Source organism: Agrobacterium sp. rho-13.3, from assembly GCF_033957765.2.
Lineage (GTDB): Bacteria > Pseudomonadota > Alphaproteobacteria > Rhizobiales > Rhizobiaceae > Agrobacterium.
The window spans coordinates 787,602-843,561 of the sequence record NZ_CP192774.1; the positions used below are offsets into that span (position 1 = coordinate 787,602).

Annotated in this window: 57 protein-coding genes and 1 other annotated feature (2 of these 58 only partly in view); of the genes, 29 read left to right on the plus strand and 28 right to left on the minus strand. The window is 56.6% G+C overall.

All coding sequences use genetic code 11. The features are described from left to right. Nucleotides 1-409, minus strand: the start of a protein-coding gene (locus tag RMR16_RS03915) for a polysaccharide deacetylase family protein (protein ID WP_320199419.1). It extends 434 nt beyond the left edge of the window; 409 of the gene's 843 nt are visible here — the first part of the coding sequence; it begins with the start codon at nt 407-409; its stop codon lies beyond the left edge, outside the window. A gap of 250 nt (nt 410-659) precedes the next feature. Between RMR16_RS03915 and RMR16_RS03920 the strand changes: the two genes are divergently transcribed. Beyond that, a complete protein-coding gene (locus RMR16_RS03920) occupies nt 660-962 on the plus strand; it encodes a hypothetical protein (protein ID WP_320199420.1) in 303 nt (100 codons plus the stop codon). Nucleotides 963-1,043: 81 nt separating this feature from the next. Here RMR16_RS03920 and RMR16_RS03925 read toward each other — a convergent pair whose 3' ends face one another. Beyond that, nucleotides 1,044-2,927 carry an ABC-F family ATP-binding cassette domain-containing protein gene (locus RMR16_RS03925; RefSeq protein WP_320199421.1) on the minus strand — a complete coding sequence of 628 codons (1,884 nt, stop codon included), beginning with the start codon at nt 2,925-2,927 and terminating at the stop codon, nt 1,044-1,046. 65 nt (nt 2,928-2,992) lie between these two features. Continuing rightward, the gene (locus RMR16_RS03930; protein ID WP_320199422.1) at nt 2,993-4,033 is read right to left on the minus strand and encodes a GGDEF domain-containing protein; all 1,041 of its coding nucleotides are present in this window, start codon (nt 4,031-4,033) and stop codon (nt 2,993-2,995) included. Nucleotides 4,034-4,257: 224 nt separating this feature from the next. Between RMR16_RS03930 and RMR16_RS03935 the strand changes: the two genes are divergently transcribed. Both RMR16_RS03935 and ndk read left to right on the plus strand, forming a co-directional pair. Then, complete coding sequence (locus RMR16_RS03935; RefSeq protein ID WP_320199423.1) at nt 4,258-4,950, plus strand: glutathione S-transferase family protein; 693 nt, start codon at nt 4,258-4,260, stop codon at nt 4,948-4,950. 102 nt (nt 4,951-5,052) lie between these two features. Further along, nucleotides 5,053-5,475, plus strand: coding sequence for a nucleoside-diphosphate kinase (gene ndk, locus RMR16_RS03940; protein ID WP_320199424.1), 423 nt, complete (start codon nt 5,053-5,055; stop codon nt 5,473-5,475). Nucleotides 5,476-5,616: 141 nt separating this feature from the next. On the opposite strand, the gene RMR16_RS03945 is transcribed toward ndk, so the two are convergent. Together RMR16_RS03945 and RMR16_RS03950 are read right to left on the minus strand one after the other, a co-directional pair. Further along, a complete protein-coding gene (locus RMR16_RS03945) occupies nt 5,617-6,117 on the minus strand; it encodes a hypothetical protein (RefSeq protein WP_320199425.1) in 501 nt (166 codons plus the stop codon). Beyond that, nucleotides 6,114-6,665, minus strand: coding sequence for a CGNR zinc finger domain-containing protein (locus RMR16_RS03950; RefSeq protein ID WP_320199426.1), 552 nt, complete (start codon nt 6,663-6,665; stop codon nt 6,114-6,116). The genes RMR16_RS03945 and RMR16_RS03950 overlap by 4 nt, the downstream gene beginning before the upstream one ends. Before the next feature lie 61 nt (nt 6,666-6,726). Here RMR16_RS03950 and RMR16_RS03955 point away from each other — a divergent pair, with 61 nt between their 5' ends. Next, nucleotides 6,727-7,623: a branched-chain amino acid ABC transporter permease gene (locus tag RMR16_RS03955; RefSeq protein WP_320199427.1), complete on the plus strand. Its 897-nt coding sequence runs from the start codon at nt 6,727-6,729 to the stop codon at nt 7,621-7,623. On the opposite strand, the gene RMR16_RS03960 is transcribed toward RMR16_RS03955, so the two are convergent. The 5 genes from RMR16_RS03960 to RMR16_RS03980 form a co-directional block, all read right to left on the minus strand. Next, nucleotides 7,620-8,081 carry a molybdenum cofactor biosynthesis protein MoaE gene (locus RMR16_RS03960; protein ID WP_320199428.1) on the minus strand — a complete coding sequence of 154 codons (462 nt, stop codon included), beginning with the start codon at nt 8,079-8,081 and terminating at the stop codon, nt 7,620-7,622. The two genes, RMR16_RS03955 and RMR16_RS03960, sit on opposite strands and share 4 nt — an antisense overlap. A 4-nt stretch (nt 8,082-8,085) precedes the next feature. Continuing rightward, a complete protein-coding gene (gene moaD / locus RMR16_RS03965) occupies nt 8,086-8,340 on the minus strand; it encodes a molybdopterin converting factor subunit 1 (protein WP_320199429.1) in 255 nt (84 codons plus the stop codon). Then, entirely contained in the window at nt 8,340-8,927 is a 588-nt protein-coding gene (pgsA, locus tag RMR16_RS03970; protein WP_320199430.1) for a CDP-diacylglycerol--glycerol-3-phosphate 3-phosphatidyltransferase, read from the minus strand. Before pgsA ends, moaD begins: the two co-directional genes overlap by 1 nt. 101 nt (nt 8,928-9,028) lie before the next feature. Continuing rightward, nucleotides 9,029-11,071: an excinuclease ABC subunit UvrC gene (gene uvrC, locus RMR16_RS03975; protein WP_320199431.1), complete on the minus strand. Its 2,043-nt coding sequence runs from the start codon at nt 11,069-11,071 to the stop codon at nt 9,029-9,031. Further along, nucleotides 11,068-11,835, minus strand: a complete 768-nt coding sequence (locus tag RMR16_RS03980; protein ID WP_320199432.1) for an SDR family oxidoreductase — start codon at nt 11,833-11,835, stop codon at nt 11,068-11,070. The genes uvrC and RMR16_RS03980 overlap by 4 nt, the downstream gene beginning before the upstream one ends. Before the next feature lie 368 nt (nt 11,836-12,203). Between RMR16_RS03980 and RMR16_RS03985 the strand changes: the two genes are divergently transcribed. After that, nucleotides 12,204-12,854, plus strand: coding sequence for an outer membrane protein (locus tag RMR16_RS03985; RefSeq protein ID WP_320199433.1), 651 nt, complete (start codon nt 12,204-12,206; stop codon nt 12,852-12,854). Nucleotides 12,855-12,959: 105 nt separating this feature from the next. Here RMR16_RS03985 and RMR16_RS03990 read toward each other — a convergent pair whose 3' ends face one another. Continuing rightward, entirely contained in the window at nt 12,960-13,556 is a 597-nt protein-coding gene (locus RMR16_RS03990) for a glutathione S-transferase (RefSeq protein ID WP_320199434.1), read from the minus strand. 4 nt (nt 13,557-13,560) lie between these two features. Then, on the minus strand, nt 13,561-14,304 hold the full coding sequence (locus RMR16_RS03995) for a ribonuclease T2 family protein (RefSeq protein ID WP_320199435.1): 744 nt from the start codon (nt 14,302-14,304) through the stop codon (nt 13,561-13,563). A gap of 206 nt (nt 14,305-14,510) precedes the next feature. Between RMR16_RS03995 and RMR16_RS04000 the strand changes: the two genes are divergently transcribed. Next, nucleotides 14,511-15,467 carry a lysylphosphatidylglycerol synthase domain-containing protein gene (locus RMR16_RS04000; protein ID WP_320199436.1) on the plus strand — a complete coding sequence of 319 codons (957 nt, stop codon included), beginning with the start codon at nt 14,511-14,513 and terminating at the stop codon, nt 15,465-15,467. On the opposite strand, the gene RMR16_RS04005 is transcribed toward RMR16_RS04000, so the two are convergent. After that, entirely contained in the window at nt 15,468-16,313 is an 846-nt protein-coding gene (locus RMR16_RS04005; RefSeq protein ID WP_320199437.1) for a 23S rRNA (adenine(2030)-N(6))-methyltransferase RlmJ, read from the minus strand. A gap of 17 nt (nt 16,314-16,330) precedes the next feature. Between RMR16_RS04005 and RMR16_RS04010 the strand changes: the two genes are divergently transcribed. From RMR16_RS04010 to RMR16_RS04020, 3 genes are read left to right on the plus strand one after another with little or no spacing between them, the layout of a single operon-like run. Continuing rightward, nucleotides 16,331-18,529: a molybdopterin oxidoreductase family protein gene (locus RMR16_RS04010; RefSeq protein WP_320199438.1), complete on the plus strand. Its 2,199-nt coding sequence runs from the start codon at nt 16,331-16,333 to the stop codon at nt 18,527-18,529. A 12-nt stretch (nt 18,530-18,541) separates the two neighbouring features. Beyond that, nucleotides 18,542-19,135 carry an NUDIX domain-containing protein gene (locus RMR16_RS04015; protein ID WP_320199439.1) on the plus strand — a complete coding sequence of 198 codons (594 nt, stop codon included), beginning with the start codon at nt 18,542-18,544 and terminating at the stop codon, nt 19,133-19,135. 24 nt (nt 19,136-19,159) lie between these two features. Next, nucleotides 19,160-19,753 (plus strand): NUDIX domain-containing protein, encoded by a 594-nt coding sequence (locus RMR16_RS04020; protein WP_320199440.1) that lies wholly within the window; start codon nt 19,160-19,162, stop codon nt 19,751-19,753. 3 nt (nt 19,754-19,756) lie between these two features. On the opposite strand, the gene RMR16_RS04025 is transcribed toward RMR16_RS04020, so the two are convergent. The 6 genes from RMR16_RS04025 to purM form a co-directional block, all read right to left on the minus strand. Beyond that, on the minus strand, nt 19,757-20,044 hold the full coding sequence (locus tag RMR16_RS04025; protein WP_413785976.1) for a type II toxin-antitoxin system RelE/ParE family toxin: 288 nt from the start codon (nt 20,042-20,044) through the stop codon (nt 19,757-19,759). Then, nucleotides 20,041-20,280 carry a type II toxin-antitoxin system ParD family antitoxin gene (locus tag RMR16_RS04030; protein ID WP_320199441.1) on the minus strand — a complete coding sequence of 80 codons (240 nt, stop codon included), beginning with the start codon at nt 20,278-20,280 and terminating at the stop codon, nt 20,041-20,043. Before RMR16_RS04030 ends, RMR16_RS04025 begins: the two co-directional genes overlap by 4 nt. A 124-nt stretch (nt 20,281-20,404) precedes the next feature. After that, the gene (locus RMR16_RS04035; RefSeq protein WP_320199442.1) at nt 20,405-20,803 is read right to left on the minus strand and encodes a type II toxin-antitoxin system VapC family toxin; all 399 of its coding nucleotides are present in this window, start codon (nt 20,801-20,803) and stop codon (nt 20,405-20,407) included. Further along, complete coding sequence (locus RMR16_RS04040) at nt 20,803-21,042, minus strand: type II toxin-antitoxin system Phd/YefM family antitoxin (RefSeq protein ID WP_320199443.1); 240 nt, start codon at nt 21,040-21,042, stop codon at nt 20,803-20,805. The genes RMR16_RS04035 and RMR16_RS04040 overlap by 1 nt, the downstream gene beginning before the upstream one ends. A gap of 75 nt (nt 21,043-21,117) precedes the next feature. Next, nucleotides 21,118-21,777 carry a phosphoribosylglycinamide formyltransferase gene (gene purN, locus RMR16_RS04045; RefSeq protein WP_320199444.1) on the minus strand — a complete coding sequence of 220 codons (660 nt, stop codon included), beginning with the start codon at nt 21,775-21,777 and terminating at the stop codon, nt 21,118-21,120. Beyond that, nucleotides 21,774-22,847, minus strand: coding sequence for a phosphoribosylformylglycinamidine cyclo-ligase (purM, locus tag RMR16_RS04050; protein WP_320199445.1), 1,074 nt, complete (start codon nt 22,845-22,847; stop codon nt 21,774-21,776). Before purM ends, purN begins: the two co-directional genes overlap by 4 nt. A 237-nt stretch (nt 22,848-23,084) precedes the next feature. On the opposite strand from purM, the gene RMR16_RS04055 reads away from it, so the two are divergent. The 4 genes from RMR16_RS04055 (at nt 23,085) to ppx (ending at nt 28,738) form a co-directional block, all read left to right on the plus strand. Next, complete coding sequence (locus tag RMR16_RS04055; RefSeq protein ID WP_320199446.1) at nt 23,085-24,239, plus strand: AI-2E family transporter; 1,155 nt, start codon at nt 23,085-23,087, stop codon at nt 24,237-24,239. A 3-nt stretch (nt 24,240-24,242) separates the two neighbouring features. After that, nucleotides 24,243-24,956 (plus strand): DnaA regulatory inactivator HdaA, encoded by a 714-nt coding sequence (gene hdaA, locus RMR16_RS04060; protein WP_320199447.1) that lies wholly within the window; start codon nt 24,243-24,245, stop codon nt 24,954-24,956. A 63-nt stretch (nt 24,957-25,019) separates the two neighbouring features. After that, nucleotides 25,020-27,221, plus strand: a complete 2,202-nt coding sequence (locus RMR16_RS04065; RefSeq protein WP_320199448.1) for an RNA degradosome polyphosphate kinase — start codon at nt 25,020-25,022, stop codon at nt 27,219-27,221. Continuing rightward, nucleotides 27,218-28,738, plus strand: a complete 1,521-nt coding sequence (gene ppx / locus RMR16_RS04070; RefSeq protein ID WP_320199449.1) for an exopolyphosphatase — start codon at nt 27,218-27,220, stop codon at nt 28,736-28,738. The genes RMR16_RS04065 and ppx overlap by 4 nt, the downstream gene beginning before the upstream one ends. 59 nt (nt 28,739-28,797) lie before the next feature. Here the strand turns inward: ppx and RMR16_RS04075 are convergent, their stop codons facing one another. The 4 genes from RMR16_RS04075 to RMR16_RS04090 all read right to left on the minus strand — a co-directional run bounded on the left by RMR16_RS04075 (nt 28,798) and on the right by RMR16_RS04090 (nt 34,031). Continuing rightward, on the minus strand, nt 28,798-30,159 hold the full coding sequence (locus RMR16_RS04075; RefSeq protein WP_320199450.1) for an esterase-like activity of phytase family protein: 1,362 nt from the start codon (nt 30,157-30,159) through the stop codon (nt 28,798-28,800). Between the two features lie 107 nt (nt 30,160-30,266). After that, the gene (locus RMR16_RS04080) at nt 30,267-31,292 is read right to left on the minus strand and encodes an adenylate/guanylate cyclase domain-containing protein (protein ID WP_320199451.1); all 1,026 of its coding nucleotides are present in this window, start codon (nt 31,290-31,292) and stop codon (nt 30,267-30,269) included. Between the two features lie 215 nt (nt 31,293-31,507). After that, a complete protein-coding gene (rnd, locus tag RMR16_RS04085; RefSeq protein ID WP_320199452.1) occupies nt 31,508-32,668 on the minus strand; it encodes a ribonuclease D in 1,161 nt (386 codons plus the stop codon). A 112-nt stretch (nt 32,669-32,780) separates the two neighbouring features. Continuing rightward, entirely contained in the window at nt 32,781-34,031 is a 1,251-nt protein-coding gene (locus RMR16_RS04090) for an MFS transporter (protein WP_320199453.1), read from the minus strand. A 204-nt stretch (nt 34,032-34,235) separates the two neighbouring features. On the opposite strand from RMR16_RS04090, the gene aspS reads away from it, so the two are divergent. The 3 genes from aspS (at nt 34,236) to RMR16_RS04105 (ending at nt 38,177) form a co-directional block, all read left to right on the plus strand. Continuing rightward, nucleotides 34,236-36,026 carry an aspartate--tRNA ligase gene (gene aspS / locus RMR16_RS04095; RefSeq protein ID WP_320199454.1) on the plus strand — a complete coding sequence of 597 codons (1,791 nt, stop codon included), beginning with the start codon at nt 34,236-34,238 and terminating at the stop codon, nt 36,024-36,026. Nucleotides 36,027-36,031: 5 nt separating this feature from the next. Beyond that, nucleotides 36,032-36,508 carry an FUSC family protein gene (locus tag RMR16_RS04100; protein WP_320199455.1) on the plus strand — a complete coding sequence of 159 codons (477 nt, stop codon included), beginning with the start codon at nt 36,032-36,034 and terminating at the stop codon, nt 36,506-36,508. A gap of 57 nt (nt 36,509-36,565) precedes the next feature. Then, nucleotides 36,566-36,621 (plus strand) — a sequence feature (sul1 is cis-regulatory element that is thought to sense ions involved in sulfur or methionine metabolism; They are found in Alphaproteobacteria). Nucleotides 36,622-36,695: 74 nt separating this feature from the next. Then, on the plus strand, nt 36,696-38,177 hold the full coding sequence (locus tag RMR16_RS04105; protein WP_320199456.1) for a SulP family inorganic anion transporter: 1,482 nt from the start codon (nt 36,696-36,698) through the stop codon (nt 38,175-38,177). Between the two features lie 56 nt (nt 38,178-38,233). Here RMR16_RS04105 and RMR16_RS04110 read toward each other — a convergent pair whose 3' ends face one another. Next, nucleotides 38,234-39,424: a hypothetical protein gene (locus RMR16_RS04110; protein WP_320199457.1), complete on the minus strand. Its 1,191-nt coding sequence runs from the start codon at nt 39,422-39,424 to the stop codon at nt 38,234-38,236. A gap of 226 nt (nt 39,425-39,650) precedes the next feature. Here RMR16_RS04110 and parC point away from each other — a divergent pair, with 226 nt between their 5' ends. Then, on the plus strand, nt 39,651-41,933 hold the full coding sequence (gene parC, locus RMR16_RS04115) for a DNA topoisomerase IV subunit A (RefSeq protein WP_320199458.1): 2,283 nt from the start codon (nt 39,651-39,653) through the stop codon (nt 41,931-41,933). Nucleotides 41,934-42,213: 280 nt separating this feature from the next. On the opposite strand, the gene RMR16_RS04120 is transcribed toward parC, so the two are convergent. The 4 genes from RMR16_RS04120 to hemB all read right to left on the minus strand — a co-directional run bounded on the left by RMR16_RS04120 (nt 42,214) and on the right by hemB (nt 44,941). Then, nucleotides 42,214-42,456, minus strand: coding sequence for an AbrB/MazE/SpoVT family DNA-binding domain-containing protein (locus RMR16_RS04120; protein ID WP_320199459.1), 243 nt, complete (start codon nt 42,454-42,456; stop codon nt 42,214-42,216). Nucleotides 42,457-42,516: 60 nt separating this feature from the next. Beyond that, nucleotides 42,517-43,275: an arginyltransferase gene (locus RMR16_RS04125; protein WP_320199460.1), complete on the minus strand. Its 759-nt coding sequence runs from the start codon at nt 43,273-43,275 to the stop codon at nt 42,517-42,519. 128 nt (nt 43,276-43,403) lie between these two features. Next, on the minus strand, nt 43,404-43,862 hold the full coding sequence (locus RMR16_RS04130; protein ID WP_320199461.1) for an RDD family protein: 459 nt from the start codon (nt 43,860-43,862) through the stop codon (nt 43,404-43,406). Between the two features lie 65 nt (nt 43,863-43,927). Next, nucleotides 43,928-44,941, minus strand: coding sequence for a porphobilinogen synthase (hemB, locus tag RMR16_RS04135; RefSeq protein ID WP_320199462.1), 1,014 nt, complete (start codon nt 44,939-44,941; stop codon nt 43,928-43,930). Between the two features lie 342 nt (nt 44,942-45,283). Here hemB and RMR16_RS04140 point away from each other — a divergent pair, with 342 nt between their 5' ends. The 12 genes from RMR16_RS04140 to RMR16_RS04195 all read left to right on the plus strand — a co-directional run. Beyond that, on the plus strand, nt 45,284-45,721 hold the full coding sequence (locus RMR16_RS04140) for a DUF6163 family protein (RefSeq protein ID WP_320199463.1): 438 nt from the start codon (nt 45,284-45,286) through the stop codon (nt 45,719-45,721). Nucleotides 45,722-45,955: 234 nt separating this feature from the next. Next, nucleotides 45,956-46,465, plus strand: a complete 510-nt coding sequence (gene ldtR, locus RMR16_RS04145; protein WP_320199512.1) for a transcriptional regulator LdtR — start codon at nt 45,956-45,958, stop codon at nt 46,463-46,465. 312 nt (nt 46,466-46,777) lie between these two features. Continuing rightward, nucleotides 46,778-48,109: a L,D-transpeptidase family protein gene (locus tag RMR16_RS04150; RefSeq protein ID WP_320199464.1), complete on the plus strand. Its 1,332-nt coding sequence runs from the start codon at nt 46,778-46,780 to the stop codon at nt 48,107-48,109. Nucleotides 48,110-48,300: 191 nt separating this feature from the next. After that, nucleotides 48,301-49,590 carry a serine hydroxymethyltransferase gene (glyA, locus tag RMR16_RS04155; RefSeq protein WP_320199465.1) on the plus strand — a complete coding sequence of 430 codons (1,290 nt, stop codon included), beginning with the start codon at nt 48,301-48,303 and terminating at the stop codon, nt 49,588-49,590. A 161-nt stretch (nt 49,591-49,751) separates the two neighbouring features. Beyond that, a complete protein-coding gene (gene nrdR / locus RMR16_RS04160) occupies nt 49,752-50,231 on the plus strand; it encodes a transcriptional regulator NrdR (RefSeq protein ID WP_006312828.1) in 480 nt (159 codons plus the stop codon). Between the two features lie 2 nt (nt 50,232-50,233). After that, complete coding sequence (gene ribD / locus RMR16_RS04165; RefSeq protein ID WP_320199466.1) at nt 50,234-51,487, plus strand: bifunctional diaminohydroxyphosphoribosylaminopyrimidine deaminase/5-amino-6-(5-phosphoribosylamino)uracil reductase RibD; 1,254 nt, start codon at nt 50,234-50,236, stop codon at nt 51,485-51,487. After that, a complete protein-coding gene (locus RMR16_RS04170) occupies nt 51,487-52,098 on the plus strand; it encodes a riboflavin synthase (RefSeq protein ID WP_320199467.1) in 612 nt (203 codons plus the stop codon). Before ribD ends, RMR16_RS04170 begins: the two co-directional genes overlap by 1 nt. A 46-nt stretch (nt 52,099-52,144) precedes the next feature. Continuing rightward, a complete protein-coding gene (locus RMR16_RS04175) occupies nt 52,145-52,777 on the plus strand; it encodes a LysE family translocator (protein WP_320199468.1) in 633 nt (210 codons plus the stop codon). A gap of 127 nt (nt 52,778-52,904) precedes the next feature. Further along, nucleotides 52,905-53,351, plus strand: a complete 447-nt coding sequence (gene ribH / locus RMR16_RS04180; protein ID WP_320199469.1) for a 6,7-dimethyl-8-ribityllumazine synthase — start codon at nt 52,905-52,907, stop codon at nt 53,349-53,351. A gap of 4 nt (nt 53,352-53,355) precedes the next feature. Further along, nucleotides 53,356-53,853, plus strand: coding sequence for a transcription antitermination factor NusB (nusB, locus tag RMR16_RS04185; protein ID WP_320199470.1), 498 nt, complete (start codon nt 53,356-53,358; stop codon nt 53,851-53,853). A gap of 20 nt (nt 53,854-53,873) precedes the next feature. Then, nucleotides 53,874-55,103 (plus strand): MFS transporter, encoded by a 1,230-nt coding sequence (locus RMR16_RS04190; RefSeq protein WP_320199471.1) that lies wholly within the window; start codon nt 53,874-53,876, stop codon nt 55,101-55,103. Between the two features lie 201 nt (nt 55,104-55,304). Then, nucleotides 55,305-55,960, plus strand: partial view of a sodium-translocating pyrophosphatase gene (locus RMR16_RS04195; RefSeq protein WP_320199472.1) — the 5' portion only. The gene runs 1,483 nt beyond the window's last position; the window shows 656 of its 2,139 coding nt (coding positions 1-656); it begins with the start codon at nt 55,305-55,307; its stop codon lies off the right edge, out of view.

Sequence of the window (55,960 nt, forward strand, 5' to 3'; positions counted from 1 at the left end):
TGTGACCTTCTGCGACGACTTTTTTGGCTATGGCGGGATGTGCCTGCGCCATTTCACCGACCATCAGGAAGGTGGCCTTGACGCCAAACTCATCCAGCGTTGCCAGAATGCTTTCCGTCTTGCCCGGGACGGGGCCGTCATCGAAGCTGAGAACAACTTCCTTGTTGGCAAGTGCAATATCATTGAACGAGGAAACCGCGATATCGCGTCCCGCAAGTCCCAAAGGGTTGCGTGGTTTCAGCCATGCGGCCGGTGAAAGCGGAATGGGGTCGCTTGCCTTTGCCGGGTGGCCTGCGGGCATCGTGGCGGCAAAGGATGTCTTGAGGGAACTGTCGGCTTGGGGTTTGCCAGCACAGCTGGACAGGCATGCGGCAACGAATGCAGCAATGTAGACGTGGCGCAAAACCATTTTTGATTCTCGAAAAAATACAGGAATGAATTGCGGAGAATTTCGCTGATTATGGTTAACGCCCAGTTACCAAACGGCGAAAGCATCGCGTCGCGAACCCCGAGCAGACGGACAGTATTCGTTCGCAAGGGACGAGTATGAAAACCCAAATGCATCAAATAATAGAATATGTATCTGTTAAAATTTATAGTTGTATGTCGCCAAGGCTGTTGTATTGATAAGGTGTAAATACAACCTTATGGAGATTTTTATGGCAGATCGTACAATTGCGGGTACAATCAACGGAAATGGCACCGTAAAATTCGGCACGGGTTTTACCGCCACGCGTTCGAGCGAAGGCTTTTATCTGATCTCTTTTCGTCCGGGCTTCAGTGCAATCGGCGGCGCGTCGGTCACGCAAATCTTTTCGAATGGGGATACGCGCGACAACGCCGTCATCCAGAGTCTGACAAGCACCGAACTTTACGTGAAGGTCGGGGACAGCGGTGGCAAAGCGAAGGACCGGGATTTCTCGTTCGTCGCAGCCGGTGATGGCTCCGTGACTGCGAAGTAAAGAGCGTTGTTTTGAGCGCAAGGACGGAATCAATGACCGTCCCATTATATCAGCGGCGACATTCGCCCGCTGATATAAGTGTTACCCGGCCATCGCGTCTTCATATTCGCTCGAAAGCATCAGCCATTGCTCTTCTGCATTGGCCAGCTTGGCTGCGGCTTCGCCGCGTTCCTTCACCTTCAGCGCTGCCTTGGCAGGCGCTTTTTCATAAAGGGCAGGGTCGCCAAGTTCTTTATCAAGAAACTGAATCTGCTTCTCAAGCTTTGCCGTCAAGGATTCGATATCGTTGATCTTTTTCTTGAGAGGGGCAAGCGAGGCGCGCTTTTCAGCATTCGCCTTGCGTTGATCCGCCTTTGAAGCGCCGTCTATGACGACTTCAATTTTTTCGTCTTTTTTTTTACCCGAAGAGACAATCAGGTCGCGATATTCATCCATATCGCCTTCGAACGTCGTCACCGTGCCGTTGTTGACCAGCCACAGCCGGTCCACGGTTGCTTCGATGAGGTGGCGATCATGCGAGATGAGTATGACGGCGCCGTTATAGTCGTTCAGCGCTTCGATCAACGCGCGACGGCTATCGATATCCAGGTGGTTGGTCGGTTCGTCGAGAATGAGCAGGTTCGGCGCATGAAACGCCGCAAGGCCCATCAGCAGACGCGCCTTTTCGCCACCCGACAAATCCTTGGCGGGCGTCGACATCTTTTCCGTCGCAAGGCCCATCTGTGCCACGCGGGCGCGCACCTTGGCTTCCGGTGCCTGCGGCATCAGCTTGCGCACATGCTCCACAGGATTGTCTTCCGGCACGAGATCGTCCAGCTGATGCTGGGCGAAGAAACCGATTTTCAAGGACGGCGCCAGCCGCAGATCACCCGCCTCAGGCGCAAGACGCCCGGAGATGAACTTGGCGAAAGTGGACTTACCATTGCCGTTGGAACCGAGCAGCGCGATGCGGTCATCATTGTCGATGCGCAGGTTCAAGCCCTTGAGGATCGGATTGCCGGGCTCGTAACCCACGGAGCCACTATTGATGGCAACGATGGGTGAGGCGGGTTGCTTTTCCGGTTCCGGGAAGGTGATCGGCTGGACGTGATCTTCAATCACGGATGAAACCGTGCCCATGCGTTCCAGTGCCTTGACGCGGCTCTGCGCCTGCTTGGCCTTGGAAGCTTTGGCCTTGAAACGATCGATGAAGCTCTGCAAATGTTTGCGGGCTGCATCGTTCTTGACCTTTGCCTTGGTCTGCAACTCGTCGGCTTCCGCCTTCTGGCGCTCGAACTGGTCGTAACCGCCGCGATAGAAGGTCAGCTTCTTCTGGTCCAGATGAACAATGGCGTTGACGGCATTGTTCAGCAGATCACGGTCATGGCTGATGATGATGACGGTGAAGGGATAACGGCGGATATAATCTTCCAGCCACAACGTGCCTTCAAGGTCGAGATAGTTGGTTGGTTCGTCCAGCAGCAAAAGGTCCGGCTCTGCGAAGAGAACGGACGCCAGCGCCACGCGCATGCGCCAGCCGCCTGAAAAGGAGGAGGCGGGGCGAAGCTGGGCTTCCTGATTAAAACCGAGACCGGCCAGAATGCTGGAGGCGCGGGCTTCCGCCGAATGCGCGTCGATATCCACCAGCCGCATCTGAATTTCAGCAATGCGGTGCGGATCGGTCGCAGTTTCTGATTCAATCATCAGCGCGGCGCGTTCCTTATCGGCGGCCAGCACGATGTCGATCAGGCTGTCTTCCGTTGCCGGTGCTTCCTGCGCAACCTGCCCCATACGGGCATTCTTGGGAATGAAGACTTCACCGGTCTCAGCGCCAAGGTCGCCGGTGATGACGCGGAAAAGGGTGGATTTGCCTGCGCCATTGCGGCCAACCAAGCCAGCCTTCGTGCCCGCTGGAAGCGTCACGCTGGCATGATCGAGGAGGAGGCGGCCTGCAATGCGGGCGGAAACGTCTGAAATCGTAATCATGGCGCCGTTTTGGCCGAACTCACGTCCGAACGCAAGAGCCGGAAAGCCACAGTTTTAAGACAGTTTCATGCGCCGATCTGCATAAGGTAACTGCTGCGAGACCGATGCGCTACTTCCCGGGAGTACGGCACGACGCAGTTGCGTGCGCCGCTGCGGGCGGCAAGCAGCGCAAGCTCCGCGTGACCATAAAATTCCGCAGCGCTGGCCGAGCCTTCGGAAGCGGTGACGCCCATGGACACGGTCAGATGAACGCCATCGCCTTCCTTCGTCGCAAAACGCAGGTTCTCGACGGTATGGCGCAGCCGTTCGGCAATGCTTTGTGCGGTGCTTTGCGAAACGTCGGAAAACAGGAATGCGAACTCGTTGCCGCCAATGCGAGCCACGAAATCGTCCTTCTTGATCGATTTGCGAAACAGGGCGGCCAAGCGGCGCAAAGCCTTGTTGCCGGCAACAGCGCCATAGTTCTCATTGATCTCGCGGAAGCGGTCGATATTGACCAGCACCAGACAAACCGCAGTGTCGCCTTCACCCTGAAAAATATCCGCCAGCCTTGCCAGAAAGGCGGCGCGGTTGGGCAAGGTCGTCAAGGCATCCTTCAGGGACACGGCCTGAAGTTTGCGGCTGCTGCTTTCCTGTTCACGAATTTTCGCCAATCCCTGACGCACGAAGTTCTGCAAACTTGCCTGTTCGTGGTGGATATCCAGAAGCACTTCCGCCAGATATTCCTGCTTCGTGGCAGATGCGGGATGTTCGGATATGGAGGCGAGCAGAGCTTCCGAACGTTCCATGGCAGCCGAAAGTCGCACGGATATCTGCTCGATTGCATCGGCGGCCTCGGCTGCGGCGTGGGCCGCTGCCATGCGCGAAAAGCTGGGCAGATTGTGTGTCTGGCCGATCATGTCGATATCATGCTGCTGTGGCGCATTGCCCAGGGCTAAAATATCATGGCCCATCTTGGGATTGTGGCCAGACAGCACTTCAAAGAAAAGTTCGTAATTGCGCGGCAGCGGAGCAAGATTCATTCTGGCAATGAACTGCGTGATCTTGGTGACGATCATGGTGCTGCGAGACGTATCCCGACCGTTATTATTCGTTGATATTGTCATGCCCCGCATCTCCACACGCACACTGTGCCGCAACGTGCGGCAATGTTGACTGGATGACCATCTATATGTCGGCGACACTTTAAAATACGATAAAGGAGCAGTGCTAATTTCGGCGCGCATCGTTATTATGGTGACTGATGTGTTCCATCAGTTTTCGTCATTTGATTCCGTCCAGCACCGCTGATTTTATCGCGTGGCACTTTCCAGCATTGAAAGGACCGTCCATGACTTCCAGAACACTCTATTCTCTTTGCGGCAGCGATGATGCGCGGCCATTTTCTCCCCATTGCTGGAAAACGGTTCTTTCATTGGCGCACAAAGGGCTGGACTTCGAAGAGCGGCCGCTGGCCTTCACGGCCATTCCCGGCGTTGAGAACGGTTTTTCCAAAACGGTGCCGATCCTTCGGGATGGCGACCAGCTGATAAAAGACAGCTTCGAGATCGCGCTCTATCTGGATGAAGCCTATCCGGACGCGCCGTCGCTTTTTAACGGGGAGGGTGGCAAATCGCTGGCCCGTTTTGTGGAAAGCTGGTCGCAGACCACGCTGCACCCGGCCATCGTCAAAATCGCTGTTCTCGATATTCACGACATGCTGGATGAGACGGACCGCACCTATTTCCGTGAAAGCCGCACCAAGGCTTTGGGTCGCACTCTGGAAGACGTCGTGGCGCACCGGGACGCGGAAATCGCGGCTTTTCCGGCGAAGCTTGAGCCAATTCGCCGTATGCTGAGTTTCCAGCCATTCATTGGCGGCGATAGCCCGCTGTTTGCGGATTATATCGTGTTTGGCGCGCTGCAATGGGCGCGGGTCACGTCCGGTGTTGATCTGTTTGCCCAGAATGATCCGGTCAGCGGCTGGTTCGAACGCTGCCTTGATCTGCACGGCGCACGGGGACGGAGTGTGACAGCGGCGTGAAATGTGACGCCATGCTGTGCTAATCCAGCCATCCCCCTTGTTTTCGGGCCTTTGGGCGGTTAAACACCGCCCACTTTCTTTCAAGGACAAGGAAAACGACATATGGCGATTGAACGCACATTTTCGATGATCAAGCCGGACGCAACAAAGCGTAACCTCACTGGCGCCATCACCAAGGTATTCGAAGACAACGGCCTACGCATCATCGCATCCAAGCGCGTTTGGATGAGCAAGCGCGAAGCAGAAGGCTTCTACGCTGTTCACAAAGAGCGCCCTTTCTTCGGCGAACTGGTTGAAGGCATGACTTCAGGCCCAACCATCGTTCAGGTTCTGGAAGGCGAAAACGCAATCCTCAAGAACCGCGAAATCATGGGCGCAACCAACCCTGCAAACGCAGACGAAGGCACCATCCGCAAGAGCTTCGCCCTGTCCATCGGCGAAAACTCCGTTCACGGTTCGGATGCTCCTGAAACTGCTGCCCAGGAAATCGCTTACTGGTTCGCAGAAACCGAAATCGTCGGCTGATTCAGTGTGTGATGCAGCGGACTCACCTTGTGAGACGTTTGCTTCAAGTCACTGAAATGCATTGAAGAACGGAGCCCCAAAGGCTCCGTTCTTTGTTGCGCGTATTTGGGCGTTGTACCGTGCGGCTCACGCCATATGCAATCACCCCGGACACCCCTGCGCCTGCCTCATATCCACACTCCCGTCAGCGTGAAAAACCTCCGGGTTTGGTGTGTAAAGCGGCCCCACCACCAGTGGCTTTGCGGGCAAAAGTGATTGGTCGGTATCGGATGTGATTGTGGTTGTGATCGTTTGTATCACATGCCCATCTGGCGCTCGCAGCCTTATCGTCACCGTGTAAGGGCGGTCCTGCTTCACGCATTCGACTGGCGGGCTTTGCAAAACTATTTTTGGATTTTTGGGAAACAGCGGTTCTTTGATCGAGAAAGCCTCGCCGCCACGCGGGTTTTCGAAGTCGGCTTCAATCGTGCTGCCATCCTGAATGGGCGCTGTGGGCTGTAATGTCACCAGATAGGTTGCCGTTGCCACGCGATAGTTGAACACGAACATGCGACCGGACACTTTGGCGACTTCGCGCTGCTCTTCCCGCTGGCACGCGGTGAGCGAAAGGGCGGCAAGAGCGAGGACAGTGATGCGCCTCATAATGCCGTCTCCTTTTTTCGCCGGTAATGTTTGGCCGCTTTCTGGCGGTTGCCGCACACGGCCATGTCGCACCAGATGCGGCTGCGGTTTTTGCTGCGGTCCAGGAACAGCCAGCCGCAATTTCCACAGATGCGAATGCGCTCCCGATCTGGCCCTGCCAGCAGGCCCAAAACGGACCGGGCGGTTGAGCTTTCAAGGCTGTGTTTGTTCGGTGCGTTTCGCAAGGCGTTTGCGGAAGCTGTTAGAAGATCGGCCAAGGCACCATCATCGTCCAATCCATCTGCAATCAGCGTGCGAAAATAACGATCCGTTGCTTCACGAAGATCAATCAGACTCTGTCGGTTTGCAGAGGTGGGAGGAAGCAGTGCAGGGAAAACGTCGCGTTCTCCCGAAAGCAAAATCGCGGCTTCGCAAAAACTGTCGATCTGCTCAGACGCCGCAAAGCGGTCGACCGATTTTTCAGTCTCGGCGCGCAGAATGACGCTGTTGGCGACATCAAGCGCCAAGGCACCTCCGGCGAAACGATGGGCTGTCCAGGTGAAAGTCATATTCCAATTATAACTGTCAAAATTCATTTTACCAGTTATAATAAATTCGAAGGGGGAGGGGATGACTTACTTTCTGCAACAGATCCTGAATGCGATACCGATTGCGGCACTCTACGCCGCGCTCGCCTTCGGTTACGCCATCGCCTTTTCCATCACCAAGCGCGCCGATGTCACCTATGGTGCGATTTTCGCATTTGCGGGTTTGACATGTCTGTTGTTTGCGGATTTTGGCTGGAACCAGCTGTGGCTCATCCTACCTGCAACATTGGCGCTTGGTGCGGCGGCGGGTATCTTCGGTGGGCTATGGGCCGGGGTGTTTATCGGCAGATCGGTGATGCGCCCGTTGTCGAAAGCGTCACCCAATGCAGTCACGGTCGCATCCATCGGCGTGCTGATCGCGCTGATGGAAAGCGCAAGATTGGCTGCGGGAACGCGGTCGTTATGGCTGCCGCCGATTTTGAATGATCCCATCTATATCTGGCGCAGCATTGATTTTGCCGTCACGACCACGCCGATGCAGCTCATCAATTCCCTTGTTTTTGTGGGAATGGTGGCCGCCGGCTATGTCTTCCTGCAAAAATCCAGCTTCGGGCGACACTGGAAAGCCGTCTCGGAGGATGCGCTGGCCGCATCGCTTCTCGGCGTCAACGCCGGAAGACTGTTTCTGGTCTCATATTGTTTGTCAGCGCTGATCGCGTCTATCTGCGGTGTGCTGGCAACGTTTTATTACGGCAATATGGATTTTGGGGCGGGGCTGGTTTTTGGCCTGAAAGTGGTGCTGATTTCTGCCGCAGGTGGTTATTCCAGCCCGCTCAAATGTGCAGTCGGAGCAGCCGCCATCGGTGTTGCCGAAACATTCTGGGCCGCTTACGGACCTGTTGCGTGGCGAGATGCGGCGGTGCTGGCTATGCTGGTTTTATGGCTTATTATCATGCGAAGCCACAAGGATACGCCCTAGCGCCACTTGTCCTTGGCGCTGTCATCAACGCTTTTGGCGGCGATCCATTCGCCCGCCGTACCATCCTTGCCGTGTTCTTTTTTCCAGAATGGGGCGGAGGTCTTGAGGTAGTCCATCACGAAATTCGCGCCATCGAAAGCAGCCTGCCGGTGCTGGGAGGCGGCGATGACGAGGACGATGTTTTCCCCGGTGGCGATCTTGCCGAGGCGGTGGATGGCGGTGAGGCCGAGAAGCTGAAAACGTTCGATGGCGAGTTGCGCAATGCGCAACATTTCGGCTTCCGCCATGCCGGGGTAATGCTCAAGCTCCAGTGCCGAAAGCACGCCGCCATCATCCCGGCAAAGGCCGGTGAAGGTGACGACAGCGCCGATGCTCTTATCCGCCTGCGTCAGCATCTTAGCTTCCGCAGCGGCATCGAAATCCTCTGCCTGTACGCGGATGGTTGGCTGCACGCTCATCGGTTCAACCACCCGTCATTGGCGGGAAAATGCCGATTTCGCGGGCGCCGATGATGCTTTCGTGGTGGTCGATATGTTCCTGATTGACCGCAACGCGGATCACATCCGGAAACTGAAACGCCGCTTTATAGTCCTCGCCGAGCGTTGTCAGATGGTGGATCAACTGCCGTGCCGTGGTGACATCCGCAGGCAGATCGATATCCTCTTCGGATTTTCCAATCCGCTCTCGCACCCATGCGAAGTAGACGAGGTGAACCATCAATCTTCATCCATGATGTGCTTGAGGCCAGCCTTGAAATAATCATAGCCGGTGTAAATCGTCAGCGCTGCGGCGATCCACAGTAGGGTGATGCCGATTTCCGTGGTGTAAGGCAGGACTTTGTCACCCGCTGGGCCGGCCAGCAGGAATGCGATCGAGACCATCTGAATGGTGGTTTTCCATTTGGCGATCTGCGTCACTGGCACGGAAACTTTTAGCGCCGCCAGATATTCGCGCAGGCCGGACACCAGAATTTCACGGCACAGAATGGTGATCGCGGCCCAGAGAGACCAGCCTGCAATCGTGCCGTCTGCCGCCAAGAGCAGCAGAATGGAGGCGATCAGCAGCTTGTCTGCAATCGGGTCCAGCATACGACCGATATTGGAAGTCTGGTTCCAGATGCGGGCCAGATAACCATCCAGAAAATCGGTGAGCGAGGCGATGATGAACAGCCAAAGGGCGGTCCAACGCGCAAAATCCGAACTTTCCAGCTTTCCTTCGATGAAGAAACACAAAACGATGACCGGAACCGCCAGAATGCGGCCATAAGTCAGAAGATTCGGAATATTGTACGTGCGCGAAGCCATGGGGAACCTGTCATTCTATGTCCAAATGTTGATGCCGCCCTAAGAGCCAAGCGTCAACACCTCATTGTGTTTTTTTAGCGAGTGCACCCAGAAGTGCCAGCTTACTCGTGACCACTCTCGTGGAAGTGATTGTAAACCTGTTTGGCAACAGCCTCGGAAATGCCGCCAACGGCCATCAGATCGCTGAGTGCTGCGCGGGAAACAGCCTTGGCCGTGCCGAAATGTTGCAGCAAGGCCCGTTTGCGACTGGGGCCGATGCCGCTGATTTCATCCAGCGGGTTTTTGATCATTTCTTTCTTGCGGCGGGCACGGTGTGTACCAATGGCAAAACGGTGCGCTTCATCGCGCATACGCTGAACGAAATACAGCACAGGATCACGCGGCGGCAGCGAAAAATCACTGCGCGTATCGGTAAAGAACCGCTCGCGGCCCGCATCACGGTCCACACCTTTGGCAACGCCGATGGCGGTGACGCAATCGCGAATGCCAAGCTCATCCAGAATGCCGCGCACCGCCGTCATCTGGCCCTGTCCGCCATCGATGAGGATGACATCTGGCCAGGCCGGGAAGGGCATATCGACAGCATCTTCCGGGGCGACGGTCTGGTTGCGGTCTGGTCTGCCTTCTTCTTTCAGCAGACGAGAGAAGCGCCGCGTCATCACTTCGCGCATCATGCCGAAGTCATCGCCGGGGGTGATGTCGGTCGATTTGATGTTGAACTTGCGGTACTGGCTTTTGGTAAAACCATCCGGCCCTGCCACCACCATGCCGCCCACGGCGTTGGTGCCCATGATGTGCGAGTTATCGTAAATCTCGATTCGGCGCGGCACATAGGGCAGGGCGAACGTTTCGGCCAGCCCTTTCAGAAGGCGTTCCTGAGACGATGTTTCCGCCATTTTACGACCATGCGCCTCGCGGGCATTGGCCAGAACATGGTCGGCAACGTCCTTCTTCTCTCCGCGCTGCGGCACGGAAATCGTCACCTTGTGGTTTGCCTTTTCGCTGAACGCTGCCGCCAGCAAGTCCTGCTCGTCGACATTCTCGGACAGCAGGATTTGTTTCGGGACGGGCTTGTCATCATAAAACTGCGCAAGAAATGCGCTGAGAATTTCAGAACCGGGAAGCGAAGGATCGGCCTTGGGGAAATAGGCGCGGTTGCCCCAATTCTGTCCGGTCCGGAAAAAGAACACCTGAATGCAAGACACGCCGCCCTCATGATGAATGGCAAAAACATCCGCCTCATCGATGCTGGCCGGGTTGATGCCCTGATAGCTTTGCACATGGGAAAGAGCGGCTAAGCGATCGCGGTAAACGGCGGCGCGCTCGAAATCGAGGTCTTCCGCTGCCTCGTTCATCTGCCCGGCGATCGTCGCCTTCACGCTCTGGCTTTTGCCCGAGAGGAAGTCTTTCGCCTCTTTCACCAGCTCCGCATAACCCTCATCGCTGACCTCATGCGTGCAGGGTCCGGAACAGCGTTTGATCTGGTGCAGAAGACAGGGACGCGTGCGGCTTTCGAACACGCTGTCCGTACAGGTGCGAAGGAGGAAGGCGCGTTGCAGCGAATTGATGGTGCGGCCCACCGCGCCAGCGGATGCAAAGGGGCCGAAATAATCACCCTTGCGCGCCCGCGCGCCGCGATGTTTGAAAATGGCCGGGGCGCGATTGTCTGCGGTGATGAAGATGTAGGGGAAGGATTTGTCGTCACGAAGCAGAACATTAAAACGCGGGCGCAAGCGCTTGATGAGATTCGCTTCCAGCAGCAGGGCTTCGATTTCGGTGCGCGTCGTGACGAATTCCATATGTGTCGTCAGACGCACCATCTGGCCAATGCGGTTGGAATGAAAACGCCCCTGCGCATAATTGCCGACACGTTTTTTCAGCGAACGCGCCTTGCCTACGTAAAGCACATCGCCCGCTTCGTTGAACATGCGGTAGACGCCGGGATTGTTGGGCAGGTGTTTGACGAATTCGGCAATCAGATCCATGCCCTTAAGGCCGGATTCATTTTGCCAACCCGCATTCCAATCCATGGACGCAGCAGAATATTCCCCCACCACATCTGATGTGGAGGAGGTTACATCGTCTTCATCATCGTCACTATCGTCGAAGAGAACACCGCCATCCGGCAGCTTCTGTCCGTTCATTCAGGTATCTCCGCCACATCAGGGGTTTCCCAGCCAAGATGCTGGCCACCGTCGAGTGCGATCATTTGTCCGGTGATCGACGGGGTGTCATATAAAAAGCGAATGGTCCGCCCGAACTCATCCGGATCAGGCCCACGCTTTAATATAAGGGCGTCGATCTGCGCCTGAAAGTCCTCAGGCTCCTGTCTTTCACTTTTAAACGATGGGCCGGGGCCAATCGCATTCACCCGAACGCGCGGCGCAAAGCTCTGCGCCATGGTTTTCGTGGCTGTCCACATGGCCGATTTCGACAGCGTGTAGGAATAGAAGCGCGGCGTGAGCGCCAGAACCCGCTGGTCGATAATATTGACGATCAGGCCTGAGGCGCCCTCCGGCAATTGCTTTACGAGCGCTGCACCCAGAATGGACGGTGCGCGAACGTGAACGGCAAAATGTGTGTCGAACGCCGCGCTATCGAACTCTTCAGCCGTGTCGTGGCGGAAAACAGAGGCGTTGTTGACAAGGACTCCGATAGGGCCAAGCGCCGAATTTGCGCGCTCCATCAATTTTTCCGTCGAGGCCGCATCTTCCAGATCGGCCTGCAAAACGGCGGCCGTGCCACCCTTTTGCCGTATTGTGTTAGCGAATTCCTCCGCTTCAGACAGCGAAGAGCGGGCATGAATGCCCACGGCAAAGCCTTCCAAAGCAAGATATTGCGCGATTGCGCGGCCCATGCGGCGGGCGGCGCCGGTGATCAAGACGGTTTTGGGTATATTCTCGTTCAAAGCTGACCTGCGCTCTGCTCATGTCGTTTCCGACATACGATATAAATGGAAACGCCAAGTTTTGCCCAGAGTGCGTGCCATTTATACAGAGTTATGCTCCAACCCTGCCTTTGAAGTAATTTTATTTAAATACATGTAAAAGTGGCGCGTTCTTCAGTTAACCTCTCATTATCCCTAATAGAAAATTGTGTCATTTTAGCAACGTCCAATTTCCGTCACGCCGTTGCCTCAATCAATTCATATTTTGGCTGTGTGATCTCCTCAATCACCCATCATTTTGATTATCAGACGGGCAGGGAACCAACTGTTTTATACCGCGTTTGGGAACAAGTGTTTGAGCACCCCGCGGGTTTGAAAAGGAGAATAGCATGCGTACTATCGTTGCAACACTTATGGCGACCACAATGGCAGCTGCGGCGTTTTCGGCAGCAAAGGCAGCCGACGCTGTGAACGAAGTGCCGCAGGCACCTGTCGCTTACGAACAGCCAGCCCCCATCAAGGATTGGTCCGGCGCGTACCTCGGCGGTACCGTAAACTACGACTGGGGCCGTTTCAGCGGCAACGGCGGCGATCGTAATGCAGACGGATTTGGTGGCGGCCTTTACGGTGGTTACAACTTCCAGAGCGGCCAGATCGTTTACGGTGCTGAAGCAGACATCGCTTATGGCGACGAAAAGGGTTCTGCCGGTGCCGGTCTTGAAGGACAGCAGAAGCTGAACGGCTCGTTGCGTGCCCGCGTTGGTTACGACATGAACCCGTTCCTGCTCTACGGTACAGGTGGTCTGGCCATCTCCAACAACGAGATCAAAAGCACGACAACTGGCGACAAGGACGATGCAACCGCTCTCGGTTACACAGTCGGTGCCGGTGTTGAAGCTCTCGTTACGGACAACATCACTGCACGTCTGGAATATCGCTACAGCGACTACCAGAACAAGGACTTCTCCATCGATGGCGGCTCCGTATCGCGCGGCTTCGACGATCACAGCGTTAAGGCTGGTATCGGCGTAAAGTTCTAATCCCGACAGGGATTGATGTTAAAAGCCGGGGTTCGCCCCGGCTTTTTTCGTTTGTGCGTTTTGAATATTGCGGGATGGGTGAAAGCCCATCCCGCTTTTTGTCGTTCAGGCAGGCGCCTTCATCTCGGCATAATCCTTGAAACGCTTGCCGAATTTTTCCGGCCATTCCGCCAGCGTCTTTCGACCGTTGGCCCATTCGCCGGCAAAGCGCAGGTCGAGATAGCCGATCATGGCCGCCAGCGCGAAGTGCCCGCCATGCAGTTTCTTTTCCGTCTTCGGCAGATTGGCATTCAGGTAGTCCAGACCCTTGACCACCTTGCCCCACTGCTTGTCGACCCATGGCTGATAGACTTTTTCTTCCGGGCGGAAGCGGCGCTCATAGACGATGGCCAGAAGGCAATCCATGATGCCGTCGCACAGCGCTTCCAGCACTTCTGCCTCGGTGCGCTTCTCATGCTTTTTCGGGTACAGCTTGTTGCCCGAAACCCGGTCCAGATAATGCATGATGGCGATGCTGTCATAAATCGAGCCGCCGTCATCCAGAAGCAGAACCGGGATTTTGCCCAGCGGGTTATTGTCCATCAGCGTTGCCGGTTCGGCATTGGTGTCGACGCGAACATCGGTGATGCCGATGCCCAGATAGCGCGATGCCATGCGAACCTTGGCGGAGTAGGGAGACGCGGGAGAATAGAGCAGTTCCATACGATTATTCCTGTGATGATGAGCGGATGGGGATTATTTCTGTGGTGTTGGAGCGGCAGCCCTGGCGGTCGACGTCCGGGCAGGCGCGGAAACTGAGGTCTTTGGTCAGGCAGATACGCACTTCTTCCAGCTTCGGTCCTTCGCAGCTGATGGCGATGCCCTGTTTCGTCATGCCCGGATTGGACGTTATGAATGCACTTTCGATGGCGTCTGTGGAAAGTGTTTTGTTGCTGGCACCCGATGCGATGTCCTTGGGCAGCGTAACCCGCTCATAGGCGGCGCGAGTCGTTTCGAAATAATCCTTCTGCGAAAGCCCGCTGCATGAGCCGTGCTTGCGCCACTGGTGGCCGATAAGCCCCATGGAGGGCATGATGTCGAACATGCTGCGACCAAGGCTCTCCGTCACGCGCTCTTCACGATCCTTGCCGCAAAATTCGGGATAACCCCTGTCATTCTGCGGCCAAAGACCGTGGACGACAAACCCGTACTGGCGATTCGTACCACATTGCTGGCGGCTGTTGCGGCCTGCATCGCTGGCGCAAAAGGCCGGAGACCACGATAGGGACAGCACGTAGAAATCGAAACCGGAGCCTTTGGGCGACTTGGAGGTTTGTGCAGGTGACGGCGTGTTGGCGGGAGCGTTTACGGGTCGGGGTGAATTCTCACGTGCCTGATGTCCAAAGATAGCCCAGCCAGCAGCGGCAAGTGACAGCACGGCCAACGTGATAAAACCGGCATATTGTTTCATCGGCCAAATGTCTTCCCACGCAACGATGACGAATTCTTGAACAAGGTTGGGTTTTATACCATCCGGTGCCTGTGGCAAACAGGCGGCCGAAAAATGAAATATTGGCAACAGTCTTTGTTGTAACGGAGCTTGTATAACGAATAAGCTCTACGAATCCGGCAAAGAGTGGCGCTGCCGGAAGGAGGCGTAGGTTCGGGCATGTCCGTATGAAATTAAAGAAATACATCTGGCCCATCGTAGGCGTGGCGACAATCGGATTTTCCGTATGGCTGCTCTATAAGGAGTTACGGCATCTTTCCCTGGATGACGTTTGGGACAGTCTTGCCGCCATCGGCACGCATGACTGGATCATGTCGGGCGTTTGCACCCTCGTCGCCTATGCCGCGCTGGCCGGATATGACCGGATTGCCCTGCAACATTTAAAACGCAAGGTCGGCTGGGTGTTCATCACACTCACCTCTTTCACAACCTATGCCCTGTCGCACAATGTTGGTGCGTCCGTATTTTCCGGTGCCGTGGTGCGATACCGCGCCTACACATCCAAAGGCCTGAGCGTTTCGGAAATCGGCGTTCTCGTTGCCTTGTGTTCCTTCACATTCGTCATCGGCACAATCATGCTGATTGGCTTCATTCTGGTCTATGAGCCCGACATCACAGAACGCTTCGTGGGTGTGCTTCCTGTCGAGGCATCCACCACAACCGGCATTCTTTTGCTGGCGATTGCGGGGCTCTATCTTGTTGGCAGCCTGTTAAAGCTGCGCGCCCTGAAAATCGGGTCGTTCACGCTGTTTTATCCTGCGCCACGCCTTGTGTTGCAGCAATTGGTCATTGGCCCCATCGAATTGCTGGGTGCTGCGGGCATTATTTATTATGCGTTGCCGGATGCCGGAAATCCGGGCTTCATGATTATTCTCGGCATATTCCTGATATCCTTTTCCGCAGCGCTCATATCGCACGCGCCCGGCGGATTGGGTGTTCTGGAACTGGTGTTCGTGACCGGCCTGCCGGATATGAACCCGGCAGATGTTATTGCGGCTTTGCTGGTGTTCCGCATGTTTTACCTCATCATTCCCTTTATCATCGGGCTTTTCATCATCCTGTTTTTCGAACGGTCACAATTGGCGGCTGCGGAAAAACAGGAGAAGAGGCTGGAGCAGCGGTAACTACTCTCCGCGTAGCCAGAAGGCGCGGTGCGACGCATAACGATCCTGCGCCATGATGCTTTTCAGAACCGGCAGCATCGTGTGTAACTCGTCCTTCAGGGTGAAGGGCGGGTTGACGATGATGAGGCCTGAACCGCTGAGACCCTCAACCCGGTCGCTGCGCACAGACAGTTCCGCACACAGCATTTTTGGAATGTCATAGGATTGCAGGAGTTCGTGAAACTCCTTGATCGGCGCATTTTTCTTTATCGGATACCAGAGGCAATAGGTGCCGGTCGCAAAGCGGCGATAGGCCTTGTGGAAGCCTTCGGCCAGTCGCTCATATTCGTTTTCTTTTTCAAAAGGCGGGTCGACAAGCACCAGTCCGCGCTTTTCTTTTGGCGGCAGGTGCGCGCCCAGTGACAGCCAGCCGTCCAGCTCTGTGGCGCGAACCTGATAATCACTTTCGAACAGGCGTGACAAAGCGCGGAAATCATCCGGGTGCAGTTCCATGGCCGAAAGCCGGTCCTGCGGGCGGAACAACATACGGGCGAGCTTGGGCGAGCCGGGGTAGAACTGGATGCCACCGTCCGGGTTCAGTTCCTTCACCGCCGTCAGATAAGGCTCCAGCAGTTCGGCCACCGCTGGCGGCAGGTCGGCATCCAGCAGTTTGCCGATGCCGGTTTGCCATTCGCCGGTTTTCTGAGCTTCCTCGGAGGAAAGATCGTAAAGGCCGATGCCGGCATGTGTATCCAGCACGCGGAACGCCTTATCCTTGTTTTGCAGATAACGAACGAGCCGCGCCATGACCGCATGTTTGAGAACATCGGCAAAATTGCCTGCGTGATATATGTGCCGATAGTTCATGCGCGCCGATGCCTTTTATGAATAATCTTGATGGTCGTCACTTGGCCCTTTTGGCCGCATTGCCTTTGCAATATACAAAACTGATGAATGATGCGACCCCGATTTCCGCCAAAGCCGTGACTGGTGCCACCCGCATCGGTCACACCGTCTGTCCGCACGACTGTCCAAGCGCCTGCGCGCTGGAGGTTGATATTACCACGGAAGGCCGCATTGGCCGCGTGCGTGGTGCGAATGCCAACACATATACGGCAGGTGTGATCTGCGCCAAGGTGGCGCGATATTCCGAACGCATCTACCATCCGGACCGTTTGCTGACACCCAAACGCCGCAAGGGCGCAAAAGGTGCGGGTGATTGGCAGGACATCAACTGGAATGACGCTCTGGACGAGATTGCCGATGCCTTCGTCAAGGCGGAAGCCAAGCACGGCGCCGAAGCCATCTGGCCCTATTTCTATGCCGGAACCATGGGGCAGGTGCAGCGCGACAGCATAGAGCGGCTGCGCCACGCCAAGAAGTATTCCGGCTTTTTCGGCTCCATCTGCACCAACATGGCATGGACCGGTTACGTGATGGGCACAGGTGCTCTCCGCGGCCCGGACCCACGCGAAATGGCAAAGGCCGATGTCGTCGTGATCTGGGGCACCAATGCGGTGGCCACGCAGATCAACGTCATGACCCATGCGGTGAAGGCCCGCAAAGAGCGCGGTGCAAAGATCGTCGTCGTGGATATCTACGATAATCCGACCATGAAACAGGCGGATATGAAGCTGATCGTGCGTCCGGGAACGGACGCCGCACTTGCCTGTGCGGTGATGCACATCGCCTTCCGTGATGGTTATGCCGACCGCGCCTATATGGCAAAATTTGCGGACGATCCGGTCGGTCTTGAGGCGCATCTCGCCTCCAAGACACCGCAATGGGCCGCCGATATCACCGGGCTTTCGGTGGAGGAAATCGAGGCTTTCGCAAGGCTGGTCGGCACGACGCAGAAAAGCTTTTTCCGTTTGGGGTACGGTTTTGCCCGCCAGCGCAACGGCGCTGTCGCCATGCACGCAGCCCTCTCCATCGCCACGGTTTTGGGAAGCTGGCAACATGAGGGCGGCGGCGCGTTTCACAACAATGGTGACATTTTCCGGCTGAACAAAGCCGAGCTGATGGGCACGGCTTACGCCGACCCGAATGTGCGCCAGCTCGACCAATCCCAGATTGGCCGCGTTCTGACCGGAGATGCTGAGGCGTTGCGCTATGGCGGGCCGGTGACGGCGCTGCTGATCCAGAACACCAATCCGGTCAATGTCTGCCCGGAACAGCGGCTGGTGAAGCAGGGTTTCCTGCGCGACGATTTGTTCGTGGCCGTGCATGAGCAGTTCATGACCGAAACGGCAGAGGTGGCCGATATCGTGCTGCCCGCCACGATGTTCCTTGAACATGACGATATCTACCGCGCCGGTGGGCAGAACCACATTCTGCTCGGGCCAAAGCTGGTGGAGCCGCCGGAAACGGTGCGCACCAACCTGTTCGTCATCGAAGAACTGGCCAAACGCCTCGGCGTGGCTGACATGCCAGGCTTCGGTTTGACCGAGCGTGAGCATGTCGACAACATTCTGCGACCCGGCGAATGGGGCAATTTCGATAGTCTTGCCGAAGAAAAGTGGATCGATGCCCAGCCGGAATTCGAGGTCGCGCATTATCTGCAAGGCTTTGGATATGCCGATGGCAAATTCCGCTTTAGCCCGGATTGGAAAAGCGGGCCTTCGCCCAACAAACCGCCGAAAAACGTGCCTGTCATGGGCCCGGTCGCCGAGCTGCCGACATTCCCCGATCAGGTGGATATCATCGAAGTTGCGGATGCGGACCATCCGTTCCGGCTGGCAACGTCACCCGCCCGCAATTTTCTGAACTCTACTTTTGCGGAAACAAAAACCTCGGTTCAAAAAGAAGGCCGTCCAGAGCTGATGATCTGTCCGGCAGATGCCGAGCGGCTGGAGATTGCCGGTGGCGATATTGTGCGGATTGGCAACGAGCGCGGCGAACTGCGCATTCACACGAGGATCGTGGAGGGTGCGCGGGCAGGTGTGTTGATTGCTGAGGGTCTGTGGCCCAACAAGGCGCATCTGGATGGCGAAGGTATCAACGTGCTGACCGGCGGCGATGCCGTGGCACCTTATGGCGGTGCGGCGTTTCATGACAACAAGGTCTGGCTTAGAAAAGATTGATGGGAATGCCGCATGGCGAAATTCGATAATGTGAAGATCGAGATATTAGAAGACGAGACGCTTTCCAAAAACTGGTATCACCTTCGTAACATCACCTATAATTACACCAATTCCAGCGGTGAGACGAAAAAGCTGAAACGCGAGGCCTATGATCGCGGCAACGGCGCGACGATCCTGCTTTATGATCCCAAACGCGAAACGGTGATCTTGGTGCGGCAATTCCGCGTGCCGACCTTCGTGAATCGCTATCACGGCTGGTTGCTGGAAACGCCTGCCGGTCTTCTGGATGGTGATCACCCGGAAGAAGCCATTCGCCGCGAGGTGATGGAGGAAACTGGCTACCAGATCGGCACGGTGCGCCACCTCTTTCAAGCCTTCATGTCGCCCGGATCGGTTACGGAAATCGTCCACTTTTTTGCCGCCGCCATCGATTCTGCTGAGCGTATCAATGACGGTGGCGGGGCAGAGCACGAGGATGAAGATATCGAAGTGCTGGAAATCACCCTGCCGAATGCGATGAAGATGATCGAAAGCGGCGAGATTTGCGACGGCAAAACCATCATGCTGTTGCAATGGGCGATGCTGAACAAGCAGACTTTCACATAACAGGCGAGAACAGGAACGTTGACCGTGCAAAAAACGACCGATGAGGGACGTATCCGGCTGGTGCATCAGGAAACGGTGTGGAAACGCTTCGTGCATATGCAAACGCTGGTTTTCGATCAACGTATGCCGAACGGCCAGGTCGTCCGCATTGATCGCGAAGTGCACGATCACGGCAGTGCTGCGGCTATTTTGCTGTTCGACCCGCAAAAGGATGCCGTGGTTCTTGTCCGCCAATTCCGGCCTGCCGTTTTCATCAATGGCGATCCAAGTTTCATGCTGGAAGTGCCAGCCGGTCTGACGGATGGCGATGCGCCGGACGAAGCGATCCGTCGAGAAGCAATGGAAGAAACGGGTTATGCGGTCAAAGAGGTGCGGTATCTTTTCGACACCTATTCCAGCCCCGGCACACTGACGGAAAAAGTCGGCCTGTTTTACGCGCGGGTGGATCTGGATGAAAAAGCCGGTCTTGGCGGCGGGCTGGAGACGGAGGGCGAGGATATCGAAGTCATCTCCATCGGTCTGGATCAGGCTTTTGCCATGATATCATCCGGTGAGATCACCGATGCGAAAACCATTATCCTACTGCAATGGGCCATGCTCAATCGCGCTGGGTTGTGAGAGCTATAATCGAGACGTGTGCATTCGCTGATGCAGAATGCGGACAACCTCGACAATGTCATTGTTCTCTTTGAAAAATATAATGTGCGAACCAACCGATATCTTTCGATAATTTTCACGAATATGATTGGCGGATTGTGAAATGACAGTGCGATCACAAAGTCCTATCAGTGTTTTTTGTATCGAGGCGAGATAAACCTCGGCTTGCGCTACTCCCCACGTCTCTTCGGCATAGTCCCAGATAAGGTTGAGATCGCAACGGGCTTTCGGGGAAAGAACGTATCGTTTCATCCCTTATTTTTCTTGGCTCGAACAAACTCATCAAAATCAAAAGGCGTTGCGGGCCCGGAGTCTTCACCCTCTATCAATGCCGTACGCAAATGCGCCAATTCTGTTTCTTTTTCTTCGAGAAGCCTCAATCCGGCGCGAACAACTTCGCTGGCGGACGTATAGCGGCCTTCCTCAATCTGCTGTGCGATAAAAGCATCGAAATGGTCGTTGAGATTAACCGACGTGTTCTTACCCATCGCGCGCTCCTTAAATGCACAACAATATACCAAAGATTGGTATTCGAAGAAACAGCCAACCATCGCGAATTGCGTTTAGCGGAAATCCGACTGCAATTGCTGAGTTTTTGAATAGTGTTCGTGATTAGCTGAAATCCACATTTTCAGCCGCCGCTGCCGCCGCGAGCTTCTTGTCGTTGGTCGCCAGCGGTATTGAACGTGACACGGCAAGGGCCAGATAGGCCGCGTCATAGGCGGATAGTGAATGCTTTTTCGCAAGACGCATGATCGCGACATGGTCGCCGCCAATGGCAAGCGTCAGTGGTAGGCTTGTGAAGCGCAAAAGAATGGAAAATACCGCATCTTGATCGATGCGCTTTCTTCGTTCTGCGGAAAGCAGGATATTGCGTAACTCGTGTGACAGAAGATCCGGCGCGATGGCGTCTTCGGTTTCCAGCTTTTCCAGCGCTTTTTCAGCAACGTCGCTGATCTCATCCGGCAAGAACCATGCAGCGACAACGGACGCATCAACGACAAATGCCATCAACGCCTGCCTTCGGTTTTCCATGCCTGAATTTCGTCAGCGCCGACCTTTGATCTTTGCGCTCTTTCGGTACGTAGAGTGTCGAGCATTCTACGCCGCTCTGTCGAATCGGTCGCTTTCACCAAACGGGCAACGGGTTCATTACCGCGGGCGATAACAACGTCTTCACCCGCTTCGACCTTCGCCAAAAGCTCTGAAAGATGTGTTTTTGCTTCACCAACTTTGACTGTCAGAGTCATGGGCATAGCTCCGTTTCGACTAGAAAATATCAGTCGGAGGACGGCTTGGTCAAGTGGTTGGCTAAGTTGGTTGCTTCAAGCAGAAAGCAACTGCTGTCCTGCGTCACACGCATCGTCACCGCGAACGGCCTTGCCGTCTTCCATCCGCACTTTGCCCTCAGACAGAAGCTTCAGAGAAAGCGGATAGAGCTGATGTTCTATCGTCAGAACGCGGGCGGCCAGTGTATCTGCCGTATCACCCACCAGCACCGGCACCGCCGCCTGGCCGATGACCGGGCCTTCGTCCATGCCTTCGGTGACGAAATGCACCGTGCAGCCGGTGATTTTCATGCCGCTTTCGATGGCGCGCTCGTGCGTGTGCAGGCCGGGGAAAAGCGGGAGCAGGGAAGGGTGGATGTTGATGATCCGGCCTTCATAGGGTGCGATGAATTCGCCGGAAATCAGGCGCATGTAGCCTGCAAGGCAGATGATGTCAGGCGCAATTTCGCTGAGCGCAGCCAGAATGGCGGTTTCGTGTTCGGCCTTGCTGGCATAGGTTTTACGCTCGAAGACCAGCGTAGCAATGCCCAAGCCTTGCGCCTTGGCCAGCCCACCAGCCGTTGCTTTATCCGAAATAACGCAAGCAATTTCCGCCGGAAAATCCGGTGCCTGACAGGCTTGTGCCAGCGCCATCATGTTGGAGCCGCTGCCGGAAATGAAAACGACGACGCGTTTGCGGGCAGATGGCGTGCTCATAGACCGAGCGTACCCTTGTAGATCGTGCCATGGTCGCCTTCCGCACGCGCCACCATGCGGCCCAGCGGGAACACGGTTTCGCCTTCGGCGGTCAGCGCGTCTGTTACCTTCTGCGCGTCCTCGGCAGCAACGACCACGATCATGCCGACGCCGCAGTTGAAGGTGCGCAGCATTTCATTGGGCGCCACGCCGCCTGTCTTGGCAAGCCATGAGAAGACGGCAGGAACCCTGATCGATTCCAGATCGATTTCAGCGGCCAGATGTTTTGGCAGAACACGCGGAATATTTTCGGGGAAACCGCCGCCGGTGATGTGCGCCAGCGCCTTCAAAGCGCCGGTTTCGCGGATCGCCTTCAAAAGCGGTTTTACATAGATGCGGGTCGGGGTCAGCAAAGCCTCGCCCAGCTTCTTATCCTCTGCGAATGGGGCAGGTGCATCCCACTCAAGGCCGGAAAGCGTGACGATCTTGCGCACCAGCGAAAACCCGTTGGAATGAACGCCGGAGGAGGACAGACCGAGAATGACATCGCCTTCGGCGATGTCGCCCTTTGGCAGAAGCTGGCCGCGCTCGGCGGCACCCACGGCAAAGCCTGCAAGGTCATAATCGCCATCGGAATACATGCCCGGCATTTCGGCGGTCTCACCACCGATCAGCGCACAGCCCGATTCACGGCAACCGGCAGCAATGCCGGTGACGATGGAGGCACCCTGATCCGGGTCCAGCTTGCCTGTCGCGAAGTAGTCGAGGAAGAACAGCGGCTCTGCACCCTGCACCACGAGATCGTTGACGCACATGGCAACGAGGTCGATGCCGACGGTGTCATGGTAGTTCGCGTCGATGGCGATCTTGAGCTTGGTGCCCACGCCGTCATTGGCTGCGACGAGAACCGGGTCTGTGAATCCTGCGGCCTTCAGATCGAACAAACCGCCGAAGCCACCAATTTCACCATCCGCACCGGGGCGGCGGGTGGAGCGCACGGCTGGCTTGATTTTCTCGACCATCAGGTTTCCGGCGTCGATATCCACGCCTGCATCGCTGTAGGTAAGACCGTTCTTGCCCGACTGGCTCATGGCTCTCGTCTCCGCTGGTTCCGTTTCGCGTGCCATTCGCATGAGACGGTTGCCGATGCAAGTATGGGCGGGGCAAAACGCATGTTTTTCACGCCTTTTGGATGTTTTAGCCGTATTGTTATGGGAAAGATCGGCCTTCGTGAAATTGCGAATGGCGTTACCCTTGACCATTCTGCTCCACGCATCCTATTTCCATGCTACAGCGTTAGGCTAACATACGCTCATAAGGAGCAGACGATGCAACCACATATCAGAGGCTTGAATCTGAGGCGCCAGATATTTTTCTGGCTGGGCGCTCTCGTCTTTTTCATTCTGTTTTTGATGGTGTTCAGCTCCATCCTTCTGCCTTTCGTGGCGGGCATGGCGCTGGCCTATTTCCTCGACCCCATCGCCGATTGGCTGGAGCGTCGCGGGTTGAGCCGCATGATGGCAAGCGTGATGATTCTCGTCTCCTTCGTGCTGCTGTTTGCGTTGTCGCTTATCATCATCATTCCCCTGATCGTCGCGCAGGCGTCGGAGTTCATAACGCGCATTCCCCAGTATATTTCATCGCTTCAGCAACTCATCGCCGGGGCCGATAGCAACCTTTTGCCCGGCTGGGTCAGCGCACAGATCGATACGGTGAAGGAAAACTTCTCCAAGCTGCTGGCCGAAGGTGCCGGATTTATTGGCACGTTGCTGACGCAAATCTGGAATTCCGGCAAGTCGCTGGTCGACGTCATATCGCTGCTGGTCGTCACGCCCGTCGTGGCCTTCTATTTGCTGCTGGATTGGGACCGGATGATCAACAAGGTCGATAGCTGGATACCGCGTGACCATGTGGCGACCGTGCGCCAGATCGCTAGAGACATGGACTCGACCATTGCAGGCTTCATTCGCGGACAGGGTTCGCTCTGCCTTATCCTTGGCGTCTATTATGCGGTGGGCCTGTCGCTCGTCGGGCTGAATTTCGGCTTGCTGATCGGCTTTTTTGCGGGCGCCATCAGCTTCATTCCCTATATTGGCTCCATGGTTGGCCTTGTGCTGGCCGTTGGCGTAGCGCTGGTGCAATTCTGGCCGGATTATATCTATGTGATCCTGACGCTGGCCGTGTTCTTCTCCGGGCAGTTCCTGGAAGGCAATATCTTGCAGCCGAAACTGGTTGGCAGCAGCGTTGGTCTTCATCCGGTCTGGCTGATGTTTGCGCTGTTTGCATTCGGCGCATTGTTCGGCTTCGTGGGTCTGATGGTGGCTGTGCCTGCGGCAGCGGCGGTTGGCGTGCTTGTCCGGTTTGTCCTGTCGCGTTATCTTGACAGCGATCTTTACCACGGCCGTGCTGCCAATCTTCCATGGGAGAATGACGGGCAACAGTTGGAAGCCTTGCCGCCGCAGAAGATCGATTCTCAGGGCTGATATATGACCGAAAACAATAAACCCGGTTCTGCTCGGTCCAAGGCCGAGCAGTTGCCACTTGCTTTTTCACACCAGACGGCAACAGGCCGCGAAGACCTTCTGGTGGCAGCACCTTTGGAGGCTGCGGTCAGCATCGTGGATGAATGGCCGCGCTGGCCGTCGCCCGTTGTCATTCTGGTTGGGCCGCAGGGCTCCGGAAAATCCCATCTTGCCAGCATCTGGAAAAACACCAGCAATGCTGTGGCTATCGAACCCAAGGCGGGTGCGGAAGCGGCAAGGGCGGCGGAAAGCAGCCCGGTTCTGTTTGAAGACGCGGACAGAACCGGTTTCGATGATACCGAGCTGTTCCACGTCATCAACAGCGTGCGGGAAAATGGCACCTCGCTTCTCATCACCACGCGGCAATGGCCAGCCGCATGGCCGGTGACATTGCCGGACCTTCGTTCACGCCTGAAGGCGGCGACGGTGGTGGAAATCGGGGAGCCGGATGAGGACTTGCTGGCGCAGGTGTTGATGAAACTCTTTGCCGACCGGCAGCTTTACATGGATGACAAACTTGTCAGCTATATTGTCGCGCGAATGGAGCGTTCGCTGGATACTGCGCAAACGATTGTCGAAAGACTGGATCGTCTTGCCATGTCACGCGGCAGCCGCATCAGCCGTGCGCTGGCAGCGGAGGTTCTGACGGAGCTTGGCAGCCAACCCGAAGAGGATTGACTGTCACAGTTCCGTCGTCAAATTGTTATACTGGAACGAGAAATTTAACGGGCGGAGTGTGTGATGGATTCGGCGGTGCAGGACGGTTTCGAACAGGAAAGCAAGCCAGCGCCGGAGGTGCAAAACCTTTGGGATAGCCCTGCGCGCTTCATCAACCGCGAATTCTCATGGCTGCAATTCAACCGCCGTGTTCTGGAAGAAACGCTGAACACCGACCATCCCTTGCTGGAGCGGTTGCGTTTTCTCTCCATTTCCGCCGCCAACCTTGATGAATTTTTCATGGTGCGCGTTGCCGGGTTGGAAGGCCAGGTGCGCCAGTCCATCACCGTCAAGACGCCGGATGGCAAGACGCCCGCCGAGCAGCTTGAGGATATTCTCAAGGAAATCGATAATCTCCAGATGGAGCAGCAGGCATCGCTTGCCGTTCTCCAGCAATATCTTGCCAAGGAGGATATCTATGTCGTCCGTCCGGCATCGCTATCGGATGAAGATCGCAACTGGCTCGCAAACGATTTTGAAGACTTGATCTTCCCCGTGCTGACGCCTTTGTCCATTGATCCGGCGCATCCGTTCCCCTTCATTCCCAATCTCGGTTTTTCGATGGGCTTGCAGTTGGACAGCGTCAACGGTCGCGAACCGATGACAGCGCTTTTGCGCCTGCCGACAGCGCTGGACCGCTTCATTCGCCTGCCGGATGAGAAAGGCGCGATCCGCTACATCACGCTGGAAGATGTGGTTGGCATGTTTATCCACCGGCTTTATCCGGGATATACGGTCAGCGGCTTCGGCACTTTCCGTATCATTCGCGACAGCGATATCGAGCTTGAAGAAGAAGCCGAAGATCTGGTGCTGTATTTCGAAAGCGCCCTGAAGCGCCGCCGTCGCGGCTCGGTCATTCGAATCGAAACCGATAGCGAAATGCCGCAATCGCTTCGCCAGTTCGTCGTGGATGAATTGGGCGTGCCGGAAAATCGCGTGGCCGTTCTGCCGGGTCTTCTGGCGCTGAACACGATTTCGGAACTCGTCAAGGCACCTCGCGATGACCTGAAATTCGAGCCTTACAACGCGCGTTTCCCTGAGCGTGTTCGTGAACATGCGGGCGATTGCCTTGCTGCCATTCGCGAAAAGGACATGGTGGTTCACCATCCTTATGAAAGCTTCGACGTGGTTGCGCAGTTCCTGCATCAAGCAGCGCGTGATCCCAACGTTCTTGCCATCAAGCAGACGCTTTACCGCACCTCCAACGATAGCCCGATCGTCCGCGCGCTGATCGATGCCGCTGAACTCGGCAAATCGGTCACGGCGCTGGTGGAACTCAAGGCGCGCTTCGACGAAGAGGCGAATATTCGCTGGGCGCGCGATCTGGAGCGCGCTGGCGTGCAGGTGGTGTTCGGCTTTATCGAACTGAAAACCCACGCCAAGATGTCCATGGTCGTGCGCCGTGAAGACGGAAAGCTGCGGACCTATTGCCACCTCGGTACAGGCAATTACCACCCCGTGACGGCGAAGGTTTATACGGACCTTTCGTTCTTCACCTGCAATCCCAAGATTGCACATGATATGGCGAATATCTTCAACTTCATCACCGGTTACGGTGAGCCGGAAGAAGGCATGAAGCTGGCTGTTTCGCCCTATACGCTGCGGTCGCGCATTCTCAAGCATATTCATGATGAGATGGAACATGCCAAGGCCGGTGCGCCGGCAGCCATCTGGATGAAGATGAACTCGCTGGTCGATCCGGAAATCATCGATGCGTTGTACCGCGCCAGCGAAGCCGGTGTGGAAATCGATCTGGTCATCCGTGGCATTTGCTGCCTGCGCCCGCAGGTTCCGGGTCTTTCGGACAATATCCGCGTCAAATCCATCGTCGGACGTTTTCTGGAACACAGCCGTATTTTCTGCTTCGGCAATGGTTACGGCCTGCCGTCCGACAAGGCGCTGGTCTACATCGGCTCTGCCGACATGATGCCGCGCAATCTGGATCGCCGCGTCGAAACAATGGTGCCCTTGGTCAATCCAACGGTGCACGAGCAGGTTCTTTCGCAGATCATGCTGGGCAATCTCATTGACAATCAGCAGAGCTACGAGATACTTCCGGACGGAACGTCCAGGCGCATCGAAGTGCGCAAGGGCGAAGAACCGTTCAACGCGCAGCACTATTTCATGACCAATCCCAGCCTTTCAGGACGTGGTGAAGCCTTGAAGTCCAGTGCGCCTAAACTGATTGCAGGGTTGATCTCATCCCGCAAGAAACAGGCTGAATGACAAGATCAGAAGCACAGGGGCGGCTGTCAGGGCTGGCCCCCGTTTCCGTCATAGATATTGGTTCGAACTCCGTTCGCCTCGTCGTCTATGAAGGTCTCTCGCGCGCCCCTGCGGTGCTGTTCAACGAAAAAGTTCTCTGCGGTCTGGGCAAGGGTCTGGCACTGACCGGACGCATGGATGACGAAGGCGTGCGCCGCGCGCTGACGGCGCTTCGCCGTTTCCACGCTTTGTCGGAACAGGCGCAGGCGCATAAGCTGTATGTGCTGGCCACCGCCGCTGCGCGTGAAGCCGCCAATGGCGCGGATTTCATTCGCGAGGCGGAAGCCATTCTCGGCTGCGAAATCGAAGTGCTGTCCGGCGAAAAGGAAGCGCTCTATTCCGCCTACGGCGTGATCAGCGGTTTTCATGATCCAGACGGCATCGCGGGCGACCTCGGTGGCGGTTCTCTGGAACTCATCGACATCAAGGGCGGCGATTGCGGCACGGGCATAACCCTGCCGCTGGGCGGTCTGCGGCTGTTTGAACAATCGGGCGGCTCCATCGAAAAGGCCGCGACCTACGCCAAAAAGCAGATCAAGGGCGCAAAGCTCCTGTCGAAAGGCGAGGGACGCACCTTCTATGCCGTGGGCGGAACATGGCGCAACATTGCCAAGCTGCACATGGAAATCACCCATTATCCGCTTCACATGATGCAGGGGTACGAGGTGCCTTATGGCGAGATGTTGAGCTTCCTTGATGAAGTGATCGCATCGAAGGATAGCAAAGACCCCGCATGGCAGGCGGTTTCCAAAAACCGCCGTTCGCTGCTTCCGTTCGGCGGCATTGCGCTGCGTGAAGTGCTGGAAGCCATGAAGCCCGCCAAGATTGCCTTTTCGGCGCAGGGCGTGCGTGAAGGCTATCTTTATTCGCTTTTGCCCGAGGCAGAACGTCAGAGTGATCCGCTGCTGGTGGCTGCCGATGAACTGGCGATCCTGCGCGCCCGTTCACCCGAACATGCGCGTGAGCTTGCCGACTGGAGCGGCCGCACTTTCCCTGTGTTCGGCATTGAGGAAACCGCAGAGGAAAGCCGTTACCGGCAGGCGGCCTGCCTTGTGGCGGATATCAGCTGGCGCGCCCACCCGGATTATCGCGGCTTGCAGGCGCTCAACATCATCGCGCATTCGTCTTTCGTCTCGATTACCCATCCGGGCCGCGCCTATATCGCCCTTGCCAACTATTATCGTTTTGAAGGTTTGAACGATAACGGCATGACCGACGGGTTGGCGCAAATCGCCACGCCGCGCATGATTGAGCTTGCCAAACTGTTGGGTGGTTTGTTGCGCGTGGCCTACCTGTTTTCGGCATCCATGCCGGGTGTGGTGGATCAGTTGCGCTTCCGCAAATCTCTCAATCCCGATTACGATCTGGAATTTGTCGTGCCGCATGATTATTGCGATTTTGCAGGTGAACGTCTGGAAGGACGCTTGCAGCAACTGGCAAAGCTGACGGGCAAACGCCTGTCTTTCGTCTTCGAATAGTCTGATCGTCACGTTTTGAAAAAGCCGCCATGGTGTGAACCATGGCGGCTTTCGTTTGCTTATTTCGCGTCGAGCAAGTCTTTGACTTCAAGCAGCACGAATTCATTGTCGTCTGCCTTGTCCAGAGCACGGCCTGCGGAGAAAGGCAGGTTGTTGTCGTTGCCGACGATGATGTGCGTGGCATCGACGCGGTCGACGTTTTCGATCGTCACGAATGGCATTGTGTAGATGCCATTGCTGCTGCCCTGACGCGCCTTGTTATCGGGATCGGCGATCTTCATCAGGTCGATGTAACCGATCTTGCGGGCGGCCTTGCCGACATTCGCATCGTTGAACTCGATCTTGTAGATGCGCTTCAACTTGGCTGGCACTGCAAAGCAATTGGCTTCCGGCTTTTTCGGGTCGGCGCAAGCCTTGTCTGCGGAACCCGCACCATTGTCACGTTCGATAACGAGAGCTGTGCTATCATCCAGCATGTTGAAATCGCCGATGGCTTCGCCGCTTTCCGCCAGCGGATACAGCCATGTGCGGCCTGTCCATGCCTTTGACGCAACATCCAGCTCAATGATGCGAAGTCCGGTTGCGCCGTCTTCGGTTTTCTCGACCTGACCGTCTGCGGTGTACAGCGGACCTTCCAGCAAGCCGTAAAGCTTTGAGCCGTCTTTCGACATCGCCATGCCTTCATAACCGCCGGAGCGCTTGAGATTGAAAGCAGGCATCTTCTGCGTCGGGTTGCCCGGAAGCGCCAGAACTGGATTGTCCGGTGACTTGACTTCGATATCGCCAGCCTTCGTCGAAATTACATCCGTCAGCTTGCCGTCGCGGGTAAACTTCAGAATGTAAGGGCCGAATTCTTCGCCGACCCAGAAGCCGTCAGCCGTTGGCTGAATGGATTCGATATCGAAATCCGCGCCGGTCAGATAACGCTTTTCAGAGCCTTCCATGACGATTGGGAAGGGCGATTTTTTGTCGGGGTCAGACAGAAAAACGGTTTCCAGCGTATCGACCTTGCCCGTGTCCCAACCGAATTTGACGTGGTGCAGCATCAGCATGGCGTCGCTGGAATTCAGCTTGGAGCCGAAACCATTGTCGGACAGGCTCCAGAACGTACCGTCGCTCATGGTCTTGATGCCGGAAAAGCCCTGCTGAGCCTGACCGTTGAACGGCATGGAAAGGCCGGTGAGGCGAACGCCATCCTTGCCCGGCACGGTGCCGAGACCTTCGGCGCGCTTGCGGTCTGCCGTCGTGAACTTGGCAGAAGTCTTCAGATGCTCCGGCGCGTCAGCGGGTGCAGCAATGATGGTGTTTGCAGGCAGAACGGCTTGAGAAACAAGCTTTGCCGGAAATTCTTTCTCTGCGGCAACTGTTGGAGCAACACTCATGGCAAGAAATGCCACGGAGGCTAGAAGGATTTTTTTCATGAAACACCTGTCGGTTTGCGTCTGTGACGGATGGACCGATAGGCAGATTTTATGACAGCCACATAATGCGGTGTTGAAGATTTGATGACGCTGATGAAGGAGCTACGTTATGCGGCAATAGGATGCTGGCTCAATGCGCAAACGCCCAGCGTCTGCCCGCGACCTTTCACGGCATGTTCACCCAGATATTCGCTTTTCACGCCTTTTGGCAGCAGCAATTGATGCGCCAGATCAGACGAGATGAGGATGGGGTGGCCGAGCATCTTGCTCAGCGATTCCAGCCGCGCCGTGGTGTTCACGGTATCGCCGAAATAGGTGATCTTGTGATGATCGACGCCGATTTCAGCCGTAATCACCGGCCCGCCATGAATGGCAAAACGCAGCTTCGGCACGGTGCCGAAACGCGATAACCACGCCGCGCGATCCTTGTCGATCACCGACAGAATATCGAACACGCAATTGATGCAGGCGGCGCGGCGGATGGCCAGATGGTACGGCCATGTGATGATGGCAGCATCACCAATATAATCGTCGATCACCCCGCCGCGTTTTCGAACCGGGGCAGCATAGACGGAAAACAACTCGCCCAAATATTCCTGCGCCTTCAGGTCGCCGTGGGTTTCGGCAAACGATGTGGAGCCGACCAGATCGATGAACAGGAACACGCGCTCCTCGCTCACCGGGCGGCGGTAGCGGCCAAGAATAAGGTCGATGAAAATATCGCGGCCCAGCAATTCGCGCACACGCATGATGAACACGATGATGGCGCAAACGCCGAGCGTGAACAGAAGCGTTTGCATCTCCGCATGTACGGCGCGGCGCCAACTCACTGGGAAAATACCCGTCGCCCACAAAATCGTGCCGCCCAGACCAAAACCGCAAAACACCAGAATGGCATAAATCATCAGGCCGAGTGCGATATAGGCGGGTGTCGGCAACATGCTGATGCGGCGTGAAAGCCCCGGCATGATATAGCCGCGCTCGAAGGCTAGAATGGGCGCGCAGGCAAACAAGGCATAGGTCGCGCCGATCAGCGCGCCGCCGCCATATTCCAGAAACGCATAAGCCACGCCTGCGCCGGCAACCGCCAGAAACAGCATAACGTAGTCCAGCATTGCGAGAACTTTTCTCATGTCGGCTCTTTAGTTTGCAACACGGATGGAAAGAACGCCACCATTCATCAGGAACCGACTTCCGATTCTTGCTGGTCACGATCTTATTGTGGAACGAATGGGCCGAAAAGTGACGTTTCGGTAATATGGTCTCAACGGGTATCAGGTGTGGCCGAGATGCACTGAAATGCACCTCACACACATCATCCGGTCATGTTTGTTTCGCCGTTTGGGCTTTACAGAACCTGCTGCGGCAGTTCCAGCGCTTCAACCTTCTTGCCGGCAAAGCGCAAGGCGACTTCACCGCGGATCAGCTTCAGGGCAGGCTCACCGAAAAGGTCACGACGCCAGCCGGAAAGGGCAGGAACCTCAGCCGTTTCACCTTCCGAGGCAATCCTGTCGAGGTCTTCACTGTTGGCGATCACCTTGGCCGCAACGCCGTGCTTGTCTGCCGTCAGCTTCAACAGCACTTTCAGAAGTTCCACGGCCGCGCCGGACCCTTCTGGTGAATGGCTCTGGCGTGGGGGATGCGGCATGTCGGCCTTCGGCAAAGCCAGCGCCGCATTCACCGTTTCGATGATAGCGGTGCCGGAAGAGGAACGTTCCCAACCCTTCGGAATGGTGCGAAGGCGCGACAGCGCTTCGGTGTCCTTGGGCTGTTGCTGGGCAATCTCGAAAATCGCATCGTCTTTCAACACGCGCGACCGTGGCACGTTGCGAGAGCGGGCTTCGCGCTCACGCCATGCGGCGATGAATTTGAGAATGGCAAGTTCGGCCGGTTTGCGAAGGCGTGATTTCAACCGCAACCACGCATCGTCGGGATGCAGGTCATAGGTGTCACGCGATTCGAGAATGTCCATCTCTTCCTTCAGCCAGGAAGAGCGGCCATCCCGTTCCAGCTGCGCCTTCAGCGCCAGATAGACGTCCCGCAGGTGGGTCACATCGGCAATGGCGTAATCAAGCTGCTTTTCCGTCAGCGGACGGCGGCTCCAGTCGGTGAAGCGTGAGGACTTGTCGATCTGCACATTCTTGATCTTCTGAACCAGCTGATCGTAAGAGATCGAGTCGCCAAAGCCGCAGACCATGGCGGCGACCTGCGTATCGAAAATCGGGTGCGGAATAAGTCCGCCCAGATGGTGGATGATTTCGATATCCTGCCTTGCCGCATGGAAAACCTTGATGACGCTGGTATCGGCCATCAGTTCGAACAGCGGTGTCAGATCGATACCCTTGGCAAGCGGGTCAACCAGCACTTCCAACGTAGGGCTTGCCATCTGCACCAGACAAAGCTCCGGCCAGAACGTCGTCTCGCGCAGAAATTCCGTATCAATGGTAATGAATTCGGATTTCGCCAGTTCCTTGCATGCGTCAGCGAGTGCTGTGGTCGTCTCAATCATTGTTTTTTTGCCAGTCAATGGAAAGTACCGAACTTAGTTTCCCTTTGAGGCGCGCATGTCAATACAAAGGCGGCTCTTCTTGTCTTTCTGTCCCGTCTTTCTCAGTTAGAGATTACTGTTGCTTGTCGTTTTTGTCCTGATCCGGCGGCGGTGCTGCAAGTTTCACAAAATAAGCGGAGGTCCGCAAAAGCGAACGGAAGCGCCAGCTTCTCTCTTCTGGCGGCACTCCGGCACGCACAGTCAGCCGGTAAATCGCATAGGCCATGAACACGACCTGTATCGCAGCCGTATAGGCAAACAGCGCTTTCGGACCGAAATGGTCGATGAGGATGGAGGCCAGCAGCGGGCCGACGGTGGCACCCAGCGACCAGAAAAACAGCAGGCCCGCCGACATCATGGCGTGTTCGCCATCCTTGGCATGGTCGTTGCCGTGGGCTGAACTGAGCGAGTAGAGCGGCAGCGCGAAGGCCCCGAATATGAACACGCCGATGACGTTGCTCAATTCGCTGGTGCCCGCGAAAAACGACAGGAACAGTCCAGTAACCACAGAAGCGCCGGTGGTTGCGACAATGACGATGCGGCGGTCGTAACGGTCGGAATAAGCGCCGAGCGGATATTGCAGCACGACTCCACCGATGATGCCCGCACTCATGAAGGTGGCGATCGAGGTGACGGACAATCCGATCTGCTCGGCGTAAATCGGGCCGATATTGCGGAACGCCGACATGCTGAGGCCCACTGCGATACAGCCGATGACCGCGAGCGGCGAAATGCGCCATACGGCGAACAGGTTGAACGGCACCTGTTTGGGCGGCGCGGGGTTGGATTTGTCCGCCAGCGATATCGGCACAATCGACAGCGCCAGCGCCATGGCGATGAGCGAGAAGATCGCCGGCCCCTGTATGCCGACCACTGGGATGACGTATTGCGCCAGTGTCACCGAACCAAGATCGACGAAACGATAAACGGAGAGCGTGCGCGCCCGGTTGGAATTCGTCACCTGCGCGTTGATCCAGCTTTCGATGGTGGCGAACAGACAGGCGACCGCAATGCCGATGAGGAAGCGCATCGCAAACCAGAAGAACGGATCGGTGACGAGGACCATGGTGATGGACGCCGCCGATGCGATGGCCGACATGGCGGCAAAGACGCGAATATGGCCAATTTTTCGCAACAGTCGGGTCACGTTGATACAGCCGACAGCGAAACCGAGGCTATAACCGGCGCTGATGAGGCCGATGGTGCTGGCGGAAAAGCCTTCAGACAATCCGCGCAGGGCAATGAACGTTCCCTGCAAGCCGTTTCCACCGATAAGAATACCCGCCGTCAGAAGAAGCGGAATGAGGGGTCTGATCTGGCTCATGCGGCATACATCGCGTGTCTGGAGTGACTTTGAAAAGCTGACGATATCGATAGCTGATTCTGTGGAGTGAAATACGCCTAAACACAGTGCAATACGGGACAATATTGCGCTTTGCCTTGACAAATCAGGCAGGCCATGCGCTTTTCCGCCCGATTTAGAATACGCGATCCATCTGTGATCGCCGTTATGTTTCAGGATAACAAAATGCATCGTTACCGCAGCCATACCTGTGCCGCTCTCCGCAAGTCCGACGTCGGCGCGACTGTCCGCCTCTCTGGCTGGGTCCATCGCGTGCGAGATCACGGCGGCGTTCTCTTCATCGATCTTCGCGACCATTACGGCATTACGCAGGTGGTTGCCGATCCGGATAGCCCTGCGTTCAAGGATGCGGAAGTGGTTCGCGGTGAATGGGTCATCCGTATCGATGGTCTGGTCAAGGCCCGTTCGGAAGACACCACCAACAAGACCATGGCGACGGGCGAAATCGAGCTTTACGCGCAGGAAATCGAAGTGCTGGCCGCGTCCAAGGAACTGCCGCTGCCGGTCTTCGGCGAGCCGGATTATCCTGAAGACGTGCGCCTGAAGTACCGCTTCCTCGACCTGCGCCGCGATACGCTCCACAAGAACATCGTCAAGCGCACGCAGATCATCTCCGATATGCGCCGCCGCATGGGCGATATCGGTTTTGCCGAATATTCCACGCCGATCCTGACGGCCTCTTCGCCAGAAGGCGCACGCGACTTCCTCGTGCCAAGCCGCATCCACGAAGGCAAGTTCTTCGCGCTGCCGCAGGCGCCGCAGCAGTACAAGCAGCTTTTGATGGTGGCCGGTTTCGACCGCTACTTCCAGATCGCACCCTGCTTCCGCGATGAAGACCCGCGTGCAGACCGTCTGCCCGGCGAATTCTACCAGCTCGACCTCGAAATGAGCTTCGTGACGCAGGAAGACGTCTGGGAAACCATGGAACCCGTCATTCGCGGCGTGTTCGAGCAGTTTGCCGAAGGCAAGCCTGTGACGCAGAACTTCCGCCGCATCGCCTATGACGATTCGATCCGCACTTACGGTTCCGACAAGCCGGATCTGCGTAACCCGATCGAGATGCAGGCCGTGACAGACCATTTCGCCGGTTCCGGCTTCAAGGTCTTCGCAAACATGATTGCGTCCAACCCGAAGGTTGAAGTCTGGGCTGTTCCAGCCAAGACCGGTGGCAGCCGCGCATTCTGCGACCGCATGAATGCATGGGCACAGGGACAGGGTCAGCCCGGCCTCGGCTACATCTTCTGGAAGGAAGAGGACGGCAAGGTCGTCGGTTCCGGTCCGCTTGCCAAGAACATTGGCGACGAGCGCACTGAAGCACTTCGCGTTCAGCTTGGTCTTGAAGCAGGCGATGCATCCTTCTTCGTGGCCGGTGATCCTGCCAAGTTCTACAAATTCGCAGGCGAAGCCCGCACCCGCGCAGGCGAGGAACTGAACCTCGTTGACCGCGACCGTTTCGAGCTGTGCTGGATCGTCGACTTCCCGTTCTTCGAATACAACGAAGAAGAAAAGAAGATCGACTTCGCGCACAACCCGTTCTCCATGCCACAGGGTGGACTGGACGCGCTGGAAAACCAGGACCCGCTGACCATCAAGGCCTACCAGTACGACATGGTCTGCAACGGCTACGAAATTGCCTCCGGCTCCATTCGTAACCAGTCCCCAGAACTGATGGTCAAGGCGTTCGAAAAGGTGGGCCTCAGCCAGCAGGACGTAGAAGATCGCTTCGGTGGCCTCTACCGCGCCTTCCAATACGGCGCACCGCCACACGGCGGCATGGCCGCAGGCGTGGACCGCGTCGTCATGTTGCTGACCGGCACCAAGAACCTGCGTGAAATCACGCTGTTCCCGATGAATCAGCAGGCGCAAGACCTGCTGATGAACGCCCCGGCACCAGCCTCGCCAACGCAGTTGCGCGAACTGGCGCTGCGCGTCGTGCCGACGCCGAAGAAGGACTAACAGAGATGCTGCAAGGGCTGCTTGACCGCGCTCGTGCAGCTTTCACTCATGTGTTGGCGGCGGCTTTGGCTGCCGCCTTTGCTTTTTGGGTCGCCCGGCATCTGCTCGGCCATCCCCAGCCGGTCTTTGCGGCCATCACAGCCCTGATCTGCCTCGCGCCGAACATTCCCAACCACTTCACCCAAGGCATCAATCTGCTGATTGGCGTCACCACCGGCCTGGTTGTCGGTGAACTTGCCCTGATGTTTCCCTATGAAATGGGGGAGGTCAGAATGGCCGTGGCGATTTTCCTTGCCATGATGATCGCCGCATCGCTCAGCAGAGCGCCTGTTGTCGCCATCCAGGCGGGCGCATCCGCCATGCTGGTTCTGCTGCTGGGACCGCAAACTGCGGGTTTTGTGCGGTTGCTGGACGTGATGGTGGGCGTGGCCACCGGCGTCTCCGTCGCCTTCATCTTCTTTCGCAACAAGCCTGATGCCTGAACCGTTTTTGCAAGACTTGCGGCGATAGCCTTCTGCCTCTATACAAACCTCACTCACCACGGACCCGGTGTAATTCCGGGTGGCTCTTCTGGCCGCCGATCCGCCAGACAACGCAAAGCACCGCCACGTCTTTTCGTTTATAAGAGCATAGTCCTGTCGGTGCGCATTGATTTGCGAAAAAATCCCTATGAACAAATTTCAAGCTTACAAACGTGAGTGGTTTTCGAACATTCGTGGAGACATCCTCTCTGGCATTGTCGTTGCCCTTGCACTTATCCCGGAAGCCATCGGCTTTTCAGTCATTGCCGGTGTCGATCCGAAGATCGGGCTGTTCGCCTCCTTCGCCATCGCCTGTGTGTCTGCTTTCACCGGCGGCAGGCCGGGTATGATTTCCGCAGCCACAGCCGCCACGGCGGTGTTGATGGTCACGCTCGTCAAAGAGCACGGCCTGCAATATCTCTTCGCAGCCACGATCCTGATGGGCATTCTGCAAATCTTGGCCGGTATCGTGAAACTCGGTCGTGTCATGCGGTTCGTCTCCCGCTCCGTCATGACCGGCTTCGTCAACGCCCTGGCTATCCTTATCTTCATGGCACAGTTGCCGGAGCTGCTCGGCGTTCCGGTCGCCACCTATGTCATGATCGCTGCTGGCCTTGCCATCATCTATCTGTTCCCGCTGCTGACACGTGCCATTCCATCGCCTCTGGTGGCGATTGCCGTGTTGACGCTGGCCTCTCTCTATTTCGGCATGGACATCAGAACGGTGGGTGATCTGGGTGAGTTGCCTTCGACCTTGCCGGTCTTCACCTTGCCGCAACTGCCGCTGACATGGGAAACGCTCCAGATCATCTTTCCCTATTCCGCAGCCCTTGCCGCAGTCGGCCTGCTCGAATCGCTGCTGACGGCCCAGATTGTCGATGACATGACGGATACGCCCAGCAACAAAAGTCAGGAATGCATCGGGCAGGGTGCCAGCAATATCGCCTCCGCCCTCATCGGCGGCATGGGTGGCTGCGCCATGATTGGCCAGTCGGTCATCAATGTATCTTCCGGTGGGCGAGGGCGGCTTTCCACCTTCGTGGCGGGCACGTTCCTGCTGTTCCTCATTCTGGTGTTGGATGACATTGTCCGCATCATTCCGATGGCCGCACTCGTGGCGGTGATGATCATGGTGTCGATCGGCACCTTCTCGTGGCGCTCGTTGCTTGATCTGCGCCGCAACCCGCCGTCGTCCAGCATCGTCATGCTGGTCACGGTTGTGACGGTCATCGCCACGCATGATCTGGCAAAGGGCGTTCTTGCAGGCGTGCTGCTCTCTGGCGTGTTCTTCGCCGGAAAGGTCGCCAAGCTCTTTGACGTAAAATCGGACCTCAGCGATGATGGCACGGAGCGGACATACCGCGTCTATGGCCAGATATTCTTTGCCTCGACGGAAAGCTTCATCGCCGCTTTCGATTTTTCCGAACCCGTGCAGCACGTTACCATCGATGTCAGCGAGGCTCATCTGTGGGATATATCTGCGGTCGGCGCGCTGGATAAGATCGTGATGAAATTCCGAAAATCCGGCCATCAGATTTCCGTCAAAGGCGTCAATGCGGCGAGCGCCGACATGATCGACCGCTTCGCCCTGCATGATAAACCGGATGCGACGCCGCAGGCTCCGCACTGAAAACGAAAAAGCCCCGGAGCATCGCTGCTCCGGGGCTTTGTCACACATAGAGAAGACTATTCGTTCGCCGTTACCGTCACGCCCAGAACCTTTGGAAGCGTGTTTGGCGCACCCATGGCGGCACCCATGATCATGGGGAAGGGCACGGGCTTTTCCGGCTCTGCGGAAATGGTGAAGTTCTTCGGGTCATCGATATAGGTGTTGATGGCAAGAGAAACGGCATTTTGCAATTCCGGCACGTTCAACTGCGCCAGCATCAACGGCGCCATGCCCTTGATGGTCTGCGACAGTTGATCGCTCGTCATGCCCTGTTCGCCAGCAACATAATCGATCGCGCGCTTGGTGATGCTGGCATCATCGAAGCTGATTTCCGCGCTGATAAAGCTAAGCTGCTGGATGAGGCCAAGCATGGCGAGACCAGCGGCCTGATCTGCCTGTTCCTTGTTGGGGTTGGCAGCCTGCGCCTTGACGGCATCCTGCATCGACTTGATGAAATCGAGCGTGTAACCGGAGAAGCTCACAGCCAGATTAAGGCGACCGATATCGGTCAGATCAACGGCATATTCGTCGATATTGATGGTGCCGGGCGCGATTTCCCAGGAGCCGCTCATCGTCATCTGACCGCTGAGTGACTTGATCTTCAGCTTGTCGATGGCGGCCTTCGTCTGCGGGTCTGTCACATCGCTGAGATCAGCCTTGAAGCCAGTTGCGTTCAGGTCGAAGCTGACCGTGCTTTCGTCGTCGCTCTTGGTCAACGTCGTGGTGGTTTCTTCCAGCGCGAATGCCTGCTTGCCATCGACCTTGACGGAAACCGGACCGCTGTGAGCCTCGTCGTAAAACAGCATCGAGTTCAGTTTGCCGGTGGTGGCATCTGCGGGAATGACAACGCCGGACATGTAGATGTCGCTGACGCTGATCGCCACATTTTCCTGAGCATAGTTGACGTTCTCGAAGCTCATTTTTTCAACGTTATAGCCGCCCTTGTCTTCCTCAACGCCTTCAAGCGTTACGGTTCCAACGGGGAATTTCTGCGCAACGTCCGCTCCTGCGCTGAATGTCACGTCGGTCAGCGTCACTGTGGTGCCGTTTACTGCGATGGACTTTGCAGCGATTGTTGCACCCTGAACGTGGTAGGCCGCGTTGATTTTTTTCAGCACGTCTGCGCCATCAAGTGCGAATGCCGGTGATGCGAATGCGATGGCTGCTGCACTTGCGAGCAGAAAATGCCGGGTGGATTGGGGTCTCATTCTGTCTCTTCCCTCATAGGTGCGGAAATCTGAACTCGTAAAAATCGGAATCACGCATTTATATCCGTGGCATAGCAACGGTCTAGCGCATTGTTACTTTCCAACGAATGGCTGAATTGCGGCATAAAAACAAGATTAACGAAAAATATAGCGCTGGCAGCTGTCATCCACAGCGGAAAAGCCCGGATTCCTTGCCGGGAATCTGCATTTCGGCTAGTCAAGCGGCATGGGAAAAAATCTTCTTCCTCCGTCTGGCGGAGACGACGACAACAACATTGTTCCGGTTGATTTGAAGGCGGCGCTTGAAGAGCGCTATCTGGCCTATGCATTGTCGACCATTATGCACCGTGCGCTGCCGGACGTTCGTGATGGCTTGAAGCCGGTGCATCGCCGCATCATTCACGCCATGAGCGAGATGGGCATCCGTCCCAATTCCGCGTTCAAGAAATGCGCCCGTATCGTCGGTGACGTCATCGGTAAGTTCCACCCGCATGGCGACCAGTCGGTCTATGATGCGTTGGTGCGTCTCGCGCAGGATTTCTCCCAGCGTTACCCCATCGTCGACGGTCAAGGCAACTTCGGCAATATCGATGGCGATGGCGCCGCCGCCTATCGTTATACCGAAGCGCGCATGACCGACGTGGCGGCTCTGTTGCTGGAAGGCATCGAGCAGGACGCGGTGGATTTCCGCGCCACCTATAACGAGGAAGACGAGGAGCCGGTGGTGATGCCCGGCGCCTTCCCGAACCTTTTGGCCAACGGCTCCTCCGGCATTGCCGTGGGCATGGCAACGTCCATCCCGCCGCACAACGCCCATGAACTCTGCGATGCAGCGCTTCGCCTGATCAAGAACCCGGACGCCAGCGTCGAAGATTTGATGTTCGATCCCGCGCATCCTGAAAAGGGCGGCATCGAAGGGCCGGATCTGCCAACGGGCGGCATCATCGTTGAAACCCGGGAAAGCATGCTTGAGGCCTACAAAACGGGTCGCGGCGGTTTTCGCGTTCGTGCAAAATGGGAAATCGAAGATCTCGGTCGCGGCGGTTATCAGATCGTCATCACCGAAATTCCCTATCAGGTTCAAAAATCACGGCTGATCGAAAAGATTGCCGAACTGTTGCTGGCGCGCCGCCTGCCGTTGCTGGAAGACGTGCGCGACGAATCTGCCGAGGATGTGCGCGTGGTGCTGGTTCCGAAGAACCGCACGGTCGATGCCACGCTGTTGATGGAATCGCTGTTCCGGCTGTCCGATCTGGAAAACCGCATTCCGCTCAATATGAACGTCCTGTCGCTCGGTCGTACGCCAAAGGTCATGGCGCTGAACGAGGTGCTGAAAGAGTGGCTAGACCACCGCCGCGACGTGCTTCTGCGCCGTTCGCGCTTCCGCCTGGCGGCAATTGACAGACGCCTTGAAATTCTCGGCGGCTTCCTCATCGCCTATCTCAACATTGATGAGATCATTGCCATCATCCGCGAGGAAGATGAGCCGAAGCCGGTGATGATTGCCCGATTCAACCTCACGGATATTCAGGCCGAAGCCATTCTCAACATGCGCCTTCGTTCTTTGCGCAAGCTTGAAGAATTCGAAATCCGCACGGAGTTCGAGGGCTTGAGCAGCGAGAAAGCTGACATTGAGGCGCTGCTCGCATCCTCTGAAAAGCAGTGGAAAACGGTTTCCTGGGAAATCGAAGAGGTCAAAAAGAAATACGCCAAGGTGACGAAGCTTGGCGCGCGCCGCACCATGTTTGCCATGGCGCCGACTGCCGATATGGATGCCATTCAGCAGTCGATGATCGAAAAAGAACCGGTCACCATCGTCATTTCGCAAAAGGGCTGGATCAGGGCGCTGAAGGGCCACATGGCCGATACATCGGCGCTGACCTTCAAGGAAGGCGATGGCCCGAAACTGGCTTTCCCGGCCCAGACAACGGACAAGCTGCTGCTGGTAACAACCGGCGGCAAGGCCTACACGCTTGGCGCAGACAAGCTGCCGGGCGGTCGTGGCCATGGTGAGCCGGTGCGTATCATGGTCGATATGGAAAACGATCAGGATATCCTGACCGCCTTCGTCCACGACGCCTCACGCAAGCTCCTGCTCATCTCCACCGCCGGTAACGGCTTTGTGGTGGCGGAAACGGAAATGGTTGCCAATACCCGCAAGGGCAAGCAGATCATGAATGTCTCCATGCCTGACGAAATGAAGCTGGTCGTGACGGTAACAGGTGATCACGTTGCCATCGTCGGTGAGAACCGCAAGATGCTGACCTTCCCGCTGGCACAAGTGCCGGAAATGTCTCGCGGCAAGGGCGTGCGCCTGCAACGCTACAAGGACGGCGGCATTTCGGACGTGAAATGCTTTGCACTGGCAAACGGCCTGACATGGGAAGACAGCGCTGGCCGCTCCTTCTCCAAGATCGGTGACGAATTGCTGGAATGGATGGCCGACCGCGCCACCGCAGGCCGCACTGTGCCAAAGGGTTTCCCGCGCAGTGGTAAGTTTGGCGGGTGAGGCGTTAGGGTAGTGGAGTATATTGTGATCTTTGATGGATCGGCGTTGCACCACCCAATGGTTTAAATGTCGTCACACCCGCACTTCCTCATTCCTGTGCTTGTCACAGGAATCTAGCCAGCCCAAGTCTTTGGGCTGAAAAGGTTCTTTTGTCGCGCAGACACGCTCCAACTGGATTCCTGTGACAAGCACAGGAAGTGCGGAGGTCTGACGCAACCAGAACCATTGTGCGATGTGCCGTGAGAAGTTGACTAGCTCTCTCCTATCGGGCCACCTAATCTCAAGAGTTTGCCAACTTGCTTAGGGCCACGCGATATTTTCGCATCGCTTTACGCGCAGCTATGAGTTGTCGATCCAAGTCGTCTGTCGCTTCTAACTCGTCACGGGCTGACGTCAGCTCGATGAACTTATCGTCGGCTCTGAGTTCCAGTACATCGCCAACTTTCCAGCCCAAGCGGCTCATAAGCTCTGCCGGGATGGTGATGCCCTCGGAATTTCCAATTTTTTCTACAGTGACCTTCATCGCGTCGTCCCAGTTTGGATGATCGCCACAGCACAGCTATGATCGTCTGAAAATATGACTCTAGGTGGTCGGCGCCTCATACAACTCCCACCCACGCGGCGTCAGATGCTCCTGTGGATGATAGCGGGTTTTGTAGCCCATCTTGTCTGAGCCATCGACCCAATAACCGAGATAGACATGCGGCAAACCGAGGGTTCGGGTGCGGGCGATGTGGTCGAGGATGAGGTAGGTGCCGAGTGAGCGTTTTTCGTAGTCGGGGTTGAAGAAGGAATAAACCATCGAAAGACCGTCGCTCATCGTGTCGGTAAGCGCAACGGCTATGAGTTCGCCGCGTTTGCTGTCATCGATACCCGCGCCGGGTGCGCGCTTGCGATATTCGATGATGCGCGTGTTGACATGCGTGTCTTCCACCATCACCGCATAGTCCAGCGCCGACATATCCGACATGCCGCCGGATTGGTGCCGGTGGTCGAGATAGCGGCGGAAGAGGGAGAATTGTTCGGTGGAGGGTTCCGATTGATGAACCGTCGCAACCAGATCGCTGTTGATGCCAAGAACGCGGCGCATGGATTTCGTGGGGGCAAACTGCCCGGCGAGGATACGTACCGAAACGCAGGCACGGCAGGTTTCGCAGGCGGGACGATAAGCGATGTTCTGTGAGCGGCGAAAACCGCCTTGCGTGAGAAGGTCGTTCATCTCAGCAGCGCGCGGCCCGACAAGATGCGTAAACACCTTCCGTTCCAACTGCCCCGGCAAATACGGACAGGTGGCCGGTGCCGTAAGATAAAACTGCGGAGAAGGCGTCGTCTGCGTGTTCATCGAACCCTGATCGCTCCCTTCGCCACTCAAGCCTCTGTATCAGAATGACAAAAAGCCGCGAAACGTCAACTGGAAGATGCGGGCTGCACATCAAATTGAAGCCGCCCGAAGGCGGCTTCCTGTAAATTTCAAGGCGTTCTGACGATAACCGTACCCAGAAGGAAATCGTGCACCAGCCGCGAACGCTCGGTAAACAGGCCAGCCAGAAGAATAAGCGGTGTCAGGATCGAATTGATGATCCAGAAAAGCGCAATATGCACAGTGGCCAGCAGAAAATCGATTCTCCGTCCATCCAGACGCGCCATGGCAATGCCCACGGCCCGCATACCCGGTGTTGCCTGCGCGGAACTGCCCAGCGTCATGCCGAAATAGAGAATGGCGACGACGAAGAACAGCACCGGATAAAGGAAGAACCCAAGACCAAGCGTCACGACGCCGAGGAAAAACACGATCACGGCGGCGGGAATGCACAGCAGCAGCACGATCATGTAGTCGATAATGAATGCAAAGACCCGGCGGCTCAGCACGCCGCTATAGGCGCGCCAGTCTTCCGCGGGAGCATAGGTGGTGTTCGGGTCGAGACTCATCGACGGTTTCTCCTGTTCGGGAAATGATATGGTGTTGAAACCATCGAATGCAATGATGTGCACCATTAACTCTTGGCGAGCTTCTTCGCAGCTTCGATGGCGAAATAGGTCAAAATACCATCGCAACCCGCACGTTTGAAACACAGCAGCGTTTCCATCATCACGCGCTCACCATCAATCCAGCCATTCATGGCGGCAGCCTTGATCTGACTATATTCGCCAGAGACCTGATAGGCGAAGGTTGGCAGACCGAATGCTTCTTTCAGACGCCAGCAAATGTCGAGATAGGGCAGGCCGGGTTTGACCATCAGCATATCGGCACCTTCTTCCACATCCAGCGCGGCATCGCGTACCGCTTCCGTGCCGTTGGCAGGGTTGATGTAATAGCTGTTCTTGTCGCCTTTCAGCAGCCCGCTGGTGGAAATCGCCTCGCGGTAAGGTCCATAAAAACCGGAAGAGAACTTGGTGGCATAAGACATGATGCTGACATTCTGGTGGCCGGCGGCATCCAAACCGCGACGGATCGCGCCAACGCGGCCATCCATCATTTCAGATGGTGAGATAATGTCGGAGCCTGCGTCCGCCTGCATGATGGCGGCCTTGACGACCTGATCGACGGTTTCGTCATTGACGATCTCGTCGCCCCGCAAAATGCCGTCATGGCCGTGGCTGGTGAAGGGGTCCAGCGCCACATCGGTGATGATGCCGATATTCGGCACCGCCTTTTTAATGGCGGCGGTCGCCTGATTGATCAGGTTGTTGGCTTCCAGAACCTGCGAGCCGGTTTGGTCCCGCAACTCCATCTCTATATTGGGGAAGGTGGCGATGGCGGGAATGCCGAGATCGGCAGCTTCCTTCACCGCCTCCAACAGCTTGTCCACGCTCATGCGGTTCACACCGGGCATGGCGGGAATAGGCTCGACAATATTCGTGCCCGGCACGATGAACACAGGCCAGATCAGATCATCCACGGTCAGAAGGTTTTCCCGCACCAAACGGCGAGTCCAGTCCGCCTTGCGGTTTCTGCGCATACGGCGGTGGCCGGTGATGTGGTCTACCAGATGTGTCCTGTCGTTCATCGCTATGTCCTTCAAGCATAATTGTATGCCCTCATTCCTGTGCTTGTCACAGGAATCCAGTCGACGCGCCTCTGCGCGGCGGAAAGGGTTTTCTCAGCCCAATGACCTGGTCTGACCAGATTCCTGTGACACCCACAGGAATGAGGGAGTATGAATGTGCCGTGGTCCATAACACAATGAACAAAGTATGCGAATGCGGCAGATTGCCTAACGCATGTCGCGCAAACGGGCGCCGCGGTTTTGTGATACCGACATGCGCAAAGCACAGAGCTTTTTGACAGCCGGTGTGCAGCGGCGCAATATTGTCTGGTCGCACGGCCAACTGCCAACTATCTTCGCGCCATGGAACCTGATTCTCTGCCTCATCCGAAACGGCCGCTTGCGGAAATCCTCTACCTTGTCTTTCTGAGGCTGGTTGCGCTTTCGTGTTTCTGGTTCGGCCTGCAATATTGGGCCATGCTCACCGGCTATTCGCTGGGCGGGCAGGCGCGGTTCGATATGCTCAACATGCAATGGCGTGTGGCCGGCACCAGTCTGGCCGTTGTTTTCCCCGTTGCAGCGCTCGGGCTGTGGCTTGGCGTGTCGTGGGGGGCGGTCATGTGGGTCATCGGGGCCGGCACCCAGATCGCCATGTATAAGGTCTGGCCGAATATTTACGGAAATAACACCATAGTGCCTGTCATGCACGGCATCGTAGCAACGGTTTATATACTATTTCAGGTCGCTTTCTGGCTGGATGCGCGTCAAAACGATGAGCGCTCAAGAATTGATTTACCATAAAATTAAAGCAGTTCAGCCCGGTTTTTTCTGTGTTTTTTAATGTAAGTCATTGAAATATATAGGGGTGAATGGGCCGATTTTGGATTTGATACAAGCTTCATCAAAAGCAGAACATGCAGGTAACCATTCATTAATCCTGCATTTTAAGTAGAATTTTATGCGCATTGCTTAGATTTCCTCTCAAGGCGGGAAACAAAATCAAACACCGCCAAACAAAACAGTGAGGCAGTCATGATCAATACAAAAGCAAAGCCACAGGCCATCGTTTCCGACGCTCAGGACGAAACCATCCGCTCTCTCTACATGGAATCGCTTCACCTGGTTGAGCGTCTCCACCGCCGCCTTCTCGATGTCATCAAGGACGAGTTCGACCGTCAGGGCCGTGATGATGTCAACGCAGTTCAGGCACTGCTTCTCTTCAACATCGGCACATCCGAACTGACCGCTGGCGAGCTTCGTTCGCGTGGTTACTACCTCGGCTCCAACGTTTCTTACAACGTCAAGAAGCTGGTAGACCTCGGCTTCATCAACCACCAGCGTTCGCGCATCGACCGTCGCTCGGTTCGCATCAGCCTGACGGAAACCGGACAGGACATCGCAGAAACCGTTGCCCGCCTTTATGAACGCCACATCGGCTCCATCGAAAAAGTCGGCGGCATCGGCACCGGCGAATTCGCAGAAATGAACAAGATGCTTCAGCGTCTGGACCGTTTCTGGAACGACAGCATCGCTTACCGCCTGTAATCCTTCGCGGTTAGATCATCGATACATCAAAGCCGGATGCGGGGCGCATCCGGCTTGTTGCATTTTTACGCGGCTTTTCCTTAAAATCCCCGGTGACACAGCTTCGTGAGAAGCCTTGGGGTGACACGAATTGGCCATATTGGTATGGGACCGCCAAGATTGAAAAAGTCGGCGGTTTCTCCTGTGTTCGCGTCCTGCGTTTTCTTCAGGTTCATAGAGTTAATCCTGCCGGCAGGCGCGTGCAGACGTGTTTGTTAACGATGTTGTTTTAGGTATTGTTTAAAATGCCTAATGAATTGGCTGGTAGGTACAATGACAAAAAAATCCGTTCCTGAACTTCTGTCCCGGCGCACCATGTTGCGTTCTGCCGTTACCTTGGGTGCTGCGGCTCTTGCCGCGCCCGCATTGGCGCAGGATGCCTTTAGCGATCTGATCGGATCGTCGCGTCGCGGTAACTGGGACGATCAGTTCGACGCGAACTCATCGCGTGCGACGGCCAATGTGGCATCCAACACACCGGTTCTCAGCCCTGAATCGCCAGCCTATGTGCAGCAGGCGATGATGCAGTACCAGCAGATCGTCTCCAATGGTGGCTGGCCGGATGTTCCCGCGAGCCAACAAAAACTTCAGATCGGCGTGAGCGATCCTTCCGTGCAAGCCTTGCGTCAGCGCCTGATGATCTCCGGCGATCTGCCGCGTGAAGCGGGCATTTCCAGCGCATTCGATTCCTATGTCGATGGTGCCTTGAAGCGTTTTCAGGCGCGTCACGGTCTTCCAGCCGACGGCGTTATCGGCGAATACACATTGAAGGCGCTGAATGTTTCTGCGCAAGTCCGCCTTGGACAACTTCAGACCAACCTTATTCGCGTCAATACGATGTCGGGTGATCTCGGCCAGCGCCACGTCATGGTCAACGTTCCTGCGGCTTCCATCGAAGCTGTGGAGAACAACCGCGTTGTGCTGCGCAATACCGCCGTTGTCGGTCGCGCCAGCCGCCCAACGCACATGATCAACTCCAAGATTTACGAGATCATCCTCAATCCTTACTGGACCTCGCCGCGTTCCATCATCGAAAAGGACATCGTTCCTTTGATGCAGAAGGATCCGACCTATCTGGAGCGGAACAATATCCGCCTCATCGATGGCAAGGGTCAGGAAGTTTCACCAACGACGATCGACTGGTTTGCACCAAAGGCGCCGAACCTGATGTTCCGTCAGGATCCGGGCAAGAACAACGCCATGTCCTCGACGAAGATCAACTTCCACAACCCGAACAACGAATACATGCACGATACGCCGCAGCAGGGTCTGTTCAACAAACTCATGCGCTTCGAATCCTCCGGTTGCGTTCGCGTTCAGAACGTTCGCGATCTGACCACCTGGATGCTGCGCGACACGCCCGGCTGGTCGCGTCAGGAAATCGAGCGGGTCATTGCCACGCGCCAGAACAAGCCGATCAAACTGGCGCAGGAGCTTCCGGTGTACTTCGTCTACATCACGGCCTGGTCCACACGGGATGGTGTCGTGCAGTTCCGCGATGACATCTATAGCCAGGATGGCAACGCCGAACTGGCTTTGAACACCAAGACCGGCATGGAACAGCCCGCAGGTGCGGTTGACGACGACCTTCTGCCACGCAACTGATCTGACCGTAAAAATCATTCAGAAGCCGCGCTTTCCACAGCGCGGCTTTTTCTTTTTGCGAATATGCGACGAAAAAATGGAATTTTTCTTTTGAAGGTCGCAGTTTGACGGGCAAATCTCGTTGCCCGTATTGCTCTTGAAAGGGCAGGGCGTTAAGACCCCATCGCATTACTGTTTCAGGAGCTTCCATCATGTCCAACACAGATGCCTTCTTCTCCCGTACGCTTGCCGATACCGATCCGGATATCTTTGGCGCGATTGAGAAGGAGCTGGGCCGCCAGCGTCACGAAATTGAATTGATCGCCTCGGAAAACATCGTTTCCCGCGCTGTGCTGGAAGCTCAGGGCTCGATCATGACCAACAAATATGCCGAGGGTTATCCCGGCAAGCGTTATTACGGCGGATGCCAGTTCGTCGATATCGCTGAAGAGCTGGCCATCGAACGCGCCAAGAAGCTTTTTGGTGTCAACTTCGCCAACGTTCAGCCAAACTCCGGTTCGCAGATGAACCAGGCCGTGTTCCTCGCGCTGCTTCAGCCGGGCGATACCTTCATGGGCCTCGACCTGAATTCTGGTGGTCACCTGACGCACGGTTCGCCGGTCAACATGTCCGGCAAATGGTTCAACGTCGTGTCTTACGGCGTTCGTGAAGGCGACAACCTGCTGGATATGGACGAAGTCGAGCGCAAGGCCAAGGAAACCAAGCCAAAGCTCATCATCGCCGGTGGCACTGCCTATTCCCGCATCTGGGACTGGAAGCGTTTCCGCGAAATCGCTGACTCGGTCGGCGCGTATCTCATGGTCGACATGGCTCATATCGCTGGCCTCGTGGCCGGTGGTCAGCACCCATCGCCATTCCCGCATTGCCACGTTGCAACGACAACGACCCACAAGTCGCTGCGCGGCCCACGCGGCGGCGTGATCCTGACCAACGACGAAGATCTGGCGAAGAAGTTCAACTCCGCCGTATTCCCAGGCTTGCAGGGCGGCCCGCTCATGCACATCATCGCCGCCAAGGCCGTTGCCTTCGGTGAAGCATTGCAGCCTGAGTTCCAGGATTACGCAGCGCAGATCGTCAAGAACGCCAAGGCTCTGGCCGAAACGCTGATCGAAGGCGGTCTGGACGTTGTTTCCGGCGGCACCGACAACCACCTGATGCTGGTCGATCTTCGCAAGAAGAACGCCACTGGCAAGCGTGCGGAAGCCGCTCTCGGTCGCGCCTACATCACCTGCAACAAGAACGGCATTCCGTTCGATCCTGAAAAGCCGTTCGTTACTTCGGGCGTCCGTCTCGGCACGCCTGCCGGCACGACACGCGGCTTCAAGGAAGCGGAATTCCGCGAAATCGGCAAGCTGATCGTCGAGACACTGGATGGCCTCAAGGCTGCCAATTCCGATGAAGGCAATGCCGGTGTCGAAGCTACTGTTCGTGAAAAGGTCGTCACACTGACAGACCGTTTCCCGATGTACCCGTACCTGTAACAGTCTATTCCATAATTGCCGCTGATGGGCTGCAAATGGCAATTTCTGCGCTTCCGGTGCTCACGTACGTTAAGTACGCTCCGCTCCGGTTCTCGAAATTACCATTTTCGCCACATCAGCAGCAATTCTTGAACAGACAGTAAGAACGAAGGAATACGCAGATGCGCTGCCCTTTTTGCGGTTCGGAAGATACGCAGGTTAAGGACTCCCGTCCGGCGGAGGACAACACCTCCATCCGCCGGCGGCGCATTTGCCCCGATTGCGGCGGTCGCTTCACGACCTATGAGCGCGTGCAATTGCGCGAGCTGATGGTCATCAAAAAAAGCGGCCGCAAGCTGCCATTCGATCGCGAAAAACTGGTGCGGTCTTTCGAGATCGCGCTGCGCAAGCGCCCGGTGGACCGTGACCGTATAGAGCGTGCCGTGTCCGGTATTGCGCGTCGTCTGGAAAGCTCCGGCGAGACGGAAATTCCATCGGAAGAAATCGGTTTGCAGGTGCTCGAAGCGCTGAAAAGCCTCGATGACGTGGCCTTCGTGCGTTACGCATCGGTCTACCGCGACTTCAGCCATGCGGAAGATTTTGAAAACGTCATCGCCGAGATCAACGCCAAGATCGCCCGCGATACAGACGCTGGAGTCTAACAGTGACAACCCGCGCCGATGACGAAAGATTCATGGCACGGGCAATCGAGGTTTCCCGTCGCCATACGGGCCTTACCGACACCAATCCCGCCGTGGGCTGCGTTCTCGTCAAGAATGGCGAGATCATCGCCGAAGCCGCGACCTCGGTGGGCGGCAGGCCCCACGCGGAGCGCAACGCGCTGAATCTGGCCGGGGACGCCGCACGCGGTGCGACCGCTTATGTGACGCTTGAGCCATGCGCCCATTTCGGCAAAACCCCACCCTGCGCCAACGCGCTGGTGGATTTCGGCGTGGCCCGCGTGGTCGTCGCCGTCGATGATCCGGATGAGCGTGTTTCCGGTCGCGGTTATGCGATTTTGCGCGATGCCGGCATTACGGTTGAAACCGGATTGCTGCGCGCTGAGGGCAAGCGCGAGCTGGCCGGGTACCTCACACGCAAGATGAAAAACCGCCCGCATGTGATTCTGAAACTTGCCATTTCCGCCGACGGCATGATTGGCCGCAAAGGCGAGGGGCAGATCGCCATCACCGGCGCGGAGTCCCGCCACGCGGTGCAGGAACTGCGCGCCCGCTGTGATGCCATTCTGGTTGGAAAAGGCACGGCGATTGCCGATGATCCAGAACTGACTGTGCGTATTCCGGGGCAGGAGCATCGCTCGCCGGTGCGGATTGTGCTGGATCGGCGGTTGGAGTTACCGGTGGGGTCGAAGCTGGTGAAGACGGCGCGGGATGTGGCGGTTGTGGTCGCTGTGCTCGGGGCGAAGACCCCCTCTGCCCTGCCGGGCATCTCCCCCACAGGTGGGGAGATCGATGGAGCGCTCGCTCGCTCCCTGTTGGATGTTACCGCGTCTCAATCTGAGGCTAGAGTTGCTGGTGAAGCCCTCGTCTTGCCAATCTCCCCACCTGTGGGGGAGATGCCCGGCAGGGCAGAGGGGGGCAGCGCCACCCACCAGCGCACCGAACTCGAATCCGCCAACGTCGAAATCCTCGAAACCTCCACCCTCCAATCCCTCCTCACCATACTCGCCAATCGTGGAATGTCGGAAATTCTGGTCGAAGGCGGCGCTCATGTCGCAAAAACATTCCTTGAAGCTGGCCTCGTAGACCGTATCCTGCTGTTCGAGAGTCCCATGGTCATTGGCACGGGCGGACTTGAAAGCCCGATCCAGCGTGCCGATATGCCCGAGGAATTTACCTTTGTCAGCGAAACGCCTTATGGGCCGGATCGCTGTTTTGAATTTGAAAGGCCGCTTTGATGTTTACCGGAATTGTCACCGATGTCGGAACCGTGTCCGAGCTTGAGGCGCTGCCGGAAGGCGTGCGACTGCGCGTGGCGACCGCTTATGATCCCAAGACCATCGATATCGGCGCATCGATTTCCCATGGCGGCGTGTGCCTGACGGTGACGAAGCTTCCCGAACAGGGCAGCAACGAGCGCTGGTTCGAGGTCGAGGCTTGGGAAGAAGCGCTTCGCCTGACCACCATTGCAAGCTGGACCAAGGATACCCGCGTCAATCTGGAGCGCGCGCTGAAAATCGGCGACGAACTCGGCGGCCATATCGTCTCCGGCCACGTGGATGACAAGGCCGAAATCCTGTCGGTGGAATCCGAAGGCGAGGCGGTTCGCATCCGCCTCCGTGCGCCGGAGCATCTGGCGAAGTTCGTGGCACCAAAGGGTTCCATCGCGCTGGATGGCACGTCGTTGACCGTCAATGCCGTCAACGGCACGGATTTCGACGTCCTGCTCATCCGCCACACGCTTTCCGTCACCACCTGGGGCGACCGTCAGCCAGGCGATTTCGTGAATTTCGAAGTCGATACGATGGCCCGCTATGCCGCTAGACTCGCGGAGTTTCCGGCTGCATAAAATATGTGCCTGATCTGATAACAGGGCAGGCGGTTGGGGGATCGATATGCCATCGTTTGAATTGCTGACTGCCTTTTTCATCACGACGGCGCTCTTTGCCTACATTCCCGGCCCCGCCATGCTTTATGCGGCAGCGCAAACCATGGCGCGTGGACGCTTTGCCGGTTTGATGGCGGTTCTCGGCATTCATGTCGGTTGCTACTTCCACATTGTCGCGGCGGCAGCCGGTCTTTCGGTTTTGTTTCAGGCCGTGCCCTGGCTTTATTTCGTCGTCAAACTCTGCGGCGCGCTCTATCTGATCTGGCTCGGCTTTTCCATGCTGCGAAGCAAGCTGGAAGGGCAGGACGTCAGCTTTGCGATCGAGCCGAAATCGGCAAGGCGCGCTTTTGTCGACAGCATCATTGTTGATGTGCTGAACCCCAAAACTGCGCTGTTCTTTCTGGCATTCCTGCCGCAGTTCGTTGATCCTGCTGCGGCATTTCCAGTCTGGTTGCAGTTTCTGATCCTCGGTATCGTCGTCAATCTCATCTTTTCATCTGCCGATCTGGTCGGTGTGCTTTTGGCCGGTGCGATGTTGGGGCGATTGAAGCGTTCCAGCGTCGTGCAGGGTATTGTGCGCCGTGGTGCAGGTGCTGTTTTGATGGGCCTCGGCGTTCATCTCGCGTTCCAGAAAACGTGACGCTAGAGGCCCCGCAAAGGCCTCGGCGCATCTGACATGCATTAAAAATGCTTGCCAAGCGTGGCAAGCCATGGTTTGACCGCGCCAAAAGCCGGGATGATCCGGCGCAGCTTTTCAGGAAATTCCCATGTCCAAGCCCCATCTTCTCATCGTGGAAGCACGTTTTTATGACGATATGGCCGATGCTCTTCTCGACGGCGCGAAATTTGCGCTCGATGAAGCTGGTGCCACCTATGACATCATCACCGTTCCCGGCGCGCTGGAAATTCCACCGGCCATCGCCATGGCGCTGGATGGCGCGGACAATGAAGGCACGGAATATGATGGTTTCGTCGCACTCGGCATGGTCATCCGTGGAGAAACCTATCACTTCGATATCGTTTCCAACGAATCGTCGCGCGCGCTGATGGATCTGGCCGTCAGTGAATCGCTGGCCATCGGCAACGGCATCATGACCGTTGAAAACGAAGATCAGGCATGGGCGCGCGTTCGCCGGTCCGACAAGGACAAGGGTGGCTTTGCAGCCCGCGCAGCGCTGACCATGATTGAACTGAAGAAAAAGCTGGGTGGCTGAACGCATGAGCAACACCGAAAACGGTTCTGAACCCCGCCCATCCTCTACAAAGCCCGTCAACCAGCGCGGTGCGGCACGCCTTGCTGCCGTGCAGGCGCTGTACCAGATGGATGTCGGTGGCACCGGCGTGATGGAAGTCGTTGCCGAGTATGAAGCGCACCGTCTGGGACAGGAAGTGGATGGCGATACTTACCTGAAGGCCGATCCTTCGTGGTTCCGTTCCATCGTTGCTGGCGTCGTTCGCGATCAGACGAAGATCGATCCGCTGGTACGCTCCGCACTTCAGGAAGACTGGCCGCTGTCGCGTCTGGATACGACTGTTCGTGCGATCCTGCGTGCCGGAACGTTCGAGATTCTGGAGCGCAAGGACGTTCCGGTCGCGGTCATCGTCACCGAATATGTCGAAATCGCCCGTGCGTTTTTCGAACATGACGAGCCGAAGCTTGTAAACGCCGTGCTGGACCGCATTGCCAAGCAGGTGCGTGGCGAGACAAAGCGTTAAAATGAAATATTGAGGAAGACATGAGCGCCGTTTCTGTTCCGGGACTTGAAAACCAACTCACCGAAGCAAAGCGCAATGTCTTCCTTCTCATGGCCGCACAGGCGATCATGGGGTCTGCCGCGCCGCTCAGCTTTTCGGTTGGCGCACTCGCCGGTTATCAGTTGCTTGGCGCGGATAAATCGCTGGCAACGGCACCGACGACAGGTTTCAACGTCGGTGTTGCACTGGGTGCCATCGCGGTGGCACTTGCCTCCCGCTTTCTGGGTCGCAAGGCCAGCTTTATGATCGGGGCGCTGCTGTGCTCCATCGGCGGCGGGCTTGCCGCTCTTGCGCTTTTCCGCTCGGAATTCTGGCTTTTTGCGCTTGGCCTGATGCTGATCGGCCTTTCCGGCGGCTTTACGCAGAAAATCCGTTTCGCCGCCGCTGACGCATCTCCGTCTTTTTATAAGCCAAAAGCGATTTCACTGATTCTGGCGGGCGGCATCATTTCCGCCATTGTCGGGCCGCAACTGGCGATTTTCGGCAAGGATTTTTTCGCGCCGGTTACCTTTGCCGGCGCCTTCATGGCGCTCATTCCGCTGGGCCTCATCGCCTGCATCATCATGTCATTCCTGAAATTGCCGGAGTTGAACAGGGCGTCCGCAACGTCCGAACCGGCACGGCCACTCAGGGCCATCGTCACCACACGCCGCTTTATGACCGGTATGGTGTGCGGCATCGGCTCTTATGCGTTGATGACATTTATGATGATCGGCGCGCCGCTGGCCATGGTCATCGGCTGCGGTTTTGCAACTGAACTGGCAACACTCGGCATTCAGTGGCACGTCCTTGCCATGTTCGCACCAAGCTTTTTTACCGGCATGTTGATTTCCCGTTTCGGCGCGGAAAAGATCGTGGCTGCCGGTCTCCTGCTTCTCATGGGCTGCGCCATTGTCGCGCATATGGGCATCGCGCTTTGGAATTTCTGGGCGGCGCTCGTCCTGCTTGGCGTGGGCTGGAATTTCGGTTTCATCGGTGCCACCTCCATCGTCTCCTCCAGCTATCGACCTCATGAGGCAGACAAGGTGCAGGGCTTTCACGATATCGCGCTGTTTGGCACCGTCGCGCTGTCGTCGTTCGCCTCGGGTAAAGTTTTTATCGTCTGGGGCTGGTCGGTCATGAGCTTCGTTATCTGGCCCGTGGCCGGTCTCTGCCTGCTGCTGGTGTGTTCGCTGTTGCTGAAACAGAGGCAGACACAAAAAGCACTCTGAATCAGAGCGATACGCCTCTCATCACGAATCTTCGGACTTGACGCCAAGGCGTCCGCCAACGCAATCTCGGCGCGCATGCCATTTCTTCTTGGGAGGGAACAAATGGCTCACCTTGGCGCAAGGCGATTCGTCCTTGCGCCCGGCATATGGTTTCGCCAGCCGGGAAGGAGTGAGGGCCCGGCACATTGGAGGTAAGTGCGAATGACCGTCATTGCGTTGGTAATTTTATGCGGTGTCCTGTCCGTGGTTTACGCGGTATGGGCAACGAAAAGCGTTTTGGAGGCCGATGAAGGCAACGAACGCATGCGTGAAATAGCAGGCTATATTCGTGAGGGCGCGCAGGCGTATCTCACCCGTCAATATCTTACCATCGCAATCGTCGGCATTATCGTTGCGATCGCGGCTTGGCTTCTTCTCTCGCCAGAAGCCGCAGTCGGTTTCGTCATTGGCGCCGTGCTGTCTGGCGCTGCCGGTTTCATCGGGATGCATGTGTCCGTGCGGGCCAATCTGCGCACCGCGCAAGCCGCATCCCACAGCCTCGCCGCAGGTCTCGACATCGCCTTCAAATCCGGTGCCATCACCGGAATGCTGGTGGCGGGCCTCGCGCTGCTCGGCGTCTCCATTTACTACCTCGTGCTGACGGCAGGGCTTGGTCACGCGGTCGGCTCACGCGCCGTCATCGACGCACTCGTATCGCTTGGCTTCGGCGCATCGCTGATTTCAATTTTCGCCCGCCTGGGCGGCGGCATCTTCACAAAGGGCGCTGACGTCGGTGGCGATCTGGTCGGCAAGGTCGAAGCGGGCATCCCGGAAGACGACCCCCGCAACCCGGCTACGATAGCCGATAATGTCGGTGA

Bases quoted from the DNA above. Each gene is read 5' to 3' on its own strand.
- RMR16_RS03995 (WP_320199435.1), bottom strand. From the start codon at position 14,304: ATGAAACAATATGCCGGTTTTATCACGTTGGCCGTGCTGTCACTTGCC.
- RMR16_RS04055 (WP_320199446.1), top strand. From the start codon at position 23,085: ATGCAACCACATATCAGAGGCTTGAATCTGAGGCGCCAGATATTTTTC.
- purN (WP_320199444.1), bottom strand. From the start codon at position 21,777: ATGAGCACGCCATCTGCCCGCAAACGCGTCGTCGTTTTCATTTCCGGC.
- nrdR (WP_006312828.1), top strand. From the start codon at position 49,752: ATGCGCTGCCCTTTTTGCGGTTCGGAAGATACGCAGGTTAAGGACTCC.
- RMR16_RS04175 (WP_320199468.1), top strand. From the start codon at position 52,145: ATGCCATCGTTTGAATTGCTGACTGCCTTTTTCATCACGACGGCGCTC.
- pgsA (WP_320199430.1), bottom strand. From the start codon at position 8,927: ATGGCTTCGCGCACGTACAATATTCCGAATCTTCTGACTTATGGCCGC.
- nusB (WP_320199470.1), top strand. From the start codon at position 53,356: ATGAGCAACACCGAAAACGGTTCTGAACCCCGCCCATCCTCTACAAAG.
- RMR16_RS04130 (WP_320199461.1), bottom strand. From the start codon at position 43,862: ATGAGTCTCGACCCGAACACCACCTATGCTCCCGCGGAAGACTGGCGC.
- rnd (WP_320199452.1), bottom strand. From the start codon at position 32,668: ATGATTGAGACGACCACAGCACTCGCTGACGCATGCAAGGAACTGGCG.
- glyA (WP_320199465.1), top strand. From the start codon at position 48,301: ATGTCCAACACAGATGCCTTCTTCTCCCGTACGCTTGCCGATACCGAT.
- RMR16_RS03920 (WP_320199420.1), top strand. From the start codon at position 660: ATGGCAGATCGTACAATTGCGGGTACAATCAACGGAAATGGCACCGTA.
- RMR16_RS03935 (WP_320199423.1), top strand. From the start codon at position 4,258: ATGACTTCCAGAACACTCTATTCTCTTTGCGGCAGCGATGATGCGCGG.
- RMR16_RS04140 (WP_320199463.1), top strand. From the start codon at position 45,284: ATGGAACCTGATTCTCTGCCTCATCCGAAACGGCCGCTTGCGGAAATC.
- RMR16_RS04065 (WP_320199448.1), top strand. From the start codon at position 25,020: ATGGATTCGGCGGTGCAGGACGGTTTCGAACAGGAAAGCAAGCCAGCG.
- RMR16_RS04170 (WP_320199467.1), top strand. From the start codon at position 51,487: ATGTTTACCGGAATTGTCACCGATGTCGGAACCGTGTCCGAGCTTGAG.
- RMR16_RS03990 (WP_320199434.1), bottom strand. From the start codon at position 13,556: ATGGAACTGCTCTATTCTCCCGCGTCTCCCTACTCCGCCAAGGTTCGC.
- aspS (WP_320199454.1), top strand. From the start codon at position 34,236: ATGCATCGTTACCGCAGCCATACCTGTGCCGCTCTCCGCAAGTCCGAC.
- RMR16_RS04030 (WP_320199441.1), bottom strand. From the start codon at position 20,280: ATGGGTAAGAACACGTCGGTTAATCTCAACGACCATTTCGATGCTTTT.
- uvrC (WP_320199431.1), bottom strand. From the start codon at position 11,071: ATGAACGGACAGAAGCTGCCGGATGGCGGTGTTCTCTTCGACGATAGT.
- hdaA (WP_320199447.1), top strand. From the start codon at position 24,243: ATGACCGAAAACAATAAACCCGGTTCTGCTCGGTCCAAGGCCGAGCAG.
- ndk (WP_320199424.1), top strand. From the start codon at position 5,053: ATGGCGATTGAACGCACATTTTCGATGATCAAGCCGGACGCAACAAAG.
- RMR16_RS04080 (WP_320199451.1), bottom strand. From the start codon at position 31,292: ATGAGAAAAGTTCTCGCAATGCTGGACTACGTTATGCTGTTTCTGGCG.
- RMR16_RS04190 (WP_320199471.1), top strand. From the start codon at position 53,874: ATGAGCGCCGTTTCTGTTCCGGGACTTGAAAACCAACTCACCGAAGCA.
- hemB (WP_320199462.1), bottom strand. From the start codon at position 44,941: ATGAACGACAGGACACATCTGGTAGACCACATCACCGGCCACCGCCGT.
- RMR16_RS04120 (WP_320199459.1), bottom strand. From the start codon at position 42,456: ATGAAGGTCACTGTAGAAAAAATTGGAAATTCCGAGGGCATCACCATC.
- ribH (WP_320199469.1), top strand. From the start codon at position 52,905: ATGTCCAAGCCCCATCTTCTCATCGTGGAAGCACGTTTTTATGACGAT.
- ppx (WP_320199449.1), top strand. From the start codon at position 27,218: ATGACAAGATCAGAAGCACAGGGGCGGCTGTCAGGGCTGGCCCCCGTT.
- RMR16_RS03960 (WP_320199428.1), bottom strand. From the start codon at position 8,081: ATGAGCGTGCAGCCAACCATCCGCGTACAGGCAGAGGATTTCGATGCC.
- RMR16_RS04105 (WP_320199456.1), top strand. From the start codon at position 36,696: ATGAACAAATTTCAAGCTTACAAACGTGAGTGGTTTTCGAACATTCGT.
- RMR16_RS04000 (WP_320199436.1), top strand. From the start codon at position 14,511: ATGAAATTAAAGAAATACATCTGGCCCATCGTAGGCGTGGCGACAATC.
- RMR16_RS03985 (WP_320199433.1), top strand. From the start codon at position 12,204: ATGCGTACTATCGTTGCAACACTTATGGCGACCACAATGGCAGCTGCG.
- RMR16_RS03925 (WP_320199421.1), bottom strand. From the start codon at position 2,927: ATGATTACGATTTCAGACGTTTCCGCCCGCATTGCAGGCCGCCTCCTC.
- purM (WP_320199445.1), bottom strand. From the start codon at position 22,847: ATGAGCCAGTCGGGCAAGAACGGTCTTACCTACAGCGATGCAGGCGTG.
- RMR16_RS04150 (WP_320199464.1), top strand. From the start codon at position 46,778: ATGACAAAAAAATCCGTTCCTGAACTTCTGTCCCGGCGCACCATGTTG.
- RMR16_RS04035 (WP_320199442.1), bottom strand. From the start codon at position 20,803: ATGGCATTTGTCGTTGATGCGTCCGTTGTCGCTGCATGGTTCTTGCCG.
- RMR16_RS04075 (WP_320199450.1), bottom strand. From the start codon at position 30,159: ATGAAAAAAATCCTTCTAGCCTCCGTGGCATTTCTTGCCATGAGTGTT.
- RMR16_RS04010 (WP_320199438.1), top strand. From the start codon at position 16,331: ATGAATAATCTTGATGGTCGTCACTTGGCCCTTTTGGCCGCATTGCCT.
- RMR16_RS04110 (WP_320199457.1), bottom strand. From the start codon at position 39,424: ATGAGACCCCAATCCACCCGGCATTTTCTGCTCGCAAGTGCAGCAGCC.
- parC (WP_320199458.1), top strand. From the start codon at position 39,651: ATGGGAAAAAATCTTCTTCCTCCGTCTGGCGGAGACGACGACAACAAC.
- RMR16_RS04100 (WP_320199455.1), top strand. From the start codon at position 36,032: ATGCTGCAAGGGCTGCTTGACCGCGCTCGTGCAGCTTTCACTCATGTG.
- RMR16_RS03950 (WP_320199426.1), bottom strand. From the start codon at position 6,665: ATGACTTTCACCTGGACAGCCCATCGTTTCGCCGGAGGTGCCTTGGCG.
- moaD (WP_320199429.1), bottom strand. From the start codon at position 8,340: ATGGTTCACCTCGTCTACTTCGCATGGGTGCGAGAGCGGATTGGAAAA.
- RMR16_RS04090 (WP_320199453.1), bottom strand. From the start codon at position 34,031: ATGAGCCAGATCAGACCCCTCATTCCGCTTCTTCTGACGGCGGGTATT.
- RMR16_RS03955 (WP_320199427.1), top strand. From the start codon at position 6,727: ATGACTTACTTTCTGCAACAGATCCTGAATGCGATACCGATTGCGGCA.
- RMR16_RS04005 (WP_320199437.1), bottom strand. From the start codon at position 16,313: ATGAACTATCGGCACATATATCACGCAGGCAATTTTGCCGATGTTCTC.
- RMR16_RS03930 (WP_320199422.1), bottom strand. From the start codon at position 4,033: ATGACAATATCAACGAATAATAACGGTCGGGATACGTCTCGCAGCACC.
- RMR16_RS04040 (WP_320199443.1), bottom strand. From the start codon at position 21,042: ATGACTCTGACAGTCAAAGTTGGTGAAGCAAAAACACATCTTTCAGAG.
- RMR16_RS04025 (WP_413785976.1), bottom strand. From the start codon at position 20,044: ATGAAACGATACGTTCTTTCCCCGAAAGCCCGTTGCGATCTCAACCTT.
- RMR16_RS03945 (WP_320199425.1), bottom strand. From the start codon at position 6,117: ATGAGGCGCATCACTGTCCTCGCTCTTGCCGCCCTTTCGCTCACCGCG.
- RMR16_RS04125 (WP_320199460.1), bottom strand. From the start codon at position 43,275: ATGAACACGCAGACGACGCCTTCTCCGCAGTTTTATCTTACGGCACCG.
- RMR16_RS04015 (WP_320199439.1), top strand. From the start codon at position 18,542: ATGGCGAAATTCGATAATGTGAAGATCGAGATATTAGAAGACGAGACG.